Genomic DNA, 56,535 nt, shown 5'->3' with positions numbered 1-56,535 from the left:
GTCATTGGCTCGGTGCTGTACTCTATGCCGTTCGTGGTGCAGCCGTTGCAGAATGCCTTTGCAGCCATCGGTAGTCGCCCGCTGGAAGTCGCCGCCACCTTGCGGGCAGGGCCTTGGGATACGTTCTGTCATGTGATTCTGCCGCTGGCAAAGCCCGGCTTTATCACCGGGGCAATTCTGGGCTTTGCTCACACGGTCGGCGAGTTCGGCGTGGTGCTGATGATCGGCGGCAACATTCCTGAAAAGACCCGCGTGGTGTCGGTTCAGATCTTCGATCACGTCGAGTCCATGGAGTACCTGCAAGCGCACTGGCTGGCCGGCGCGATGCTGGTGTTTTCCTTTCTGGTGCTGTTGGCGCTTTATTCCAGCGGCAAATCCAAAACGGGTTGGGGCTGATTCATGGTATCGCCGATAGAAGTCCGCCTGCAGATGACCTACCCGGAGTTTACGGTGAGTACCGACCTGGCGCTGCCCGGCGCGGGCATCACGGCACTGTTCGGCCCGTCCGGTTCGGGCAAGACCACCTGCCTGCGTTGCATCGCCGGGCTGGAAAAAGCCGAACAGGGTTTTATTCGTGTTCATGACGAAGTCTGGCAGGACAGCGAAAACGGAGTCTTTCTGGCCCCGCACAAGCGCGCAATCGGCTATGTCTTTCAGGAAGCCAGCCTGTTTGACCACTTGTCGGTGCGCGCCAACCTGGAATTCGGCCTGAAACGCATTCCGCGCCCGCAACGCCGTATCGAGTTGCAGCAGGCGACCGAGTTACTCGGCATCGATCACTTGCTGGAACGTCGCCCTGACAAGCTGTCCGGAGGTGAGCGCCAACGCGTCGGCATCGCACGGGCCTTGCTGACCAGCCCACGCCTGATGCTGCTCGATGAGCCGCTGGCGGCGCTGGACACTAAACGAAAGGGTGAAATCCTGCCCTATCTGGAACGCCTGCACCGCGAGCTGGACATCCCCATGCTGTATGTCAGCCACGCTCAGGACGAGGTGGCGCGGCTGGCCGACCATCTGGTGTTGCTTGAGGCCGGCAAGGTGCTGGCCAGCGGCCCGATCCGCGAAACACTGGCGCGCCTGGACCTGCCGCTGGCCATGGGCAATGATGCCGGCGTGGTCATCGAAGGCACGGTCAGCGCCTACGACCATCATTATCAACTGCTGACCGTCACCCTGCCGGGCAGCAACCTGTGCATGCGCGTCGCACACGCCGAATTGCAGATCGGCACCCTGCTCCGCGTCAAGGTTCAGGCCCGGGACGTCAGCCTGAACCTGCAACCTGATGATCACAGCAGCATCCTCAACCGGCTGCCGGTCACCGTGGTGGAAGAAGCGCTTGCCGACAACCTCGCCCATGTGCTGGTGAAGCTCAATGCGGGTGGCACGCCTTTGCTGGCTCGTATCACCCGCTATTCCAGCGACCAGTTAAACCTGCACAGAGGCCAGACACTGTGGGCGCAGATCAAGGCGGTCGCGGTGCTGGCATAACACTCCAAAAAACCAGTCAGGCAACAAATAAACGGCACCTCAGGAAAATGCCGAGGTCAGTGTTTTTAACTGCCTCTGGAAATCAGCCATGCCTGACTCGACTGCCATCAGCCCGCCCGCCAGTGACCTGCATTACGTAGACGACACTCAACCGGGCCTGACCCGCAAGATACTGCGCGAAAAATTTGCCTACTTCGACACCCAGGGCAAGCGCATCAAGGACGAGTCGGAGATCAAGCGCATCAACGCACTGGCAGTTCCACCCGCCTACACCGATGTGTGGATCTGCGCCGACCCGATGGGTCATCTGCAGGCCACTGGGCGCGACGCTCGTGGTCGCAAACAGTATCGCTACCACCCACGCTGGCGCGAGATTCGTGATCAGGACAAATACTCGCGCCTGATCGAGTTCGGTCACGCACTGCCCAAGGTGCGCAAACAGATCGAAGCGCAGCTCGCGCAGCCGGGCATGGGTCGGGAAAAGGTCATGGCGACGGTTATTTCACTGCTCGACGCGACACTGATCCGCATCGGTAACAGCCAGTACGCCAAGGAAAACCGCTCTTACGGCCTGACCACCCTGCGCAACAAGCATGTGGAGGTCAAAGGCGGTCAGATTCTCTTCGAGTTCCGCGGTAAAAGCGGCGTCGAACACAAGGTCAGCGTCAAAGACCGGCGCCTGGCCGGTGTCATCAAGCGCTGCATGGAACTGCCGGGGCAGAACCTGTTCCAGTATCTGGACGACGACGGCGTGCGCCATGCCGTGACCTCCTCCGACATCAACGCCTACCTGCAAAGCCTCACCGGCTCGGACTTCACCGCCAAGGACTACCGAACCTGGGCCGCCAGCGCACTCGCACTCGCCACCCTGCAAAAGCTGCATTGGGAGCCGGAAGCCGACGCCAAGCGGCACATCGTCGACATGGTAAAGGCCGTTTCCAAACAACTGGGCAATACCCCGGCCATCTGCCGCAAATGCTACATCCATCCAGCGGTGCTGGAAGGCTTCCTGCTCGGCAACCTGGCCAAACTTCCCCGCTCAAGGCAGCGCAAAGGCTTGCGCCTGGAAGAAGTCGCGCTGGCCAGTTACCTGCGAATTCTTGCCGACAAGGTCGAAGCCGTGGTGAAAGAAAGCAAAGCGTGAGCCGTCTGAACCCGCCGAGCCAGCGTGAGCTGCGGCAACATTTCGTAGCCTCATGATTTGCCAAGCATTTCTGACAGGCAGGAAAGCGGCACCTTGTGCCATTTGAGTCGTTTTCACGCTTGCTTCATGGGGGCCGGGTGTATATATTCCCTGCTCTTGGCGCTACCGCCCCGATGGCGAAATTGGTAGACGCAAGGGACTTAAAATCCCTCGTCCTTTGGACGTGCCGGTTCGACCCCGGCTCGGGGCACCACTTATAGATCAAGGGCTTACGGGGCATATTGCCCACTAGGCCCTTTTTTTTGGGTCCGCAAAAACTTTCGTGGTCCGCAACTCTTGTTTCAATCCTCCTGCCACCTTAAGCCCACCGGCGACACCTCCAGATTTGAAGCACTCGACCACTGAATGCCCTCATATCAGCTGGGGTCACTCTGCGCACGTCAAATACGCCATCGACCTTGATCTCGAACAGACGCCAGTGATGTAGAAGGGTCAACCACGCAATAAGCTTGATGACCGCAGCGCAGAATATTATTTGTCTAGTTGAATACGACAGTTTACTGACGATACAGATCGACGTTCATTTCAAACTGCTCGATGACATCAATCATTGCCCGGCTGCTTCTCTCGATTGAGCCTTCCTGTGTCCAAAGATACGGAAAGAATGAGAAGCATTGGTCTGAGCCGAGCGCCTCCAAGTCGCTACGCCAGCCCTCCCATCGCAATCCGTCGTAGAAAAGAGCGATTCGGTCACTCAAGGCCCAGCTTAGAAAGTCCGTATAGCCAATTTCCAGCTGTTCCCACTTCAAAGTATCTGGCGCCCAGTAGTACATTTCTCCAACATCATCACCCAAGCCACCGCCATTGATAGCAAAAAACCCGCCGACGACATCGTCGGCGACAAGCAAGCAACCGTCTGCGCGACCTTCGTTCCAGTCAGCGAGATTTCGAGGCAATAGCGGATGCCCGGAACCCAAGACACGAAGCCAGCCGTGATCAATCAATAGCCCGCCCGTGTGGTAAGCAATGGTGCCCAGCGTTGATCTGGTTGTCACTTGAAGACGAGTGAGAACTCTCGAGCTTTCGGCGGACGAAGGCAGTAATTGATGATTCACAGAGGCGTCTGCCAGCATTTCCTCAACCAGAGGTAATGCAGGTTCCCGATGATCTACAAGATCTTTCAATTCTTTCATTGCCGATCCATGAAAATAGTAAACGTAGTGTCAAGAGTGACTGAGGTCAGCCCTCACAGTGAAGCGAGGCGTGCGAGGCAATCCGATGCACATCCAAGGCGCCGACTTCCAAATAGACTGCATAACCAGCGTCACTCCAAGCCCCGCCCCACCCGCTACGCAAGGAGCAACCACATCACAATACACCTCGCCCGGCCTGGTCCAAACAGGTACAGGTCAATATCTGTTCGCCAGCGTGATCGCAGCCGTACAACTCGGGCCGCCAACCACCTGGAGCGATGGCGGCGTTACAAATGCGAGGGCACCAGCAAGCGTGAAAACGTTCAGGTTTGTAAGCGTCATTTCCACTTCCCTACCCACATGTCATGCGCGGGTGTGCAGGACCGGATCGACTGCTTACTTCTCCCTGAATATTCTTTTGCAGATTTGATCGACAACAAATGCCATCGCGATCATCCAGCTGACGAAAAATGCTGTCCGCGTGCCGTGATCTACTCCAGGTATCTCGAATCCCAGCCACGCACCTGCAAACATCAGAGGCATAAAAAAAACAAGGGCAAGGAATCGTTTAAAAGCCTATTCACACTTGAAACTCCACGTAAAAAGCGTGAGTAAGTTTAAGCCTTTTCATGCTGCAGGGGCCCAAGACGCTGCCTTCTCGCTCTCGGAAATATGCAAGGCCACCCTTTCAATTGAAATGGATCGTAAAACCAAATCCATGAAGACGTTTCAGCAAAGTCTACCCGGGATAGCCTGTCAACGGGAGGCATGCAGATACTGAAGCACTCAGTAAAAGTGTTTTTTGATCAGCAGATGCCACTACCAAATAGCCCGGCACTGAGGCCGGGCCTTCTGATCACCCACTCCTTATCTGCGCAGGCCTAGCTGAATAAGCATCGGCAACGTCTCGCTGGACACTTGCGCCCTACCCATCACGCCCGTCGCCTCACTCTTCAGACTCGGGCATATCAAAATCAACATCAAACGCCTGATAAAATGCTTTATCGGTTTCGGCAACGATCCAGGCAAGAAGAATAACGTGATGCCCATGCTTGTCGTCAGGCAGTGTTGCTGATGTGATTTTTTTCGGGTGGAGTGCATCCCGATGTTTATCGAAAGGACTCAAGTCAAATATATCGCTCCACATCAGCCCATCGTGGGCGCCAAGTGTGAAGTGATTATCACCGACATAGTTCTTCCCCTCGAAGTCCGCTCGGGTGATGGGTGTCGTTTCATTCCAGCCGTCTTTCGTAATAAACCAACGGTAGCCGCGCGTAACATGCACGGCATGGTACTGCCATTCAACTGTAAATTCCGCTCCACGCGTTACACTCACGCGAGGCCACTTCTTAGCCTCACCCTCACCCTTGTTTTTTATTTCTTCAATAATTCCGTCATCAGTAAGGTTTACACATGCCCACCGGTCTTTTTGTCCTCCGCTCAATATAAGCCCGTCCGCTGGGGGATCAATAGGCGGCAGCTGCGGCGGTACTGGCGTGAGCGTTTTAGGTTCATCAACGCCAGGAAAGTCGTGTGCAAGACCCGCTTTCAGGTCGGGAAAGTTTTTGCCCCCTTCCATGGCGACCACTTCCCATTCCATTAACAGCCTTTTCTTCATGGCGTAGGAACCACGTGATGTAGGGTCGATCACCAAACCGTGCCTGGGTTGCACGCTAGCAGATTCACTCATGTCCATATCCTCAATTGTTGAATCAGGCATGCCTTGCCTGTTGCACAAGTGAAGACCTGCTTTCAGGAACGAGATAGCTAGCAGTTCAGCCAGTAGATTTTCCGGTGAAAACCTGAAACGGGGGGCGCTTGCCAGCTGCCCTTCCCCCGCAGCTAATCTGCAGAGGCTGCACTTAAAGCATAAAGTTAATCCGGAATATATTGCCCTCAGGATCCAGCAAAACCGCCTGATACCAGTGGTAATACGTCAGATACGGCTCCTTGACCAATCTCGCCCCTAGCGCCACCGCCTGCGGCACCAGCCTGTCTACGTCGGATTGCTCCTCCACGTCGATATTGAGCAGAAACCGACATCCGGTACTGTCAGTGAACTCATCCAGGCCCAGCAATTCGTAGGCATCGAGGGCATTGAAGCCGATGCAGGATTTGCCTGTGTCCAGCCCACGAAAAATCGGCGATCTGATCGCTTCTATTTCGCTGAAGCCGAACAATTTCGAGTAGAAACCACTCAGGGCGAGGATGTCCTGGGCGAACACGTTAACGTATGAAAGTGTGCTCATGTCAGGCCACCTTGCTGCCGCCGAACGTCGTCTGTTTGACGAACTTGGCCAACAAGTGATCGCCCGAGGTGACTGGCGCATGGCGAGGCGTTGCGTCAGGCAACAGGCAACCGGGCAGACACTCGATCAAGGTGTCGTAGTTGGGCTGGTGGAAGAACACCAGCGATTGCCGACGGTTGTCCTGCTCGCTGGTCATGGGCGGGTTGACCACGCGGTGCAAAGTAGAAATCCACTGGTCGTTGGTCCACTGCATCATCAAATCGCCGATATTGACCACAAAACCGTTCTCGACATAGGGCACATCGACCCATTCGCCCTGCTGATTGCGCACCTGCAAACCACCCAGCGCATTGTCGGGGCGCACGATGGTCAGGCTGCCGTAATCAGTGTGCGCACTGGCGCGCAACTGCCCTGCCTCGACTTCGGTCTTGATGTCCGGATAGCTGAGGCTGCGGAACATGCTGATATGGCGATCGATCCTGTCGTCGAAAAAGCACTCGTCCAGCTCCAGTGCCAATGCGAACAAGCGCATCAATGACTGGGCCAACTGGCTCATCGCGTCGAAATACGCTCGATAAGCCTCCTGAAATCCGGGCACACGCTCATCGGCCGGCCAGACGTTAGGCGCAAAGTGCGGGCCTGCCTCGGCGTTATGGTAATAGTCTTCATTCGGTACATCGCTCGGCCCGATGGAGAAGGACTCCTTGAGATCGCCCGGCGCACTTTCTTCGAGAGAATACGACAGGCTTTCCTCGGCCACTGCACTGTAACCACGCACCATTTCCGGACTGGGCCGGTCGACCTTGCGCTTTTCCGCGAGCGGCAGGTCGAAGAACTGTCGGGTCAGGCGCGAGACTCGCTCAATCAATTCTGTGGGAATCTGGTGTTCGGTGATCACCAGAAACCCGATGTCCTTGCACGCCTGGTTGACTGCCTGCGCCACGGCTGCCTTGCCGTCCGGTTCTCCTGAAAAATAAGGGGCCAGGTTAATGATGGGCACATATTGCAGAGTCATACGGCTGATTCCTCTAACTGACACGACGCGCAAAAGTTTCACCGGCAAGGTGAAGGTCAGCGAGGCAAGAGCAGAAACTGTGCCACCGGGTAAATCTGCCAGATATACAGAGAGTTAGCCAAACCATGCGCTGTGATCAGATCAAGCGGTCTGAAACAGAGCGCATGGTTTAAATGCGTAAGCACCGGAAACGAGCCATAACTGCGCACATTCGCACCGCTACCGCTATGCGCCTTCGATACGTCGGATAACGTCCGCCGTGGTAGTGACCTCGCCAAACTCGTAGGCAATCGTTGTCAACGAGATACGCTGAACCTCTTCGGCCGAAACAGCGCCAAACCCTACATCCGGGTAATCCATCGCCGCGTTTGCGTCACTCAGCGCGATAACCTTGTATTCACGGTGCACGCCATCCCTGATGGTGGTTTCACAACACACATTGGTTACCGTCCCGCAAATAATGATTGTATCGACGTCTCTGGAGCGCAATACCGTGTCCAGGTCAGTATTGTGAAAGCCGCTGTAAAACAGCTTATCGATGATCACATCGCCCGACTCGGGCGCAAGCGCATCAATGATTTCGACATCCGGGTCGTGGCGCGCAAGGATCTGGTCCACATTCGGATAAAGGTCGCGCATACGTCCGGTATCCGAACCATCGCCACGTACTGTATGGCGCAGATAGACCACCATCACCTGAGCGGCACGTGCGGCGCAAAGCAGCGTCTGGACAGGCCTGACGATGTCAGCCGTGCTTTTGACGTACAACGCGCCATGCGGCTCGCAGAAGACCTTTTGCATGTCGACGACGATGACTGCGGTTCTGCGCGGGTTGATTGGCCATTGCACAAGGGGCTTGCTCATCGGGTTTACCTCGGTTATGCCTGACAGGCTGGTTGGGCTTGCCAAGCAATAATCGTGCTGTTGGTGAACAGTGTGATTACCCGTGCTTCAAGAATACGACGCACTGCTGTTGCTATCCGGGTAGCCAGGTTTCGGAATCCCTCACTTTCCCGCGACCAATAAAAAACCCCGCAGACGTTAATCTGCGGGGCTTTGAATAGTGGAGGCCGAGGTCGGAATCGAACCGGCGTAGGCGGATTTGCAATCCGCTGCATAACCATTTTGCTACTCGGCCTCATACGTCGGATGCCTTACCGCAACATCAAACGTGGGTGAACTGCATGCGAAACCAGTATTTCCTTGGCTTCTAACCCATTGAATCTTAAAGGTTTTTTTCAATTCCGCGTTCAGGAATGGACGCAATTCTCTACTGGTTCGCAGGCCATGTCAAGAACAGGGTGAAATTAATTCACCGGGCCGGCCGCAGACGCTTGAGCCTAGCGCTCACGGGCTGCGTAAGGCTGGAAGAAACCAGAGCCCATCCATTGGGGGGTCTTTTCCGTGGTCAGGGGTTCGGAGCGCTGATAGCTGCTGGCGCTTTTCGAATAGCCTTTGTGGTCGTACTCGGCGATGTAGGGGTAAGGAAAGACCTTGCGCGTGCGGCCACGGTTGGCCACGTTGTCGGTGACCAGAAAGTCTGGCAGCGGTTGTTGTGTCCGTGGCCGGCCCTTCGCGGTTTTGCCCGGTCTTGCCTGTCGGGCGACGATTGCGTCCGGTGCGTGGTCGCTCTCAACCCAGGCCATCATCGGGGTGAGCAAATCGATCACGCTGGGCCCTTCCCCGCTGCCGCAGTGATAAACGCCGGGCAGCATGTACAAGCGTTCAAACGCCTCGGTGCGTGCCTTGCCCAACTTCGCCTCCACGGCCTCGTGATATGCCAGGGTATTGAGCGGCGACACATTGGGATCGGCCCAGCCATGCCAGAGGATCAGTTTGCCGCCACGGCTGGCAAAGGGCGCAAGGTCAGGGTTGGTGGCGTCATACAGCGGATGCAGCGGGCGCAGTTTATCGAACGTGCTTTTGTCGAAGCGCAGCGTGCTCAGGTCGAACCCCGCTACGGGGTTGTTCTCGAACACCATGTTGCGAATGGCCTCTGATGCCGCCTTTTCGCTGTAGACGGTCTGCTCGGCAGTTATCGGCACGAACACACCTGCCCACGCCAGTTCCGAGCCTGGCTGCGGACCACCGACGGTCAGGCGCTCGCCGCTGTCGGGGTCTTTCGGCCCTTCGTAGAAACGTTTGACCACGGCCACTTCCTGCTGGGTGAGGCAGTTGGTGGTATCGACGGACGATGTGCACTGCACACTTGCCGGGTCGAAGTTGCAGAGGCGCGGGTCAGCGATCAGGCCGTCTATCTGCCCGTCCAGCACGTCGCACTTGGCCAGCACCGCCTTGTGCAGCAGCGGCAGCCTTGAAGCCAGCAGAATCGGTTTGCCGTCCGGGCCGATATTGGATCGGGCCATCCAGCCGTGATACAGGGTTTTCTGCACCTGAAAGTTGAGCGCCGGAGCGCCCGCGATGATGCCGTTGAAATCGTCCGGGTAGCGCTGGGCCGCGACCAGGGCTTCGCGTCCGCCATCGGAACAGCCCGAGAAGTAGGCGTATTCGGCGTGCTTGCCATAAAACGCGGCGATCAGTTTTTTCGACGCGACGGCGGTGAGGTGCACGCTGCGGTGGGCGAAGTCGGCGCGCTTCTGCGGGTCATCGCCGAACGTCACGTCCGACGCCTGATGGCCCATGTCGGTGGATGCCACGGCGAACGCGCCAGTGTTCAGCGGCTTGCAGCCCTCTGCAACGCGCACCGTCGTGTTGATGTTGCCACACAGCCCACCGCAACCGACTTGCAGGTAACGTTGCGCCCAGGTGCCGGTTGGCAATTCCAGCCGAAAACCGATCTGCGGTGCCAGCCGACCTTCAACCATACACACCGCTATGCCCTCACGCGTGGCTTCGCTGGCCGACAGCACCCGACTGCCCTGCCCGCCAATGTCTTTGAGGTTAACGCTTGCCAATGCAGCGCAGCCCATGACGGGTTTGACCACTGCAAGCCTGGCGAGCGCGTCAGTGGAATCCGCTGCCAGCGCTTTGGCCTGCACTGGCATTTGGAAAAGAACAGAACCGGCCAGCAGGGTCAGGACGCGCGCGTACCTCGGTAGGGTTGGTTTCATGAGAACTCCTGTTCATGAAGGATCAATGGCAGTGCGCCCACTCATCACTGCACTGCCGATAAAGGTGAAACGTTCAAGTGGTTGATTTCTTGAGAGACTAGTAGAAAAACCGCCAAGGGTTCCAGCCGCCGCCCATGACCTTGTAGAGCGTGAACCTGCAACGGATTGCGCATCGGCAGCCGGTAACCGCGCGTCAGGAATGTCACTGCCCACCAGCAGGCGCAGGGCATTACAGTCCTGAAGCACCTGGCTTTGATACTGCGCCACATCACCCCGCGCCGATTCCACCGTGGTCTGTGCCTGAGCCACTTGCAGGCCGGACGAGCCGCCCAGCGCGTGGCTGCTCAAACCCAACTGCGCGCTGTATTCGTGGCTGATCGATGAGCGCCCGGTCGTGGAGGTCGCGGCAGACGTGCGGGTGTGCGAGAAGATGCGCCGCGAGTTCATGGCCGACGTGTCCCATGAACTGCGCACGCCGCTGTCGGTGTTGCGTGGCGAACTGCAAGCCATTGAAGATGGCGTGCGCACGCTGGATCGGGCGTCGATGAAATCGCTGTAAAGCGAAGTCGGCATGCTCAGCAAACTGGAACAGGCCTGCCCTGGGCAAGACCCGATTCAGTCGCTTTATGGCGTGGGGTACAAACTGAAGCGGTGCGCCGTCAGGCACTCTCCGTCTGGCGATTGCGGTTCAGTGCCGCCAAATCGCGGAAAGCAGCCCCCGGATGCCCGGTTTCCAGCCGCGGCCCGTCGCCAAACAACTTCTCGCGCAAGGTGCCTTGGGCGTATTCGGTCTTGTAAACGCCGCGCTTCTGCAGCTCTGGCACCAACAAATCGACCGCATCAATGAAGGTTTCATGAGTCAGCGCGTAGGCCAGGTTGAAACCATCAACGTCAGTGTCCTCGACCCACTCTTGAAGCAGATCGGCCACTGTTTCAGGGCTGCCGACGAACAATGGCCCAAAACCGCCGATGCCGACCCAGTCAGCCAGTGCCTGCGGCGTCCATACAGTGTTGGGGTCTGCCGTGGAAAAGGTCTCGACCGCCGATTGAATGGCATTGGTATGCACATGCCGCAGCGGCTCGTCCGGTTTGAACTGACTGAAGTCGATGCCAGTCCAGCCGGAAATCAACGCCATGGCTCCCTCATAACTGACCCAGCTTTTGTATTCTTCAAACTTGGCCTTCGCCTTGGCGTCAGTCTCGCCAAGGATCACCGTCTGCAAATTGAAAATCAGCACTTTGGACGGGTCGCGACCCGCCTCGGCGGTGCGACGACGGATATCGGCAACGGTCTTTTTCAGCAGGACTTTGGAAGGTGCAGCCACGAAAACGCATTCGGCATGCTCGGCAGCAAACTGCTTGCCCCGGCTTGAAGCGCCCGCCTGATAGAGCACCGGCGTGCGTTGCGGTGAAGGCTCGCACAGGTGAATGCCGGGCACCTGAAAATGCTTGCCGACGTGACCGATCTCGTGGATCTTGCTTGGGTCGCTGAACACGCGGCGTTCCCGGTCACGCAGAATCGCGCCGTCCTCCCAACTGCCCTCCCACAGTTTGTAACAAACCTCCAGATACTCCTCGGCATAGTCATAGCGTGCATCGTGTTCGGTCAGGGTTTTCTGCCCCAGGTTCTTCGCGCCGCTTTCCAGGTACGACGTGACGATATTCCAGCCGGCGCGGCCTTTGGTCAGATGATCCAGCGTCGATAGACGTCGGGCAAATGGATAAGGGTGCTCGAACGACAACGATGCTGTGAGGCCAAAGCCCAGGTGCTCGGTCACCAGCGCCATGGGCGGAATCAACTGCAACGGGTCATTGACCGGCACCTGCGTGGCCTGACGAATCGCCGCCTCGCCATTGCCGCGATAAACATCGTAGATGCCCAATACATCGGCGATGAACAGGCCGTCGAACTTGCCGCGTTCCAGAATCTTCGCCAGATCGGTCCAGTATTCCAGGTCCTTGTACTGCCACGAGCGGTCGCGAGGATGCGCCCATAAGCCAGGCGACTGATGGCCGACGCAATTCATGTCGAAGGCATTGAGGCGTATTTGACGGGGCATTCGCTTACTCCTGAAGCTGCGGCGGAACCACGCCATTAAGGCGCTGGTTGCCGATAATCTGGTAATGCCAACGCAGCGGCTCCCGACCGGTGCGGGCTGGCAGTGACGGGCGCTGGCCGGTCAGTTCGTGCTGAGTGTTGCCAACCGCCTGCAACGCATCGGCACTGGCAATCACCGCTTCACTGCTGGCAATCAGGCGTTGCTCGGCTGAGCCTTCCAGGCCCTGGGCGCGTTCCAGCAAAGCAGCGGCGACCTGCACGCGAATCTGCAAGTCGCCGATTTTGCTGATCACATACGGGTCATCGACAATGCGCTGCACGTGACTGAATGACCAAGGCTGACCCTGCTCGCGCAGGTAATCGAGGGTTTGTTGCAAACCTTGACGGGCGTCGCCAAGGTCTTGGGCGGCGACCGCCAGTTGCACGGTGACAGCGGGATGAGACATGAAGAGGCTCCTTGATCAGTTCCAGGCGTGACGCGGCGGTGCGATACCGTTGAGTAACTGATTGCCGATCAGGTGGTACTTCCAGCGTGCCGGGTCGTGCAGCGTATGGGTGCGCGCATTGCGCCAATGGCGATCGAGGTTGAGCTTGCCGAGTACCGAACGGGTGCCGGCCAGCTCGAAGAGTTTGCTGCTGGTGAGCAAGGCGATCTGCGCCGACAGCACCTTGGCCTGCGCAACCACCACCGACGCCTGCGCAACGCTGGCTTCGCTTGGCTCGGCCAGCGCATGGTCGATGGCCTGCCCGGCTTTGGCGAGAATCGCGTCGGTGCCGTGCAGCCGCCATTGCAGGTCACCGATGGTGGCAATGCTGAACGGGTCCTGCCAGCCGAAATCCTGCTGACTGTCGATCCACGGCCGCGCCAAGCGGGCGTGCTTGAGGGTTTCCTCGAAGGCGCCGTGGGCGATGCCGGTGTCCACCGCCGCCTGGATGATCTGTGAAATAGGCCCGTCAGCGGTCGGTTCATCGAAGGCCCGATGAGCCGGGATCACCGCGCTGGACGGCACCCGCACATCCTTCAAAACCGCGCCGCCGCTGGCCGTGGTGCGCTGGCCGAAACCGTCCCAGTTGTCGATGATGGTCAGGCCCGGATTGTTACGCTCAACGAAGGCGATAAAGGCCTGATTCTGCTCGTTGACGCCCGCTACCGGCACGATATGCGCAAACAAAGCACCGGTGCAGTAGAACTTTTCGCCGTCCAGCACCGCGTGCTCGCCCTCAAAGCGAATGCGCGTCTGAAAGGCTCCGGCGTTTTTGCTTTTCGACTCCGAGAACGCATTGCCAAAGCGATAACCCGCCAGCGCCTTGCCGAAGTAATGGCGCTTTTGCTCTTCGGTGCCGGTCTGCAACAGGATATCGAGCACACCCAGATGGTTCTGCGGGATTTGCCCAAGGGACGAGTCGGCGGCAGAGATGAGTTTGATCACTTCCGCGACGGTGACGTAGGACACCCCGGCACCGCCGTAGGCTTTTGGCACGGTGATGGCCCACAGCCCGCTGGCAGAGAATTCATCCAGTTCAGCGACCGGCAGACGGCGTTCGCGATCACGCAGCGAAGCTTCTTCGGCAAAGCGGCTGGCCAGTGCTCTGGCGACGTCGATGGCTTCGGCGTCAGAGGCAATGACGTGCGCTCTGGGCGGTGTGGCGGGTGGAGTTGCGACTGGGTTGCTCATGGACTGGCTCCTGATCGTTGGCGACAGGTTGAAGGCATTCAACACGCGTGGCCTTGAGCAGTGCACAGTACGTGCCGAAAAATATTTCCATTTAAAAACATACGGTTACATAGACATCCCGATAACCCGCGGTATCCCACGAGACAAAATGTCCGAACACTGTTGCTGGAAGAACAGCGGTCGGTTCAAGAAGCCGCAGCCCCCAGATAAAAGTTCTGGATGTCCTCGCGCCCGGCCAGTTTCTGCGCAGTACCCGAGCCCACTACCCGGCCGTTTTCCAGCACATAGCCGAAGTGCGCATAGTCTAGGGTCAGGTTGATATTCTGCTCGGCCACCAGCAGGCTCAACCCTTCGTCGCGATTGAGCCGGGCCAGCGTATCGAATATTTCCTCGACCACTTGCGGTGCCAGGCCCATGGATGGCTCGTCGAGCAACAGCAATCGTGGCTCGGACATCAATGCCCGGCCGATGGCAACCATCTGCTGTTCACCGCCCGAGGTGTAACCGGTCAAACGCTTGCGCAGCAGACGCAGCCTGGGGAAATAGCCGTAGACCTTCTCCAGCCGGGCCTTGATTTCAGCCCGCGATGGCCGGGACACAAAGGCCCCGATCAGCAGGTTTTGCTCAACGCTCAGGTGCGTGAAGCAGTGACGGCCTTCCAGCACCTGCGCCAGGCCGTTTCTGACCAGCGCGGACGGATCGGAGCGGGTAATCGGCTCGCCCAGATAGTGAATCCGGCCGCTGACCACCTCGCCCCGTTCCGCACGCACCAGGCTTGAAATGGCTTTGAGCGTGGTGCTTTTGCCCGCGCCGTTGGCCCCCAGCAAGGCCACGATCTGACCTTGCCGAACCTGCAGGCTGACACCGCGCAAAGCCAGGATGGACTGTTCGTAGAACACCTCCACCTGCTCCACCGAGAGGACTGTTGCGCTGAGCGGACTGACCGGCAGGATCGACGTCATCGGCTTATTGCTCCTTGCTGCAATCGCGAGCAGTGATGCCTTTTTCCTTGGCGTACTGCGCAGCCGACGCTTCGATGATAGGCCGCAGCAAGGCGCGATCTGCCTGAATCCAGTCACTGATCAGGATCCAGCGCTGGCCGTCCCATTGCTGAAAGCGCACCGCACCGCCGCCCTCGTGGTCCGCACAGGACAGTTTCAGTGGCTGCACCAGCCCTTTGGCACCCAGCGCCTGCAAACGCGCGTCGTCCAGATTCAGGTGCTCGAAACCCCAGCGGACCTGCTCACCGGTCAGCGGCTTGTTACCAAATCGGGCTTGAGCGATGCGCAGCGCCTCAACGTTGAGGATGCCGTTCACCACGCCAAGGTTGTAATACACCGTGCCGAAGCGCTCGGGGTCGGAAAGGTTGCCCTGGCCCTTGTCGAGCACGGCCGTCTTGATGCCTTGCAGCACCGGGAAGTCGGTGCCGGACGGATGCGTAGTGATCGAGATGAAGCCCTTGGCGGCCGCACCGGCAGGGATCACGTCTTCCTCGGAGTTGCTCCAGATGTTGCCGATGATGTGGTCAACCGGAAAGCCGACCTTCTGCGCCGACTTCAACGCCACCGGGTTCATCACCCCCCAACCGCGCAGGATCACCCAATCGGGCTTGAGACGACGAATGTTCAGCCACTGCGATTGCTGTTCGTTGCCAGGATGCGGCACTTCCAGTGTGGTCAATTCAAAGCCGTAATTCTTTGCCAGGGTTTCCAGCACACCATTGGTTTCCTTGCCATAAGGCGAGCCGTGGTAAAGCACGGCGATTTTCTTGCCCTTGAGCGACGCCAGCCCGCCTTCACGCTGACCGATGTAATTGACGATGGCCGACACTTCCGAATACGGATTCAGCTGTAACGGGAACACATACGCAAACACGCTGCCGTCGGTGGAATCCGTGCGCCCGTGGTTAATGGTGATCAGCGGCAACTTGTCGGCGGTGGAGCGCTCCAGTGTGGCGTAGGCGATCCCCACAGAAAGCGGATTGGTGGCGGCAGCCGGTGCACCATTGAGCCCGCCCTTGAGCCGCTCGTAGCATTCGACGCCCTTCTCCACCACGTATTCGGTTTCGCACTCCGACCAGGTCAATGTGACGCCGTTGACTCCGCCGTTGGCGTTGACGTATTGCAGGTAGTCGATAAAACCACCAAAAAACCCGGTGCCGCCCGCTGCATACGGGCCGACCCGGTAGCTCTGCAGCGGGAAGTATTGCTCATTGGCGGCTTGCGCCGTTGCGATCAGACCTGAACCTAGCAATGCCAGACCAAGGGCCAGACGCAACAGGGATTTTCGGTGTTTCATGGGCGTATTCCTTGAGGTACACGAAGGTTTTTGTGAGTGAAAAAAATCTGTCAATAACGCAGCGGCCAGACTCGCGCACGCTGGCGAAAGCGCTGCCAGAGGCGCGCCAGCCCTTCGGGTTCCTTGATCAGAAAGGCAATGATCAACGCGCCGAAAAGCATCTTCTGAATGTTTTCCAGTTGCCCGGAATCGATCAGGCCGACCGGCAACAACAAAGCGCTGAGGTTGCCCAGCAGAATCGGGAACAGCACGATGAAGGCAGCACCGAAGAAGTTGCCTTGCACACTGCCCAGCCCGCCGATAATGATGATGAACAGGATCTGGAATGACCGGTTCAGATCAAAGCCATGCGGCTCGACCGTGCCCAGATAGGCAAACGCCCACAACGAGCCGGCGATACCCAGGTAGAAGCCGCTGATGGCGAATGCCAGCAGCTTGGCCTTGAACAGGCGGATGCCAATGACCGCAGCAGCGGTGTCCATGTCGCGTACGGCCATCCAGTTGCGGCCCAGCTCGCCGCGCAGCAGGTTTCTGGCCAGCCAGAACAGCAGCACCACCAGCGCCAGCGTCAACAGATAACGGCCTTGCGGCGAACTGAAATTCACCCCGGCGATGGTCAGCGGTGGCGAGGTGATCACCCCCGATGCGTTGTCGTTGGTAAACCAGCTGAAACGGGTCAACACCCACTCGACGACAAACTGCGCCGCCAATGTCGAGACCAGCAGGTAAAAGCCCTTGATGCGCAGACTGGGCAGTCCGAACAGCAACGCCACCGCCGCCGACACCAGACCGCCGAGTGCAAACCCAAGCAACAGCGGCATACCCGGCACGCGCAGTTGCAGGTTATAGGCAGCAAACGCGCCCACCGCCATGAACGCCGCCGAGCCCAGCGACAATTGCCCGGCGTATCCGGTCAGCAGGTTCAGTCCGAGCCCCGCCAGCGAGAGCACCAGAAACGGAATCAGAATCGCGCTGAACCAGTAATCGTTGCCCAGCAACGGCACGCCAACGAACGCAAAAACCAACAGCCCCCAAAGGGCGACACGGTCCTGACGCAGGCGAAAGATGCGCCGCTCGCCTGCATACGTACTCGCCAGTTGTCCGGCTTCTTGAAACAGCATGGCAATGATCCTTGGAAAAAAAGTCAGACGCGCTCTATCGCCCGCTCGCCGAACAGGCCAGCAGGACGAACCAGCAGAAACAACAGCGCCAGCACATATGGCACCCAGTTTTCGATACCGCTGCCGATGATCGGCCCCAGGTAAATCTCGGCCAGCTTCTCGGACGCGCCGATGATCAGGCCGCCGACAATGGCGCCGCCAATCGAGGAAAACCCACCGATGATCAGCACCGGCAGTGCCTTGAGCACCACCAGCGACAGGGAAAACTGCACCCCCAGCCGCGCGCCCCAAAGCAGCCCGGCCACCAGCCCGACAAACCCGGCCACGGCCCAGACCACCGCCCAGATGCGTGGCAGCCGGATACCCACCGCCAACGACGCCAGCGGGTCATCCGCCACCGCCCGCAATGACAGGCCGATCCGCGTGCGGTTGAACAGCACCGACAGGGCAATCACCAGCGCCGCAGCCGTGCCCGCTGCGAACAGGTCGAACTGCGAGAGCAACATGCCGCGAATTTCCAGTGGCTCGTCGGGAATGCCCAGTTCCAGGCCGTGCACTTGCGCGCCCCACAATGCTTGCGCCAAGCCTTCGATCATGTACGAAAGGCCAAGGGTGGCCATGAACAGGATGATCGGCGGCCGGTTGACCAGCGGGCGCAGGACCAGTCTTTCGATCAGCAGTGCCAGCACGACCATGCTCGCCAACGTCGCCAGAAACGCCCAGAAGAACGGCACGCCACGCTCCAGCAGGCTGACAAACGTCAGTGCCGCGAACAGCACCATCGCGCCTTGAGCGAAATTGAACACGCCCGAGGCCTTGTAGATCAGCACAAAGCCAATCGCCACCAGCGAGTACATGACGCCGGCCAGCAACCCGCCGATCAGCACTTCAAAGAAGAATTCCATGGCTTACGGTTTCCTGATCGGGGACGAACGACGGGTGCCCAGGTAGGCGGCAATCACTTGTGGATTGGCGCGGACCTGCTCGGGTGTTCCGTCACCGATCTTGCGACCGTAATCCAGTACCACCACATGATCGCTGAGGCCCATCACCACACTCATGTCATGCTCGATCAGCACTACGGTGGTGCCCAGTTCGCGATTGATGTCGCGGATGAACTGACTCATTTCGCGTTTCTCTTCGGCATTCATCCCGGCCATCGGCTCGTCCAGCAACAGCAGGCGCGGTTCCGCCGCGAGGGCACGGGCCAGTTCGACACGCTTTTGCAGGCCATAGGAAAGCTTGCCCACCAGCGTGTGGCGCCACGGGTGAATGCGCAGGAACTCGATCACCCGCTCGGCGTGCCAGCGTTGCTCGTCGTCCTCCGCCGCAGCACGACCAACCCGCAGCATTTGCTCAAGCCAAGTGCTGCGGCGCTTGAGGTTGCGACCGGTCAGCACGTTGTCCAGCACGCTCATGCCCTTGAACAACGCGATGTTCTGAAAGGTGCGGGCAATGCCGCCTTCGGCAGCCTGATGCGGGCGCATGCGACGGCGGGTCTGACCGGCATAGCTGATCGAACCGCTTTGCGCCTGATACACGCCATTGATGACGTTGAGCAGCGAACTCTTGCCCGCGCCATTGGGTCCGATCAGCGCGCAGATTTCCCCGCTGGCCACCGAGAAACTGATAGAGGTAACGGCGTTGACGCCTTTGAATGACAGCGAAATATCGTCAAGCGTAAGCAGCGCCGGAGGACTCATGACGGCACACTCATCAGCGCTGCCACTGGCGGGGTAAAGGCTGGCGATTGCTGCGCCGGGCTGTCCTGATCCGGCGCAACGGGCCGAATACCCAACGCCGCAAAAAACGTCTGGCTGGAGGCTGTCAGCGCATCGCCCACCAGCAACGGTGTGCTCAAGCGGCTCATGCCCAACACATCCAGCAACGGGCGGCGGATCAACCAGTAGCCCAACCAACGGCGCAGGGCACCGGGCGCAGGGGCCATCGCCCATTGGTAAAGCCGGTGGCTGATACTGCCCGGCAACGGCAAGCGCTCCTTGACCCAAAGTTCAAGACGGGCATAGGACTCGCGCGTGCCCAGCACCAGTGTCGGCCCCAGTTCGCGGCGATCATTGTCGCGCGTGCTCAGCGCTTCCGGAAAATTCAGGCAAAACCCGGCCACCAGCCAGGGCGTGAGCAGATAACGCGCCTGCCCGCTGGCCGCGAAGACTCTGGCGGCCAGCGCCTGATCCCGCGACGACAACCCGTGCCTGTCCACCAATTGCCGCGCACCTGCAAGCAGGTCTGTGTGGCTCAATTGCACATCTGACGGCTCGCCAACGGAGGGGAACAGAAAAGCCGCCGCCGGGCTCTGTACAGGATCGACCGCGTCGGCAGCGTAATCGCTCAACAACCGTGCGTAGTCGATCACGTTGATGTCTTGGGTTTCGCCGAGGCCGCGCTTGTCCAGCAGCACGACAACCTCCGGCGAGGCGTTGCGTAACTGAAGAAGCGCTTCCAACCCGTCGGCGACTGCAAATGCCAACGACCGCTTCGCCAGCCATGCTCGGTTATCCGCAGCCGGATCAAGCAGACTGACAGTGCCGCCCAGCCAGTGCGCAGCCAGCGCGAGCAACAGCGCTTCGACCCTGGCCTCGCTGAGCATGACCAGGCTGTGTGTTGAGTCAAAACCCCTGCCCTTCAAGGCCGCAGCCAGCTGGCTGACCTCAAGGGCAAGCTCGCTCCAACTGCGGCGTTGCCAGATGCCGAATTGCTTGTAACGCAGCGCCGTCTGGTCGCCACGCGTCTGGGCCTGTTGCAACAGCGCTTGGGGCAATGAGTCGAACATGGGCAGTTCCACCGAAAAAGATCAATGGAGCCATAGCAGCGACCGTGCCAGCACAGCAACTCCATCAAGATCAATGAGTTGCAACGGCTGGATGAGTTTTGTAACTGTGCGCTTTGCTGACAAGCTGTTGCGCCGCTGTTGGCCTTACAACAGGTAAAATCGGCAGATAAAAAAATAATCAATCCATTCAATGACTTATATTCGGGCACAAAGCATGCACTGAGACTTGAGTGACTACCCCGGCACGCGTGCCGACCTCTTCGCACTCAGGAGCACTGCATGACTCAACCAACCGGCTCTAACCCACTCTCGCTGGGCACCGATTACGAAACCCTGGCCAACCGCTTCCGACCGATCTTCCGTGAGATCAGCGCGGGCAACGTTGAACGTGAAAAAGCCCGTGCCCTGCCCTATGAACCGATTGAATGGCTGAAGAAAGCCGGTTTCGGCGCTGTACGGGTACCGACCGAATATGGCGGTGCCGGTGCCTCGATCGGCCAGCTTTTTCAGCTGTTGATAGAGCTGGCCGAGGCCGACTCGAACATCCCGCAGGCTTTGCGGGCGCATTTTGCTTTTGTCGAAGACCGCCTGAATGCGCCACCGGGCGCGGACCGTGACACATGGTTTGCACGCTTTGTCGCCGGGGATCTGGTCGGCAATGGCTGGACCGAAGTCGGTGCGGTGAAAATCGGTGATGTGATCACCAAGGTCAGTGCACAGGGCGATGGTTTTGTGCTCAACGGCACCAAGTTCTACAGCACCGGCAGCATCTTCGCCGACTGGATCGACGTTTACGCCCAGCGTGCCGACAATGGCGCCGACGTGATTGCCGTGGTCAATGCCCGGCACGCTGGCGTGCGTCACAGCGACGACTGGGACGGTTTCGGACAGCGCACCACCGGCAGCGGCACGTCGGTGTACGACAACGTGCCATTGCCGGCGAACCATGTGATTCCCTTTGAAGAGCGCTTCAAGTATCAGACGGCGTTTTATCAACTGGTGCTGCTGGCGGTGCTGGCCGGCATCGGCCGAGCCGTCGAGCGTGATATCGCGCAAGAGGTGCGTGACCGCAAACGTATTTTCAGCCACGGCAACGCGGGCAGCGTCAGCCAGGATTCGCAGGTGCAGCAAGTGGTCGGGCAGATCGCCGCGCAGGTGTACGCCGCCGAGGCAGCCACCCTGCGTTCCGCCGAGCCGTTGCAGCGCGCTTATGTGGCGCGCTTCGGCAATAACCCGCAGCAGGAGAAAGACGCCAATATCGCGGCAGAAATCGAAACCGCCAAGGCGCAGGTGATCGTCTCGGAACTGGTGCTGCGTTCGGCCACCGAGCTGTTCAATGCGTTGGGCGCGTCGGGCGTGAGCGTCAACAAGGCGCTGGATCGCCACTGGCGCAATGCACGCACAGCGGCATCGCACAATCCGCTGATCTACAAGGCGCGGATTGTTGGCGACTGGCGTATCAATGGCACCGAGCCGCCTTTCGTCTGGCAGATCGGCAGCGGCACCGGTAAAGCCTGAGGCGCTGTGCCCTCAGGCTGCATGACCAAGCAGGTGGCGGCTGGCGAAACTGAACGCCAGCACGGCAAAGATCAGCACCCCGGTCGCGACCTGCTGCCAGTAGAAGTTCCAGCCGATCAACAGCAAGCCATTGGCGATGACGTTAATGAACAACACACCCAGCAGCGTCCCGACGATGTTGGGACGCCCCTGGCGGCTGAGCGTCGTGCCGATGAACACCGCGCCAATCGCGTTGATCAGGTAGGCGTTGCCGGACATCGGCACGTAGGCGTTGACGGTGGAACTGAGCAGGATACCGGCAACCGCGCAGGCCAGCGCGCTGCCGAGAAACACCCATACGGCCACACGCCGGGTAGAAAGCCCCGAGTAATACGCCAGTTGCGGCTGCGTACCCACTGCAAGAATCTCCCGCCCCAGACGTCCACGCGCCAGCACCAGCCCGTAAACACCTGCCAGAACAGCCACCGCCACAAGCGGCAATGGCACACCCAGTATCAGCATGCTGCTGATGCCGGGCAGCGCGTTTTGCGCGATGTAGACGGGCTGCCCGCCATCGGATAACAGCTGTTGCACGCTGGTGCCGATGAACAACGTACCCAGCGTGGCCAGAAACGGCGAAATACGCAGCCCGGCAATCAGCATCGCGTTGAACGCACCCGCCGCAACGCCTGCCAGCAAGGCAATGGCGATGGCCGCCGTCAGACCGTAGCCACCATTGAGTGCCACCACAAAGCCCAGGCTGGCGAAATCCAGCGCCGTGCCCACCGACAGATCAATGCCGCCAGCGGCGACGGCCCAGGTCATGCCGACGGCGACGATGGCCAGCAGCACGAAATTGTTCAGCACCAGGCTCGACAGGTTGCCCCAGCTCAGAAAACCTGGCGCATTAATGGCGAAGAACAGCAGAATGATCAGCACCAGCAACGGCAGGACCGCAGGTAACAGGCGCGGCAGGACTTTTATCAGCGTCGACGAGGTATTCAGCGTCACGGTACTCATTGTTCACCTTCCTGACGGCCAAGCGCCCCTGAAAACGCCACCACCAGCAGAATCAACACACCTTGCACGCCGTTGACCCAGAAGTTGGAAATGTTCAGCAACTGAAAGCCATTGATCAAAAAACCCAGCAACAGGGTCGCCAACAACGTGCCGGGGATGTTCGCTGTCAGGCGTCGCGAGAACACCACACCGAGGAAGGCAATGGCCACCACCGACAGCAACATGTCACCGGAACCGGTGGTGCTGCCGCTGAAAAACGCCGCCGAACAGAACGCAGCAATCGCGGCGCAGCCACCGGCAATCAGGTAGCTGGCGAACACATAGCGTTGCAGACTCAACCCGGCAGCCTTCGCGGCCTGCGGGTATTCGCCGATGGCGTACAGGCGCAGGCCGAACGCGCTGTGCTGAATCAGCAGCCACAAGCCTGCCGCTACACTCAACAGCACCCACGCCAGCGCCGGAACGCCCAGCCAGACGCCGGAAGCAAGGCTGTCCAGCAGCGCGGAATCGGTGGCCAATACGGTGTTTTGGGTCAGCACCAGTTCCAGCCCGGCAATCAGGTTCATGCTTGCAAGGGTCGCCAATAACGGTGGCAGACGTAAAAGCACCACCGCCAAACCGTTGAACGCACCCACCACCAGCCCGCAGCCGAGCGTCAGCGCAATCGCCTGCCAGGCTTCGAACCCGGCGTTGTTCAAGCTGCTGTAAACAGCCGCACACAGCCCCAGATTGGCCGCCAGTGACAGGTCAAGCCCGCCGCTGACCACGTTGGAGCCGCCACCGATGACCACGCAGGTCAGGCCCAGCGCCAGAATGCCAAGCATGGCCGACTGGGCGAAGACGTTACTGATGTTGCCGACGCTGAGGAAATTCGGCGCACTGATGGCGAAGCCCAGCAGAATCGCCAGAAATACCAGCAACGAGCCGCGCTGCGCGACACGCACAAGCAGGCGCCGGGGCGGTTCGACTGTCGGGCTGGCAAACACTTCAAGCGCGGACATGCCTGGCCTCCTCAATAATCGGTTCGACCTGTTCATCGCTTTCACTGGCACCGGTGGCGCAGGCCAGCAACTGGTCGCTGTCGGTGGTCCGGGAAGCGAATTCGCCGGCAATGCGGCCTCGGTGCAGGACCACGATGCGATGGGTGATGCCGATCAGTTCCGGCAAATCCGAGGACAGCACCACTACGGCTGCGCCACCCTCGGCAAGCCGGGCAATCAACCGGTAGATTTCCACCTTGGCACCGATGTCGACGCCCACACTGGGCTCGTCCAGCAGGTACAGCGACGAATGCCGGCTCAGCCACTTGGCCAAGGCCACCTTTTGCTGATTGCCACCACTGAGCAGTTGCACTGCTGCGTCGGGGCCAGGGGTCTTGATCGCCAGTTCGGTGATTAACCGCTCGCTTTCCCGAGCCTGAGCAGAGGCATCAAGCAACCCCCAGTGGCTGAAGCGCCCGAGGCTGGCCATGGTGATGTTTTCCAGCACTGAAAGCACTGGCGCCACACCGTGGGTGCGGCGCTCTTCGGGGACCAGCGCAATGCCGTTACGCACTGCATCGCGGGGCGATTTCAGCTGCAAGGGCTGGCCGTTCAACAGCAACTCACCGCGCTCCGGCTTGAGCAGCCCGAACAGGCTTTTCAGCAGCTCTTTGGCGCCCGAACCCACCAGCCCGGTCAGGCCGACCACTTCGCCACGTCGCACACTCAGGTCGATGCCGTCATACACGCGCCCTGCCCCCAGCGCATTCAACTGCAACACAGGTGCACCGGGCACACTTTGAGCCCGGAAATACTGCTCGCCAACGTCACGATTGACCATCAGCCGGGCGATCTGCGCGGTGCTGGTGAGCGCGGGATCAACCACCGCCACATCGCGCCCGTTGCGCAGCACGGTGACCTGATCGCAGAGCGATTCTATTTCCTGCAAATAATGCGAGATGTACACAATGGTCAGCCCTTCATCGCGCAAACGCCGCACGATGGCCAGCAACCGGTCCACCTCTTGCTTGACCAGCGACACACTCGGCTCGTCGAATACCAGCACTCCGGGTTTGGCCAGCAGCGCGCGGGTGATCTGTAGTATCTGCCGCTGCGCGCTGTCCAGATCACGTACCAGCGCGCCTTGTGGCAAACGCATGGCAAAGTAATCCTCCAGCAACCGAGCCGCCTCACGATCCTGGGCGCGCCGGTCGACAAACAGGCCACGTTTGATTTCCTGACCGAAAAACAGCGCTTCGCCGACCGTGAAACTGCCCGGCAGCAGCCGTTCCTGATGAATGAAATGCACACCGGCCGCTTCGACCTGGCGCGGCGTGTGACCTTCGAAACGCTGGCCATTGATGCTCAGGCTGCCAGCGTCGGCGCGGTGAATGCCGGCCAACACCTTGATCAGCGTCGATTTGCCCGCGCCGTTTTCGCCGACCAGCCCATGAATCGTTCCCGACGCCACCTGCAGGTTGACCCCGTCAAGCGCCTGGGTTGCGCCGAAACGTTTGCTGATGCCGCTCAGGTGCAAGGCAGGTACTGATTGAACCTGCAAAGTCGCTGAAACCATGATCCCGCCCCCCGCCTCAGTTATCGCCCCTGAGCTTTTGCACGTCGGCCAGATTGGCCGCCGTGGTGAGCAGCGTCGGCACCTGGGTTTCCTTGGGCAGATCGCGTTGTCCGGCCAGATAGCGGGCAACGTTCTGCACGGCGGTCTTGCCGATCAGCGCGGGCTGTTGCGCCACCACGGCACCAACCGGTGAGGTGTCACGGCGCATCAGTTCCAGCACTTCCGGCGTGCCGTCCACGCCATAGGTCTTGATTTCAGTACGACCAGCGTCGATCAGCGCCTTGCTGGCACCCAGTTGCGGAATATCCCAGGCCGACCAGATCGCTGAAACACTGCCTTTAGGGTACTTGTTGAGCAACGCAGACACCTGCGAATAGGCGTCCTGAACAGTATTGGGAATCACGTCTCGCAGCTCGGGCTCGATGATTTTCAGCTCCGGGTGATCCTTGAGCGCCAGCTTGAGCTGGTCATAACGAATGGCGCAGACCGGCACGCCATAAAAACCGTTGAACACCAGAATATTGCCCTTGCCGCCGGCATCCTTGATCAACTGCCCGGCCAGCGCCTTGCCGGTCGCGACATTGTCAGAGGTGGTGTTGTTGAGGCTGTATTGCGACGGCGCATCGATGGTGAACAGCGGAATGTTGGCCTTGCTGATGCGTTTGAGCCACGGGTCGATAACGCTGAGCGTGCCCAGGGTCTGGATCACCGCATCCGGGTTTTGCGTGACGACGGTCTGCAATTGGTTGACCAGATTCTTGTCGTTGCGCCCAGCGTCGAGCGTAATCGGCGTGCCGCCCAGACGCTTGACCTCATCGACCTGGGCCTGGAATGCCTTGATATCGAAGTAGTGACTGGTACCGGTCATGCTGATAGCGATGCGTTTGCCCGCCAGTGAAGGGACGTCGCTGTCATCGGCCTGAGCGGTTGCGGCTAGACTGCCAGCAAACAGGGTGAGCGCGAGTGTGCGCCAGACTGCGTGCAGGCGGGTTGGTTTGGCAGTAGAAACGGCATCAGGCATTCGGGTAGCTCCGCTGGCTCAGGACATAATCCCGATGAGCAGTGCACAGGTCATGCCCAAAGCCTTGGAACTGCGCCAGGCAACGGCGCGAAGCGCAGCGGCTGGCGTTTGCAAGCCTCTACCCCAAGTGGCCGCGACGTTGAAAACCCGTGCACTGCGAGCGCAACTACCGAACACACTGTCGATTCGCTGTTGCCCGGACAACAGCGACGACGTGCTCGCAGTTACCTGAGTTTGAACTGCCGCAGTGTTGTCGTCAGGTCACTGGCCAGTTCAGCCAGTGACTGGCTGGCGCTGCCGGTCTGGCCGGTGCGTACCGCCGATTGCGCCGACAGGTCACGGATTCGCACCAGGTTGCGGTCCACTTCACGGGCAACCAGTGCCTGCTCCTCGGAAGCGCTGGCGATGACCGTATTGCGCTCATCGATGACCATGACCGAACTGGCGATGCTGGCCAGCACGGCATTAGCCGATTCGGCCTGATGGCGGGTGCGCTGGGCCTGCTCGGTGCTGACCTCAAGCGCCACCAACGTACTTTTGGTGCCCTGCTGGATGTGCCCGATCATGGTTTCGATTTCTCGGGTCGATTCGCTGGTGCGGTGCGCCAGTGCGCGAACTTCATCAGCAACCACGGCGAAGCCGCGCCCTGCATCGCCTGCCCTTGCCGCCTCAATGGCAGCATTGAGGGCCAGCAGGTTGGTTTGCTCAGAGACTGCGCGGATCACGTCCAGCACTTTACTGATGTCCAGCGTGCGCGTCGCCAGGGCCTGCGCCTCGACAGAGGCTGTGCTGACGTTCTGGGTCAGTTCAAGAATCGATTTGACGGTCTGCTTGAGTTCTTCCTGCCCTTGACGCGCAGAAACCGAAGACGCTTTTGACTCCTCGGAAGTGCTCACTGCGTTGCGCGCCACCTCATCGACCGCCTGACTCATCTCGGTCACGGCAGTGGCCGCCATTTCGATCTCGCTGTTCTGCACGATCAGATCAGCGTTGCTGTTGGCCATCAACGCGCTCATTTCTTCGGTGGCAGAGGCCAATTGAAGTGCGGCGTCACCCACATGGGTCAGTGTCGTGCTCAGATTGCCGCGCATACGTTCCATCGATTGCAACAACAGCGCCGCTTCGTCGGTGCCCTCACGGTCAAGGTGTGTCGGACGCAGATCCCCGGCAGCGATGGTTTCAGAAGCCAGCAACGCCTGACTGATGGGCACCGCCAGACTTTTGGTCAAACGCCAGGCAAGCAGCACAGTCAGCAATATGGTGATCAGCATAACCAACTGGGTCACTACAACGGCATTGTCATAGACCTCCGATGCCGCAGCACTGGAATCAGCCTCAGACTCGTCGTTGATCTTTTCCAGCTTGCCCAGAGAAGCTTCCAGGCCCTCGGCAATGGTCTTCATTTCGCCCCACACAAGCTGCCGTGCTGCCTCGGCCTGATTCTGATTGATGAGCGCATAAACCTGCTCGGCCCGTTCGGTATAGCGCTGGTAAGTACTCGTCATACCGTTGATAAGCGCCCGCTCGTCATCTTCGGTGATAACCGGGGTGTAGGCCTGAATGGCCTTTTGAAAGCCGGCTTTCTTTTCGAGGAAGTCCGTGTGAACCAGGGCAACCTGCGCCACATCCTGAGTGGTCAGCATTTTCGCCACGGTGGTGCGGGTTTTCTCGAATGCAAGAGCGATATCGTCACCCAGCGCAATGCCGGGAAGCGAGTCGTTCTCGATTTCAAGCGACTGCTCGCGAATGCCATGTAGCTGTTGAAGGCTGAAGATGCCGAGCCCTATGACCAGAACCACCATCAATGCAAAGCAGACAGCGGTCCGCGCGGCAATTTTCAGCTGTCTCAACATGTTCCATTCCCTTTCGCTAGTTGACGAATAAATTAATATCGTCATATCTATCGGCAGAGCCGGAAAAAGGATGAAGAACCGTGTAACAGAGAGGTGCCACTGCTATTGGAGCCCACCTGCAGAGAAGCTTATGGTAGGTTTCGCAACGCTTGATATCGTCAGATGACTGGTTTATTCAATCTTCAGACTGCCTTACTGGAGCTCTAATGAAACATTACTACGCTGCTGCACTACTCGCCCTGTCACTGCCGGGTCTGGCCCAGGCAGGCGACAGCCTCGCCAGCCTGCCGGCCATTACACAAGCCCTGAACACCGGAGCGTCGGTGGCAGTGGTGATTGATCTGGGGCAGTGCAAATCCTCGGTCGCAGGTGCCGAACCGTCCAAAACCAAAGGCGGCAAACGCATTGATGCCTACCGCATCACGCCTGATGGCACCCTCGCGTTTTCGGACACGCACTTCACCCTCGACCGCGAAAACAAGCCCATCGAGCAGTTCATTCGCTACCAGATACGCGCCGACGGTACGGCGGGTTTCAGCATGACGACGTTGAGTGTTCCGGGCTATCAGCAGGTGGGCAATGCGGTCAGTTATGAATGTGCGATTGGCAAGGGCTTGAGTTTTTTTGCCAACTAGCACCCGTCAAGGCGAAGCCCGGTGAAATAGCCAGATCTCCGGCGTGGGGAAAGACCGTCCTCACGCCCTGGAAACTGGCGCTCGAACGGCCTGGCGGGATGCAACGCAAGCATTTCAGTCAGCGTAGTTTTCGCGATGTAATCGCTAAGGGCAGCCTGGAAAGGGCGTCGGTTTCTTCAGCCGCACTAAATCTGGTTAACCTGAAAAATACTGAAACGCATGCTGGTATCCCCCGCCTTTATATTTACCCCGCCGATGTAAAGGTTTCGCTGCAGGTAATCATGATCGCCGGAAGGAACACTGAACTGCGTGCTGCATGTGCACCGACAGTACGCTTCGGTGAGCGGCGCTTGGTCCGTTCCATCCACTGCAACCAGGCCCTCTCCTACGACATCTATCTTTATGCCGTCATCAGTCATCAAGGTGTAATACAGGCTGAATCGTGCAATGTTGTCATCCTGGGGCACGAGAAAAAGGCTTCCTCCCGCAAGAACCCGCCCCTGTAATCGCTCTCCGTGAAACTCTCCCCCCCGTATTTCGCCACTGCGGCGTTTTCCCTGGTGAGGCCTGCAAAGCGATTGAGGCTCGTCAATGTGCAGATGAACAGTCAACATTTTGTGCAATTGCAGCGTCTCCATCCCTCTACCTCTTCACTGGCCTGCGGCGAAATGCGCCTCACCCATAACTGTACCAAGGCGTACGTTTTAGCGTGAGCCGCGTACGCTGTCAATTTAAATGCGCCCATCGGTACGCTTATAGCGAGGGAAGATGCCTGTGCAGAAACAGTATCGTTTTGCCACTTCCAACAAGCAGACTTAATTTCTGCCGAATGTCAAAACCCGCAAATGGCTATTCCATCCGGTCATCCAGCAGACTAATAGGTGGGGTATTGCGCTCAACTAATTCGCCTACCAACTGAACCCGCCCAGGCAACTCGTAGCACACTAATCATTAAACAAAGTTTAACCCACGCTTTTAAAAAAGCTGTTTACATGAACGTCGTAAACTTTCCTGACGGTCAACTAAAAGGGGATACGAAATGACCTATACCGTGAAACAGTATGGATGGATTCGCGATCTGCCTGATCATCGCGATCATCTGTATGCTGCCCCGACAGCCGCACTGGCGGCGCTCCCACACGCAGTTGATCTGCGTCCTCATTGCCCGCCCGTATACGATCAGGGCCAACTGGGCAGTTGTACGGCGAACGGTATTGCAGGCGCTATTCAGTTTGATCGCATGAAGCAGAAGCTCACGCCGGCGTTCGTGCCCTCGCGATTGTTTATTTATTACAACGAACGTGTGATTGAACACACCGTCGAGTCGGACAGTGGCGCGATGATCCGCCACGGCATCAAAAGTGTAGCGAAGCAAGGTGATTGCCCTGAAAAGGAGTGGCCTTACGATATTGAAAAGTTCGCTGTCAAACCGTCGCCCGCCTGCTACAAGGACGCACGAAAATACAAGGCGGTGTCCTACCAGAAAGTTGCGCAAAACCTCAACCAGATGAAAGGCTGCCTGGCGGCGGGGTATCCGTTTGTCATTGGCTTTTCCGTCTACGAAAGCTTTGAAAGCAAGAAAGTTGCCCAGACCGGGCATGCCCCCATGCCCGGCCCCCACGAAAAGATGCTGGGAGGGCACTGTGTGCTGGCTGTGGGTTACAACGATGCCCACCAGCATTTCATCTTGCGCAACTCATGGGGCGTTGGTTGGGGCATGGAGGGCTACTTCACCCTGCCCTACAGCTATTTGCTGGACGAGAATCTGTCCACAGACTTCTGGACGATAAGGGTGGTGGCTGCCTGACCCAGTCAGGCCTTCGATCATTGCAGCGCCGCGTTGGCACCCTGCAGGTACTCTCGCGGCGTACACCCAAACTCCCGGCGAAACACCGTATGCAGGTATTGCGCTGACCGGAAACCACAATCGCGGGCAATGTCGGCGATTGCAGAATCAGTGTTTTCCAGGCCGTGCGCGGCAGCGGCCAGTTTGAAGCGCAGGATCTCGTCATGCACGCTGCAGCCGCGCACCCGACGAAAGTGTGATTCCAGCGCTGAGCGCGAGACGCCTACGTAGGCGGCGACCTGAGCGGTCTTGATGCCTTGGCACGCGTACTGCCGGATAAACAGAAGCGCCTGCATGACGTAAGGATCGCCCAACGGTTGGTGCAGGCTCGAAGCCTGCACATTGACCGCATCCGGCGGGATCAGAATGTGTGTGCCGGACGACGGCATGCCGTGCAACAACTGATGAAGCAGGCGCGCAGCGGTTCGGCCCATAGTTTCGGTGCCTTGTATCACCGAGCTGAGCGGCACACGGGTCAGGGTGCGAGTCAGCGGATCGTTATCGATGCCGATCAGCGCCACTTGCTCCGGCACGGCAATGCCGGCGGTCAGGCAGGCCTGCAACAACTGACGAGCGCGAGCATCGGTCACGGCGATGATACCGATGGGCTTGGGCAGGCTTTGCAGCCAGGTAATCTGCTGCTCCACAGCGCTGTCCCAGAGCGGTGCGCTGGTGCCCAGACCGCGATAGACCTCGGCGTGCAGGCCGTCGCGTTGCAGCAGGTGGCGAAAGGCTTTCTCCCGCTCCTGCGCCCAGCGGTTGGCTTGGGCCTCGGGTAGGCTGAAGCAGGCGAATCGTGTCAGGCCTGCCTCTATCAAGTGCTCGTAGGCAGCCTTTATCAGGGCATGGTTGTCGGTGGCCACGTACGGAATGCCCTTCGGGTAGGCGCGTTCGTCCTGATAGGAGCCGCCGACCGCCACAACCGGCAATCGGATCCCGGCCAGCGCTTCGCCGATCAGCGGGTCGTCGAAGTCGGCAATGATCCCGTCGCCCTGCCAGCGCTCGATGCCTTTCAAGCGACAGAGAAAGTCTTCCTCGAGGAACAAGTCCCAGGACACGCGCGTGCTGCTCAGGTAATTACCGATGCCGCTGATGATGCCGCGGTCGTAGATCTTGCTGCCATTGAACAACAGCGCAATGCGGTGAACGGGGGGTACGGTTTTCATTGTTTTTATGCCGATCCGGAAAGCGCGAGGCTTTTCGACAGACTAGGCGCGTGGCAGGCGAATCTCAATACTCAAAATCGCACTGTCGGTTGATGATTTTCATAATCAGCAGCCCTGAGGCCGTTGCTAGTATCGAGACATCGCCACTCACAATGCCAATAACAATAAGGAAACGCACATGTCGTACTTCCCCACTGTCGACAAGGTTATCTACGAAGGCCCCGACAGCGACTCGCCGCTTGCCTTTCGCCACTACGACGCCGACAAACGGGTGCTCGGCAAACCCATGCGCGAACACCTGCGCATGGCTGCCTGCTACTGGCACAGCTTCGTCTGGCCAGGGGCTGACATGTTTGGCGTCGGCACCTTCAAACGCCCATGGCAACGCGCCGGTGACCCGATGGAGCTGGCTATCGGCAAGGCCGAGGCAGCGTTCGAATTCTTCTCCAAGCTGGGCATCGATTACTACAGTTTCCATGACACCGATGTAGCGCCGGAAGGCAGCTCGATAAAGGAATACCGCAATAACTTTGCGCAGATGGTCGACCGCCTCGAGCGGCATCAGGAGCAGAGCGGCATCAAGCTGCTGTGGGGCACGGCCAACTGTTTCAGCAACCCGCGTTTTGCCGCAGGTGCTGCCAGCAACCCGGACCCTGAAGTATTTGCCTACGCTGGCGCCCAGGTGTTCAGCGCGATGAACGCCACCCAGCGCCTCAAAGGCTCCAATTACGTGCTGTGGGGCGGTCGTGAAGGTTACGAAACCCTGCTCAATACCGACCTCAAGCGCGAACGCGAGCAACTCGGTCGCTTCATGCGCATGGTGGTCGAGCACAAGCACAAGATCGGTTTCAAAGGTGATCTGCTGATTGAGCCCAAACCACAGGAGCCGACCAAGCATCAGTACGATTACGACAGCGCCACGGTGTTCGGTTTTCTTCACCAGTACGGCCTGCAGGACGAGATCAAGGTCAACATTGAGGCCAACCATGCCACGCTGGCCGGGCACAGCTTCCATCACGAAATCGCCACGGCGGTCTCGCTGGGGATCTTCGGCAGCATCGACGCCAATCGCGGCGACCCGCAGAACGGCTGGGATACCGACCAGTTCCCCAATAGCGTCGAGGAAATGACCCTCGCCACCTATGAAATTCTCAAGGCCGGTGGTTTTACCCATGGCGGCTACAATTTCGACTCCAAGGTTCGCCGTCAGAGCCTGGACGATGTCGATCTGTTCCATGGCCACGTTGCCGCCATGGACGTCCTTGCCCTCTCGCTGGAGCGCGCTGCGGCGATGGTGCAGAACGATAAACTTCAACAATTCAAGGACCAGCGGTACGCAGGCTGGCAGCAGCCGTTCGGCCAGTCGGTGCTGAGCGGAGGTTTCAGCCTCGCGTCGCTGGCCGAACATGCGTTCGCCAACGAACTGAACCCGCAGGCCGTCAGCGGTCGGCAGGAGTTGCTCGAAGGTGTGGTCAACCGCTTTATCTACACCTGACAACCAGCAGACACGGACGCCGCAGTGACATTCTTAGGAAAAATCTGTGCCCACGGCGTCCGACAACGTTCTACAGTTCCACCGCCATCACGCTGCACATCATGAAGTGTCTTTCGAACAACAATAAAAGGACGCACCCTATGAACACCCTGAAACGCACGCTGCTTGCCAGTGCCTTGGCACTGCTGTCCCTGCCGGTCATGGCCGACGCCGCCCACCCGAAAATCGGCTTTTCCATCGACGACCTGCGCCTGGAGCGCTGGTCACGAGACCGTGATTACTTCGTGGCGGCGGCAGAAAAACTGGATGCCAAGGTCTTCGTACAGTCCGCCGATGCCAACGAGCAGAAGCAGATTTCGCAGATTGAAAACCTCATCTCGCGCGGCGTCGACGTGATTGTCATCGTGCCGTTCAACGCCACCGTACTGACCAACGCCATTGCCGAAGCCAAGAAGGCCGGGATCAAAGTGGTGTCTTATGACCGGCTGATCCTCAATGCCGACATCGACGCTTACATTTCCTTCGATAACGAAAAAGTCGGCGAAATGCAGGCCAGCGGCGTGCTGCAAGCGGCACCCAAGGGCAATTACTTTTTGCTCGGCGGCGCGCCCACCGACAATAACGCCAAAATTCTGCGCGAAGGCCAGATGAAAGTGCTGCAACCGGCCATCGACAAGGGCGATATCAAGATTGTCGGGCAACAGTGGGTCAAGGAGTGGAACCCCACCGAAGCACTGAGCATTGTGGAGAACGCCCTGACCCGCAATGACAACAAGATCGATGGCATCGTCGCCTCCAACGACGCGACGGCCGGGGGCGCCATTCAGGCGCTGGCCGCGCAGAAACTGGCCGGCAAAGTGCCGATTTCGGGTCAGGACGCCGACCTGGCGGCGGTCAAGCGGGTCATCGATGGCACACAGACCATGACCGTTTACAAGCCGCTGAAACTGATCGCCACCGAAGCCGCCAGACTGTCGGTGCAACTGGTACGTAACGAGAAACCTGCCTTTACCTCGCAGTACGACAATGGCAGCAAGAAAGTCGACACTATCTTGCTGACCCCGACACCGCTGACCAAAGACAACATCGACCTGCTGGAAAAAGACGGGTTCTACACCAAGGCGCAGATGGGCGGCCAGTGAGCTGTCGAGCGTCAACCTGTCGATAGAGCATGAGCACGACGCTGCGCAACCCGGTTGCGCAGCGTCCCTCTCAAGCCAGCCCTGATGCCTGTGTATGAGCCCTCAGCCATGTCCGACTACCTGCTGCAAATGAACGGCATCGTCAAAACCTTTGACGGTGTCAAAGCGCTCAACGGCATCGATATCAAGGTACGCCCCGGTGAATGCGTCGGCCTGTGCGGCGAAAACGGCGCGGGCAAATCCACCTTGATGAAAGTCCTCTCCGCGGTCTACCCGCATGGCACCTGGGAAGGCGAGATTCTCTGGGACGGCCAACCCCTCAAGGCGCAGTCCATCAGCGAAACCGAAGCCGCCGGGATCGTCATCATTCATCAGGAATTGACCCTGGTCCCTGACCTGTCAGTGGCCGAAAACATCTTCATGGGCCACGAACTGACCCTGCGCGGCGGGCGCATGAACTACCCGGCGATGATCCACCGTGCCGAAGCCCTGATGCGTGAGCTCAAAGTGCCTGACATGAACGTGGCGCTGCCGGTTTCACAGTACGGCGGTGGCCATCAGCAATTGGTGGAAATCGCCAAGGCGCTGAACAAACAGGCACGACTATTGATCCTCGACGAGCCCTCTTCGGCCCTGACCCGCTCGGAGATCGAGGTCCTGCTGGGCATCATTCGCGACCTCAAGGCCAAAGGCGTGGCCTGCGTGTACATCTCGCACAAACTCGATGAAGTGGCGGCCGTGTGCGACACCATTTCGGTGATCCGCGATGGCAAGCACATTGCCACTACCGCTATGGCTGAAATGGACATCCCGAAGATCATCACCCAGATGGTCGGGCGTGAAATGAGCAACCTCTACCCTACCGACGCGCATGACATCGGCGAGGTGATTTTCGAGGCGCGCAACATCACCTGTTACGACGTCGACAACCCCAAACGCAAACGGGTGGACGACATTTCGTTTGTCCTCAAGCGCGGGGAAATCCTCGGCATCGCCGGGCTGGTGGGCGCTGGTCGCACAGAGCTGGTCTCGGCGCTGTTTGGTGCTTATCCAGGTCGCTACAGCGGTGAGGTCTGGCTGGACGGCCAGCCGGTCGATACCCGCACACCGCTCAAATCAATCCGCGCCGGCCTGTGCATGGTTCCGGAAGACCGCAAGCGCCAGGGCATCATTCCCGACATGGGCGTCGGCCAGAACATCACCCTCGCCGTCCTCGACAACTACTCGAAAATGACCCGCATCGACGCAGAAGCCGAATTGGGCAGCATCGACCGGGAAATTTCGCGCATGCACCTCAAGACCGCCAGCCCGTTTCTGCCGATCACCAGTCTTTCCGGCGGCAACCAGCAGAAAGCCGTGCTGGCCAAGATGCTCTTGACCAGGCCCCGTGTGCTGATTCTCGATGAGCCAACGCGCGGGGTCGATGTGGGTGCCAAGTACGAGATCTACAAGCTGATGGGCGCGCTGGCAGCCGAGGGCGTGGCGATCATCATGGTGTCCTCGGAGCTGGCCGAAGTGCTGGGGGTTTCCGACCGCGTGCTGGTCATTGGTGAGGGCCGGTTGTGCGGCGATTTCATCAACCATGAACTCACGCAGGAGCAGGTGCTTGCGGCCGCACTCAGCCACCCCGGCGACCCTGACAGTAATGACCCTGCCAACAATAATCATAACGACAACGACCGGAAGACCGCGTAGATGAATCAGGTCAAACAGTTCTTCACCCGCTACAAAATGCTCGCGCTGGTGATTGCCATTGCCGTTATCTGGCTGTTTTTCAGCTGGCAGACGGAGGGCGGATTTCTGACCCCGCGCAACCTCTCCAACCTGCTGCGACAGATGTCCATCACCGGCATTCTGGCGTGTGGCATGGTGCTGGTCATCATCAGTGGCGAGATCGACCTGTCGGTGGGCTCGATGCTCGGCCTGCTCGGCGGCCTGGCGGCAATTCTCGATGTCGTTTACCACGTGCCGCTGCTGGCAAACCTGAGCCTGGTTGCGCTGTGCGGGCTGATGATCGGCCTGGCCAATGGTTACATGACTGCCTACCTGCGCATTCCGTCCTTCATTGTCGGGCTGGGCGGCATGCTGGCCTTTCGCGGCATTCTGCTGGGGATTACCGGCGGCACGACCATCGCTCCGGTGTCGCCTTCGCTGGTCTACGTCGGCCAAGGGTATTTGCCGCATTCTGTCGGTACAGGGCTTGGCGTACTGCTGCTGGCGCTGACACTGTTCCTGACCTGGAAACAACGGCGCAACAGAGCCCTCCACGGGCTGGCGGCCCATTCGATGGTTCGCGATGTGTTACGCGTGGTATTGATCGGCGCGGTGCTGGGCGGGTTTGTCTACATCCTCAACAGCTACGACGGGATTCCGGTTCCGGTGTTGCTGCTGCTGGTTTTGCTCGGTGTGTTCAGTTACGTCACCAGCCAGACAGTATTCGGACGGCGCGTCTATGCCGTGGGTAGCAACATGGAAGCCACGCGGTTATCCGGCATCAACGTACAGGCGGTGAAGCTGTGGATCTTCGGCATCATGGGCGTGATGTGCGCCTTCGCCGGGCTGGTCAACACCGCGCGCCTGGCCGCAGGCTCGCCCTCGGCCGGCAACATGGGCGAACTGGACGCCATTGCCGCCTGCTTCATCGGCGGCACGTCCATGCGTGGCGGCTCCGGCACCGTGTATGGCGCCCTGCTTGGCGCACTGGTGATTACCAGCCTGGACAACGGCATGTCGATGCTCGACGTCGACAGTTACTGGCAGATGATCGTCAAGGGCGGCATCCTCGTGCTGGCGGTGTGGGTGGACGTCAGTACACGGGCCGGGCGCCGGTGATCAAGCCGCCGACAACGCTGAATCACGCGGATCTGGCCGCCACGGCTTCTACCTCGATCAGCGCCCCCGGCAATGGCAACGCCACCACCTGCAGCGCCGTGCGCGCAGGTTTCAGGGGTTGCTCGGGCGTGCCGAAAAACTGCGTGTAACCGGCCTGCAACCCGGCAAAATCCAGTTTGCCACCGGTCTCTTCGGCCCCGACCAGAAACACCCGAAGCTGCACGATATCGCCCAGATCCAGGTCCTGTTGCTGCAGAATCCTGCGCAGTTTGTTGAACACCGAAACAGTCTGCACCTCAGTATTCCCGTAGGCGGCAGGCGTACCCGCCGGGGCGTGTGGGTCAGCGAGGTCTGGCAGGGTGCCGCTGATGAATATCAGGCTGGCCGAGGCAGGCACGGTCACGGTTTGCGAGATCGGAAAATCGCCGACGCTGGTGCGTTGAATGCTGTCGCTCATGGTGTTTCTCCTTGAATGGATGCTCTTGCTTCAATACGGCTTCAAGACGCAGCGAGGGCCGCAGTCTGTCTTTGCTGGATGACGCGCTCGGCCAGTTGCCCGACCACATAGCGCGCCGAGTTGGCGGCCGATTCCTGCCAGATACCCACGCCGCTTTGCACCAGCCCGTCGCCGGCGAAATAGACCCGGCCATGGGGCGCTTCCAGCAGGGCGCTGGCGTCAGCCGGAAAATGCTCGCGTTGCAGCCACGGGCCTTCGCTGTAGGGGATCTGCTCCCAAGACACTGCCAGCGGGTTGCGCAAATGATGCGAGTAACCGGGATGCAGCAGTTCCACGGCTTCTCTGGACGTTGCGTACTGCGCTTCGAACGGTTTGGCGCCGAACACATCGGCACCCTCCCCGGTCACGTAACCGGCGACGAGCAGGCCATCGCGGGTATTGAGGTCGTTGCTCGGGTACCACAGCAGGCGCGCCGGATGGTCGATCCAGGACAACCCGCCATAGGTGCGGTAATCAGTTTCCCAGAAGCGCGGAGATTGCCACGCCACTTTGGTCGCCTGATCGTTGCGGGTGCTGAGCAAGGCGGCTTTGATCGGGTCGCTGAAATCGGTGTCGAGCCTCGCCAACAGCGGCAACGGCAACGTCGAGACCAGATAATCGGCGCGCACCACCTGTTCGCGACCGCTGTGGCTGTCGTGATAGGTCACGGCTACGCCGTCTTCAAACTGACGAATCCGGCGCACCTGCGCGCCCAGTTGCACCTGCTCGGTGAGACGCTGGTAGAAGGCGTCGGTGATGCGGTCCATGCCGCCTACCGGCTGAAACATGGTGGCCGAAAACTCCGGGAATTCAGTGTGCAGCAAGGCCCCCCACAGCTCGGGGTGCAACAGCCGGTCGAGCGCGATCGGCTGCGCGCTGGTCGGCAATGCTCCTGGGTGCGAGAGCGACTCCTGATGACCGGAACGCAGGCTGCCCTCATAGGCCAATTCCTGCGACAGGTCGCCATACACTTGCAAAAACGCCAACAGGCGCTGACGCTCTTCACCGCTCAACACATCGTCCAGGGCATCGCGTTGCACCGCCGTGGCCAGTAACCCTGAAAGATGACCACGCGCATCGTTGATGGCCTGGCCGACGGTGAAAGCCGGCTGTTGCAGGTCCGGGCGTACCTGAGCGCCGTGACTGCTGTTGACCAGCACTTCCAGCGGCACGCCCAGTTCGCTGCAATAGTCGAGCAACGTGCGATGCTGGCTGGGAATACGCGCGGGCCCTGCGTTGAAATACAGGCCCGGATCAAAGGCCACGGTCTGTGTGCGGCCGTCCTTGTAGTCCACCCGATCACCGTTGCGCAGGGTCCAGTTACGGCCGCCCACCCGATCACGGGCTTCCAGCACCTGCACGGTAAAACCGGCCCGGGTCAGTTCCAGCGCCGTGACCAGCCCGGCAATCCCGGCGCCGAGCACCAGCACACGGGTGCCCTGCCCCAGCCCATTCTTGAGTTTCAGCGGCTGCGGTCGTCGATGCGACGAAGGCCCAAGGCCCAGTACCGCAAGCGCATCCTTGAGAGCTTTCTCGCCCCCCACCGCTGCAATGCTGGACAGCGCTTCGCGTCGTGTCAGTCCCATGGTCATTACTCCCTTGAAGGCTTCAGTCCGGCAGGCCGGGTGGGTTGATCAGCGACGTGTCGACGCGCTCCACATCCAACCCCCAACGCTGCAACACCTGTTCGTACTGGCCACCGGCAATCGCACCCTCCAGTGCGGTATGAATGGGTTTGACCAGACCGTTGTCCTTGCGTGTGGTCACGGCGATATCGGCTTGCAGTGGCCAGCCGCCATTGACCGTGCCCACACGTTTGATGCCTCCCGTAATGGCCGCTGAATAGGCATACACCGAGTTAGGCCCGAACAGCGCGTCGCTGCGGCCCGAGCGAATGGCGAGCTGGGCCGCTGCCTGATCATCGAAGTACTGCAGCAGTGCGGGTTTGATGCCGGCCTTTTCGTTGGCTTCGTTCCACGCCAACAGGACCTTTTCCTGATTGGTGCCAGAGCCGACGATGATTTTCAGCCCGGCGATGTCCGACGCCTGTTTGATCTCGCTGATTTTGCTGCCAGCCTTGACGTAAAAACCCAGCACATCCTGCCGGTAGGTGGCGAAATCAAAGCGTTTTTTGCGCGCTTCTGTCACCGTGACATTGCTGATCACCGCGTCGTATTTGCCCGAGCTGACGCCCAGCGGCCAGTCCTCCCAACTGGTCTGCACCACGTTCAATTGCAAACCCAGGCTATCCGCCACCAGTTGCGCGGTGTCCGCCTCGCTGCCGATGGTGGTCTTGTCGTCATTGGCCAGCAGCGCCAAAGGCGGCCCGGCCACACCGGAAACAGCCACGGTGAATTTGCCCGGTTGGGCGAATTTGAAGCCCGCCGGGATCTGCGCGATGGCCGCTTCGTTGCGCGGCACATGAATGCGCTGTCGATCAGGGCTCAGGTCGACCGGTTGCGCGGTGGACGCAAAGGCACCTTGCGCCAGACTGACGGCAATCGTCAGCAGGGTGATACGGGCAGTGTTCACTGACATCAGCAGTCGCTCCTTGAAAACGGGAAATTCACAGCACCTTGCCGAGAAAGGCAGCGGTGCGAGGGTGTCGGGGCTGGCGAAAAACCTGTTCCGGCGGCCCCTGCTCAATCAACTGGCCATCACAGAGAAACACCACGTGGTCCGCCACTTCGCGGGCGAAGCCGATCTCGTGGGTGACCACCACCAGCGTGACGCCCAGTTGCGTGAGCCCCTTGATGACGTCGAGCACTTCGCCGACCAGCTCGGGGTCGAGGGCTGAGGTGGGTTCATCAAACAGCAGAACCTTGGGGTCCAGCGCCAGCGCGCGGGCAATGGCGACCCGTTGCTGCTGGCCACCGGACAGCTGGCGCGGATAAGCGTCTACCTTGTCTGCCAGGCCAACCCGAGCCAGCAGTTCACCGGCCTTGCCCTGCGCTTGGGCTTTGCTCCAGCGCTTGTGTGCCAGCGGCGCTTCGGCAATGTTTTCCCAGGCGGTGAGGTGCGGGAACAGGTTGAAATTCTGAAACACAAAGCCGACGTCAATGCGCCGCTTGAGGATCTCGCGCTCTTTGAGTTCGTAGAGCAAATCACCCTTGCGCCGATAGCCGACGTAGTCGCCGTCGATGGTGATGTACCCGCTGTCGATCTTTTCCAGATGGTTGATGGTGCGCAACAGCGTGGACTTGCCCGAGCCGGACGGCCCCAGAATCACCGTCACCTTGCCCGGCTCGATGGTCAGGTCGATGTCCTTGAGCACCTGCTGGCTGCCGAAGCGCTTGCCGACGCCCTGAATCTGGATGCGTCCGGCGCGTGCCGGGTGTGCGAGCTCACTCATGATGCTTCTCCTTGAACCAGCCGCGCAGCCGCTGCAAGGGCGTGGGCGGCAGAACCCGCGCCGTGCCACGGGCAAAGTGCCGCTCGACGTAATACTGGGCGCTGGTCAGCACCGTGGTAATGATCAGGTACCAGACCGTGGCGACAATCAGCAGCGGGATCACCGCCTGGGTGCGGTTGTAGATGACCTGCACGGTGTAGAACAGCTCTGGCAAGGCCAGCACGTAAACAATGGAAGTGCCCTTGACCAGGCCAATGATTTCGTTGAACCCGGACGGCAGAATCGAGCGCAACGCCTGGGGCAGGATGATGCGAAAAACCCGACGCGAAGCAGGCAGCCCCAGCGCTGCGGCGGCCTCATGCTGACCGGCGTCGACACCGATCAGGCCGCCGCGAATGATTTCTGCGGTATACGCCGCCTGCATCAGGCTCAAACCCAGCACCGCCACGGTGAATTGACTGAGCACATCCACCGTCGACCACTGGGCAAAGACCAGATCGGTGAACGGCACTGCCAGCACAATGTGGTCGTACAGATAGGCGAAGTTGTAAAGAATTATCAGCACCAGCAACACTGGCATCGAGCGGAAAAACCAGATGTAGCCCCAGGCCAGAGCCGCCAGCAGCGGTGAGCGCGACAGGCGAGCCAGGGCCAGCGCCGTGCCGAGAACAATGCTGAACACTGTGCTCAGCAGCGTCAGCAGCAGTGTCTGGGACAGGCCGCGCAGTACCGATGGCGAGAAGAACCACTGACCGAAGACGCCCCATTCCCAGCGCGGATTGGTGGCCAGCGAGTGCACGATGGCCACCAGCACCAGCACTGCGAATATCGACCCGGCCCAGCGACCGGGGTGGCGGGCCGGCACGACCTGCAACGCCTTGATCGGTGCCGGTGATACCCGGCTCTGGCGCAGCGGATAACGGCTGGGCTGATCGATGAAGGCATAGGGTTTGGCGACAATGGGCATGTTTGATTCCTCGCACTCAATACAGTGTTTTCAGGTGCTGGCCTTAAAAAGCGTAAGTCAGCCGGGTGTAGTAGTAACCGCCGGTAAAACCGTAGGGCGAATAGGTGCCATAGCTGCTGACCATCGTGCTGCTGGGGACCCCCTGTTTTTTCGGGTAGATGTCGAACAGGTTCTTTGCGCCGATGGCGACGTTGAGGTTTTTGCTGAGGTTGTAATCAAGGTCCAGGTCGGTGATCCACTTGGCGCTGTACACCCGGTCCAGGTCGCGATTGGCCGATGAATTGACCTCTTTGTAAGCGCCGTAGCGGGTCAGCGCCAGGTTCAGATTGAAGCGCCCGATGCTCCAGTCGCCGCCTAGAATCAGCTTGGTGTGCGGCTGCACGCCGGTAATCAGATTGCGAGCCTCGCGGTCCATCAATTCATAGGACGTCCCCAGGATTGAAGTGGATTCCTTGTAGCCAAGGATTTTGGTCTGGTTCCAGTTGAACGCTGCCGTCCACGTCAACGAACCGTACTGGCCCAGGTCCTGGCGGTAGTTGCTGACCAGGTCGAGGCCTTTGGTGCGGGTGTCGGCACCGTTGATGAAATACTGGCCGCCCGACGTCGAATCGACGCCGTTGTTGAGCAGCACCTGAGTAACTTCGTTGCCCAGCAAAGTGCCGGTCAGGGTGATGCGGTCGCGCAGATTGATCACGTAGGCATCGGCGGTCAGGCTCAACTGATCGTTGGGCGTCAGGGTGAAGCCAAGGCTGAAGTTGGTGGAGCGTTCCGGCTTGAGGTCATCGGCACCCAGCGCTCTGGCGGCCCCTGAACCGGTTGGTAATACGCCGTAGTTGATCGACTGATACACGCCGTCCACTACACCGTAGGTAGTCGAGCGCGCACTGAACAGGCTGTTGGCCAGAGACGGCGCCCGAAAACCATTGCTGACAGTGGCACGTACGGCGAACTGCGGGGTGAAGTCATAACGTGTGGTCAGCTTGCCGCTGCGGGTCGCGCCCACCCCCTGATTGTAATGCTCGTAGCGTAATGCGCTGCCGACATACCAGTCGGGCACAGGGTTGAAGCCCACGTCGACATAACTGGCGACACTGTTGCGTGAGGCGCTGCTTTCTTCGTCCGGTGAAATGCCATTGGTGACCTGCGCTCCAGATGATGCACAGTTGCCGGGTGCAACGCAGTAGCCGCCGTTGGCATAGGACTCGTAATCGCCCGCCTGCACCTCATAGGTGTCGCGCCGATGTTCAAAGCCGTAGGACACGTCGAGGGGCTTTTGCAGGCCGACGTCAAAGCCGCGCTTGAAGTCCAGATTGGTGGTCAGCTCGGTGGAAATCCATGTGCCGGAGGTGAAGCTGTTCGGCGTGGCCTCCCCCAGAGACGGGTTCTGGTTATGCGTGGTGCCCTGCTCCGCTTCATTACGCCCGTAGGTAGTGGACAAATCCCAGTCCCACTCGCCGAGCGTGCCTTTGCCACCGAATGCGGCCTGAAAATCGTCTTCATCGATGTACCAGGTCGGCGTGTATCCCGCTGGGTAACCGTTAGGCCCGGTGGTAATGGTGTTGGTGATGGTCGGCAGGCGAAAGTTCTGACCTTGCTCGCCTTTGCGCCGCGAATAGGTGGTGAAGGAATACAGGCTGAAACTGTCGTCAATCGGTAACTCGGCGTTGTAGCCCAGTGTGAGCAGATTGGTTTTCGGCGTGCCGTAACCGCCGTACGTGGACTTGCCTGCCAGGTCGTAGGCTTGCTCGTAGCTGTAGCCATTGGCGCTGGCCTTGTTGTCGTCATTCTGGCTGCGCGCATCCAGCGCCAGTTGCACGATACCGCCGTCGCCAATCTCGAAGCCTTTGTTAAGGCTTTGCTGCACGGTCTGCTTCTTGCCGTCATAACCGAGCCCGGCATTGGTCACCGACGTGCCGCTGGTGTCGGCCTTGAGGATGACGTTAATCACCCCTGCAATGGCATCGGAGCCGTATTGAGCCGCCGCGCCATCGCGTAACACTTCGACATGATCAATGGCGCTGATGGGAATCAGATCGAGGTCTGCGGGCGCAGCACCGGTGTTGATGCCGTTGATGTTCAGCGTCGCGCTGGTATGGCGGCGTTTGCCATTGACCAGCACCAGCACCTCGGCGGCGCTCAGGCCACGCAAGTTGGGCGCCCGGGCAATGCCGCTGGCGTCCCAACCGGTTTTTTCCGGCAGCGTCAGCGATGGAATCACTGCGCTCAAGGCTTCCATCAGGCCAGGCTTGCCGGTGCTTTTTAACTGTTTGGCACTGACCACATCAATCGGCACCGGGCTGCTCGTCACGGTGCGCTGCTCGGCGCCGCGATTACCGGTGACCACCACGGTGGACAAGGTACGACGCTCGTCCTCGAAGGTTTTTTCCTGAGCCTGAATCGTCCCTGACAGCAACACGCCCCCTATCGCCAACGCCAGCGGGCAGAAACCCGGCGCAGCAGACGATGCTCGGGCACGGTGTAAGGCTTGCTTCATATCCACTCCAGACATGGCGATCATTGAAGCCATGCATGCAAATCGCAAAGTCGGGCACTCCCGCTGTCGTCCAGACAGCGCAGTACGCACGTTTCAGGCTATGCAGGTAAAACCTGCGCGATGAGCTAGGGGTGAGGTGACAAGCCGGTTGGCGGCAGAAGTGTCGCGCAGCGCCCGTCAACAACAGGGCGAGAGGAATAAAGCCAGTGGCAGGATTGAACAGGCAACATACGTTGAACTCCCTTCCAACGATTCTGCTTGAGGGGAATGGTTTGTCCCTCGGTCATGGCGCACTCGACGGCGGCATGCAGCACAGAATCCTGATAACGATTGGTACCATCCGAGGTAAGGGGTAGGCTGTTGGAACCAAACATAACGGAATCAATAGTGAAAATATAATTCTATTTGGTCATAAGCTAATATTATTATTTTTGATTTATATTTATTTTATTATTCATAAATAGCATTTTCTTTTCTCAGGTGTTTGACTGCCAAAGAGGCCCGGTTATCAGGCCGGGCTTCCCAAGGCAGCTCTACTTTGAGAGCAACACCTCGACCAACTCCTCCGCCCCGCGGGAAATACCGGCTTGCGCTGCCGACAAGCGCCCGAAGGTCGAGCTTATGTCATAGACCTTAGGATATTGCCGGGTCACATAGGACTCCAGAAGCTGCGAAGTGGACGCATCGTAGATCTCGACCGCGTAGCTGACCGACCCGGTAAATGTGCCTTCACGATCTCTGGAGGCCTGAACGAGGTTATAGGACCCCATGCCGATATCGAACCGGGAGAACGTCGATAAACCCGCCACCGTCGTCTCGGCACCTGTCAGCGTGAGGCGAATCCTCAATGTCCCGCGTGCAGGTGTGTCGGCGAATCGAAAATGCTTGCCCAAGGCTTCCGAGAACTTGACCGTCATGTCGTTGGCCAGCGCGGTCTTGTCCTTGCGTTCCAGATCTGAAAACTGCGCATCCGCTCCCGAGTAGATCACCACCGGCTCGAGCATGATTTTATCGTATTGATTCCAGTTGACCGACGTCGAGTACTTGAAGGGAATACGACCCGAGTTGTCCTGTTTGTTGGGGCGCATTTCAAGCGAGGACTCGATTCCTGAATAAGGCGACGGCTCATGGCTGGCACAACCTGTGGCGAGAAACCCCAACAGCAAAAGCCCGACCAGCTTCATGTGGTTAACGTAGTGCATGCGCAATGCTCCAGCTCAATCAGGTTAGAAAAATTCGGAAGAGAGTTGCCGAACAGGTCTGGATTCATGATTGGCCAGCCAGAAAGCCTCGCCCGCCAAAACTGTACCGACGTGTATAGTTTTAGTCGGTTGGCCATTGCACGTCAACCTAAAATGTACACATGGGTATAGTTTTGAGATTGAATTTAGGTATGCCCACGACGGTGGCGAAGGCCGCGGACTGTGATGGTCGGAGATGGACGGAATAGCCCAAGCCATGAATTATCCGGCCCTGCGCAGGTCAGAACGACCAGTTCCATGATTGTTGAGGTTGAAAGCATTTCGTTCGAGCCCACGCAAAGCGACGAACACTCAACCTCCTGTTGATCCAAGGCCAGGGAGCAGCCCATGAACCGCCAGCAATTTATCGACTACGTACAGAAAAAATACGACACGAAGCCGGATCATCCGTGGGAAAAGTTTCCTGATTACGCGGTCTTCAGGCATTCGGACAATGACAAATGGTATGCCCTCCTCATGGACATTCCTGCCGAAAAAATAGGTATCAATGGGGATAAGCGGGTTGATGTCATTGACTTGAAAGTTCAGCCAGAGCTGGTGGGTTCGTTGAGGAAAAAGCCTGGCATTTATCCGGCTTATCACATGAACAAGGAACACTGGATCACCGTGCTGCTGAACGGGCCTCTCGGCGCAAAAGAAATCCATTCACTGATTGAAGACAGTTTTCAGCTCACCCGCTGACGGTGATAGCGTCGAGCGGCTCCAGGCATCGCGTGCAGCTGTGACAGGCGTAACCGGTGGCCACGCCAGCGCATTATCAAGCGATGCTTTCACTGACGTCGATCTGTATGGGCACTGTCACTCTGGCGACCCGGGTCAAATCCGAAGACGCTGCGACCAGCGCCCTCACCGTCTGCTCCGCCACCTGCACAATCGGGTGAGAAAGCACGACCTGTACCAGGTCAGCTTTCAGTGCTTCGCGGGTCAGAGGCGTCAAATCATGACACACCACCACAGGTAGCCTGATCTGCTGCTGTTGGAGCTCGCGCAGTGCACGTAATACCCCGGCGACTCCGCCTCCCGCCACGTACAACGCCGAAAGCTCTGGCTCACCGCTCAGTAAGTCCAGCGCATTACCATAGGCGAAATCGTCGTCTTCAAGCGTCAGGCGTGATGCCAGTAACTCCCAATCCGTTGAGTGGCTCGACAGGTAACTGCGAAAGCTCATCTCACACAGCTCCTGACACTGGAAGCGCTGGCTGCTGACCATCACCGCGGCCGAGCCTGGGGACCCTGCCAGGCGCGTGACAAACCACCCCGCCGTGCGTCCCATCAGCCGATTGTCGACACCGACGTAAGAGGCAGAGCCAAGGCCTGCCAGCTCAGAAATCAAGGCGACCACAGGAACGCCGGCAACTTGCAGGCTGGCGACGGCATCACGCACACGCGGATGATCGACCGCAACCATACCGACACCATCGACCTGATCACCCAGCGCCAACAGACGCTGGGCCACCGTCGCCGGGTCAAGGTCATCCAGGTAACCGATGACCACCTGGACACGCGCTCGCGTGAAAGTCGCTGCCGCGTTCGACAGCGCTTGTGCGAGACCTTTATAGAATGCCACGCCGCTTTTCTGCAGCAGAAAACCCAGCCGCACAGTCGGTTTATCGTTGAGTATCCGCTGCTCAATCACCCCTTTGGCATGGAAGCCCAAGAGTGCCGCCGCGGCGGCAATACGCTGTGCTGTGTCGGTACGCACGTCCGCACGCAGATTCAGCACACGGTCGACAGTCGACAGGCTCACGCCCGCCTCGCGTGCGACATCAGCCATGGTGGGGCGCAACTTTCGACGAGGCAGTTCTGACATTTTTTGACATTCCTTTTCCATGATCATGAAGGGTTTTGACAGCGTTATCCAGCCTCCCGTAGCCCTGACCCACACGACTGAAATAGGATCGACTCAACGCCAAACACTCATTAACAACAACAAAACCGGAGTGCATTCATGACCATTCATATCTCCACAGCACCCTGCTGCTGGGGCGTCGACGATGTAAAAAACCCCTATCTGCCAGCGTGGCGCGACGTACTCGGCGAAGCCAGCGAAGCGGGCTATCGCGGAATTGAGTTAGGCCCGTATGGTTACCTGCCGCTTGACCCGGCAGTGGTTTCAGCGGCCCTTGGCGAAAACCGCCTGCATGTGGTGGCCGGCACTGTTTTCGATGATTTGGTAACCCTAACCAACTTGCCATCTCTGCTCCGCCAGACCCACGATATTTGCGCATTGCTCAAGCAACTCCCGCCCATCGATAAGGAGCCCCGGCAGCGCTTTGCCGGCCCTTACCTGGTCATCATTGATTGGGGACATGAGGAACGCGACTATGCTGCGGGCCACTCAGAGTTGGCTCAACGCCTTGACGATGGGGCTTGGCAAACAATGATGGAGCACATTCGGGCTATCTGTCAGATCGCCTGGCACGAGTACGGCATTCGCCCTGTTATTCACCCGCACGCCGGCGGTTATATCGAATTCGCCGACGAGCTGGCGCGGCTGGTCGAGGACATTCCAGACAACGTTGCCGGGCTCTGCCTGGATACCGGGCATCTCTACTACGCGGGCATGGATCCTGCGGCGTCACTGCGCACTTACGCCGACCGTCTGGACTACATCCATTTCAAAGACATTGACCAAAGCGTTTTTGACGACGTCATGAAGCAGCGCATCAAATTCTTCGACGCCTGCGCCAGGGGCGTCATGTGCCCCATCGGGCGCGGCGTGATCGATTACCCGAGCCTTTACCGGCTTATTCAGACGCTGGGCTACGAGGGATACATCACGGTCGAGCAGGAACGCGACCCTCGAAACGCCAACGGGAGCCTGGAAGATGTCCGATCCAGTCGCACCTACCTGGCAACTGTCGGATTCTGACCCGCACGAGGCATATTCCATGATCAACGGCAGCAAACGTATCTCCCAACCGATCCGCTGGGCCATGGTAGGCGGCGGAAGTCAGAGCCAGATCGGCTACATCCACCGCTGCGCAGCATTGCGTGACAATACCTTTGTACTGCTGGCGGGCGCATTCGACATCGATCCGATAAGAGGCAGCGCCTTTGGCGAGCAACTGGGTGTCGATAGCGAACGCTGTTACGCCGATTACCTGAGTATGTTCGAACAGGAGGCCCGGCGTGCAGACGGCATTCAAGCGGTCTCGATCGCCACGCCTAATGGCACGCATTACTCCATCACCAAGGCAGCGCTCGAGGCCGGGCTGCACGTGGTGTGTGAAAAACCCCTGTGTTTCACTGTCGAGCAGGCCGAAAACCTGCGCGAACTTTCGCATAAACATAACCGCATTGTCGGTGTGACCTACGGGTATGCCGGCCATCAACTGATCGAACAGGCCCGGGAAATGATCGCCGCCGGTGAACTGGGCGACGTGCGCATGGTGCACATGCAGTTCGCCCACGGTTTCCATAGCGCGCCGGTGGAGGCGCAAAGCCAGGCGACGCAATGGCGTGTCGATCCGCGTCAGGCGGGGCCGAGCTACGTGCTTGGCGATGTCGGAACGCACCCGTTGTACTTGTCGGAAGTGATGCTGCCTGACCTGAAAATCAAACGCCTGATGTGCAGTCGGCAAAGCTTCGTCGCCAGCCGCGCGCCCTTGGAAGACAACGCGTACACCTTGATGGAATACGAAGGTGGCGCGATGGGCATGGTGTGGTCGAGCGCGGTCAATGCAGGCTCCATGCATGGCCAGAAGATCCGCGTCATCGGCTCTCGCGCCAGCCTCGAGTGGTGGGATGAGCGACCTAACCAGTTGAGCTTTGAAGTTCAGGGGCAGCCCGCGCAAATACTTGAGCGCGGTATGGGGTATCTGCACCCCAATGCGCTGATAGACGACCGTATTGGCGGTGGTCACCCGGAAGGCCTGTTCGAAGCATGGGCCAATCTTTATTACCGCTTTGCCCTGGCCATGGATGCGACTGACCGATCCGATACCCAAGCCCTCAGCGCGGTGCGCTATCCAGGAATAGACGCTGGCGTCGAAGGCGTGCGATGGGTCGAGCGCTGCGTACTGTCCGCCGACAACGACTCCATCTGGGTCGCCTATTGAGGTCCTGCCTCGGACCTCCATCGGTTAAAACCGAACAGAACAATAGCCGGACAGAAGAATGAATCGCCCTGCCGGTTTGCTCAGGCTGTTCAATTTCCACTTGCAAAGGATTGCAGGCTGTCAGCGAAAGACTGGAGTTGTTCCTGACTCCGTACGGCGGTCTCCCGCAGCCTGCAACTTCTTGCCCAGTTCGGCTATGCGTCGCTCCCCCTTTTCAAGCGACTGCGCATTGGTATGCACCGAGTAGTACCCAAGGTGAAGCGGATGTGGATGGGGTACCGCCGAACCCAAGACGAATACCGCACCCTCCTGATCTGAAGCGTGCAATGTAATGGGCAGCTCGCTGGAGTCGAAACCAACCATCTCGCCAGCCCGAACAACACCTTCGGCATTCAGCGCGCCCTTGGCAACTGCGAGCCATCCGACGCTGTGCCCGATAGGCGGATGATAGACCCAACGCTCACCCGGCTTTAGTGTGACCAGCAGATAATTGACGCCCTCAGGCGCAGGGACGGGACTTTGCACGCCTTGGTAGTTGCCAAGGATGACATGAGCCGGCTGACCCTCGATCGTTCCAACCGACTCGATATAACGGCTTTCAGGCTCAGCGTTTTCCAGGCCCGCCGGCAAGGCAATCCACAGTTGAAATCCCTGGATGCGAGGAACCTCTTCGGCAGTCAGTTCTTTACCATGCCAAATGCCACCACCTGCACGCATCCATTCGACACCACCGTAACCGAAGGTGCCTTGCCCATTTCCCGGATCGTCATAGCGCACCCTGCCTTCTGTGAATACGGTCACCGTCGCTATGCCGGAATGAGGATGTATGGGCATGCTCTCCATCGCGTGGACTGCATCGCCACTGACGTCAAAGATATCAAGGAACACGAACGGTTTGAGGAGCTGACCTAGATCAGATGGACTCATCAGGCGGGTTATAGGCCCATGACCTGCCGCCCCTAGAGTGCGCTGAGTAATATGCCGGCACAAACCAGTGTCAGGAGTGGTTGAGGAAGTAGTCATGGCGTCGATTCCCGTGAAGTGAGGCTTACACTGGACGGATCAGATTGAAAATGCTGGCGCGATGGAGCCAGGCGATACCAGCCGTGACCAATAGCAAAAAGATTGCCGGTACAGGGCTACCCCCGATAACGAAGAGGTGAGTGAAAATCGCAACGCACATAGTGACCGCCAGCAGCAGACCTCCCAACCCGATGGTGACAGGTATGAACAGGGCGACAGCAGCGACGATTTCGATCAACCCCGTCACGGTACGAAACCACTGACCCAAGCCAATATGGTCGAAGATCTCGACCATCATGGGCACGCCGGCGAGCTTGGCACCGCCAGCCGCAAGAAACGCCAGGGCAGCTATTAAACGTAATCCAAGGGATGTGTACTTGAACGCGTTGCTCGTACTGCCGGATTGATTGAAAGCTTGGTTGCTCATACAAGTGTTCACTTTATACGGCGCGGAGCCGAACGTAGAGGAATTAGCAAAGGGCAATACATTGGCCAAAATGCCCCCTGCTCGTTTTTTAGACGCCGGCAGTGGCTTCGCGGACGAAGCCTTCATAAGAGCGCAGCGGGTGCCCAATGATGGCTTCCAACCGTTCCACGGTTCCTTCAGCCGCTTGCATACCGAACTTCTGGATGCCCGCCATCATCAAGCGCATGTCGTAAGCCAGCCAGCCAGGACCGTAAGAAGCCAATTGCCCTTCGAAGGCTGCTACATCATCGCCACCGTAGGCGATCTCGCGATCCAGAGCGGAACTCCAGGTTTGTGCCACGGATGCACCAGTCAGCGCTTGTGGCCCCACCAACTCCAGCGTTACACGATCAAGAGCAGAAGATGCCTCGTCGCGTCGCAACAGTTCTGCCACGGCAACATCGGCAATATCGCGCGCGTCAATCATTGAAACGCCCGCCGAGCCGATAGGCATTGGGTACACCGAGTAGTTCTGGATCGTCTGCTGGACCATGAGGTCGTTTTGCATAAAGTACGCGGGACGCAGAATAGTCGCGGGGATGTCGAGGCTTTCGATCATGCGCTCGACCGTGTACTTGCCGGTGAAGTGCGGAACGTTGGTGAACGTGTCGGCATGAATCACTGACAGGTAAACGATGCGCTCGATACCAGCCTCCTGAGCGAGGTTCAGCGCGATCAGCGCTTGCGTAACTTCATCGGGCGTCACTGCATTGAGCAGAAACAGCGTGCGCACCGAAGACAGCGCGACACGCATGGAGGACACATCAGTGAGGTCTGCGACTACCTCGGTGACGCCAGCCGGAAAATCACGCTTGCCGGGTTGGCGCACCATGGCTTTGACATCGGCACCCGCGCTGGCGAGGCCCTGCGTAACGAGTGAACCGATGGTGCCCGTGGCGCCAGTAACGAGAATGCTCATTTTTTAATCTCCTGCAGTAATGGGGGGTGGTGTCAATCAGCGTGAGAAGTCCGCAACGACTTTGCCGGCTCCCGAAACGGTGCGATTACGTTCAATCGCCTTGGGATGCCTGAGAAGCCAGCGACCTCGCCTATCCGGAACTCAGGCATGGACGAGCACCGCGTGTTTTGCAGAGTGTTCATCGCAATGCCTCATGCTGAGATCCGATGACGAGAAGATAACCTGTTGCGCAAATTAAGCAGAGACGCCAAAGTGCAGACACTTCGTTTCAAAAATGGAACACCATGAACCTGAACGCGCTAATCGATTTCATGCTTGTGGCCAACAACGAAGGGCTCGGAAAAGCGAGCCGTGCGAGCGGCATATCCAAGGCAACCCTATCGCGCCGAATCGCGGACCTTGAGGAACAACTGGGCGTCAGGCTGATCGAGCGCAGCGCTCGCGGCCTGAAACTCACCGAAGCCGGTGAAATGTTGATGGCACGAACAGAGGGGCCGCTGGGTGAGGTGGCAGAAGCCATGACGGCGACCCGTGATGGCGTTGCGACGCCGCGCGGGCGCTTGCGTGTCGCCTCCCCCGTTCTGTTCTCTCAACTTGCGATGGGTCGCATCGGCGCCGGGTTTTATGCCGCCTACCCGGAGGTGATCATTGAAGTCACGGCGGAGGACCGCCTGGTCGACCTCGTCGAGGAGCAGTTCGACGTCACTATCCGCATCAATCCTGACCCGGACAGCAGTCTGGTGGGCCGATGCTTCGCCAGGGACCGACTGATAGTCGTGGCGGCACCGGAACTGCCCAGGCCAATGCCAGGCGCCATCAGACAGACGCCTGCCATTGTGACGTCGAGCTTCCAGCCCACCCACTGGAAACTCGATAACGGACATCTGGTTCTGGAACCGATTCCGAAACTGTGGTTCTCGTCGCTGATGATGGTCCGCGATGCGGCTGTCGCCGGAGGCGGTGCTGCGCTCATTCCACAGTCCATCGCATGGAGCCAGCTTGCCCGTGGAGAGTTGGTTCAGTGGGGCACGATATCGGGTGCACAACCCGAACTCTGGGTGCTGCATACGTCCAGGCGCCTTGTCTCACCCAAGGTTCGCGCCTTCGTTGATTTCATCTGCGCCAGTTACCCTGACATGTCTCTGGTGCTGAAGGGATAGAGAGCCGTTCACAGGCCTGGAGAGAGGCAAGTACATCGAGACACTGATTTAACAGACATCGAATAACGCACTGAAGCTCGCGGTTACTCATGGCCATGAGCAGCTTTTATCAGGACGAAAAAAAAGAGGCATAAGCCTCTTTCTGGTTTCCACACACTTCAATTGAAGCGTGTTGAAAATATCTGGAGCGGGAAACGAGTCATGCTCTAGAGCGCTAAGTCGTTGATTCCCAATTACTTTCTTCGCCTCGATGATTAGCGAAGGCCTGAATTCTAGCCTTGTTTTTCGCCCTATGCAACAAAATTCGCCCAAGGGCTTCCATCAAGGTTCAAGGACTGCCATCTACGCCATTGCAACGGACGCAGAGCCCCTCTGAACAACGCACCATAGATACGCGACACTACCCGCCTCATGTTGAGCAGTGATCCATGCAACTGACGTTCGGTGACGCTGAGGGCCTGGGCAAGCGCAAGCAGACTCACCGGGAGATCTTCCTAGCCGAGATGGAGCAGGTGGTTCCGTGGCAGCACTTGCTCGGTCTGATCGCACCGCACTATCCGGTGTCGGGGCGCCCTGGTCGACAGCCATACGCACTGGCGACGATGTTGCGGATTCATCTGCTGCAGCAGTGGTATGCGCTTAGCGATCCGGCGATGGAAGAAGCGCTGCACGAGATTCCGACCTTGCGGCGCTTTGCCCACCTCGGTGGCTTGGACAACGTTCCGGACGAGACCACGATTTTGAACTTTCGGCGCCTGCTGGAGACCCATGGCCTTGCCGCGCGGATGCTGGAAGCGGTCAACGCGCATCTGGCACGCAAGGGCCAGAGCCTGCAGTCGGGCACAATCGTCGATGCGACGCTGATCGCGGCGCCCAGTTCGACCAAGAACGCCGATGGCTCGGCGATTGTTCGCACTGGGATGCCGGATGCGAACTGGTCTGATCACGCTGACGGAACCGCGCCGTAGCCTCGAAGATCATGGCTACCTGGGCATGTTGCTGACCGAGGTCAGCTGAACATGGCGGCAGCGTCGCACCAGCCCACACCGGCGGCCATGGGGAATCGGTACTGGCCCATCGCCCCATTGTGTCTGAGGTATTAGCCTCAACGGAAATCTGGATAGTCCCTGCGCACCCGCTCCTCCACCGTCACAGCGAGCGGATGCGACGCACACTCGGTCAGGTTGCGCAGGATAGCCCAGGGCGTGTCAATCAGCAGATGGCCGGTGTCGAAATGCGGCAGGCCGTCGCGCTGGCGCAGGGCCTGCACGGCGAGCAGTTCGGCGGGGTAGACGCGATCGATGTCCTTCTCGAACTCGTAGGTGTTGCGCTCGGTGCCATCCTTGCTGCGGGCGATGTGCCAGTCGGCCGCGGCCTGCATGGCCGCCTGGAAAGCCGCTGCGTCGGTGCTGCGCCAGTGGTCGAGCACGGCCTGGTATTCGGGGATCAGCGGGTGCACAGGCCGGTAATGGGTCGAAATGCCGAAAGCCTGTGCGAACAGGAAAATCAGGAAGGTGTCGTTAGTGCCTTTGCCCCACCCCTCGCGACGCCACTCATCGGGCTTCAGGGCCTGGTCCTTGTGCGCGACCTGGATCAGGAAGCGGGCACCAGCCTCGGTGGCCTCCCACTGCGAGAGCATTGCGGTGGCGGCCACCTTCATGCTGGTCCAGAACGGTAGCAGCGGTTGCCGCTCAGTGGTCCAGGCCAGGGTCACGGCGGCCTCGAAGCGAAATGCGATTGAGCGCATCGCCACCGCCCAGCGCAGCGGCTGGGCGAGTTCGTCCAAGCGGCCTTGGCCGCTGAGGGCGCAGGCTTGGACCGCATACACATGGCCAGCCCAAGTTAGTTCCATCCAAAGTTTGCCCGACACAGGGCCGGAGGCCGCAAGATAGTTCTCTATGTTGTCGAAATATCGCTGTGGTTCATTGTCCCGGCTGGCGCGCTCGATCCAGCGATCACACCGCTTGAAGGTCTTCTTCAACGAAGGATGCCACGTGGGCGGGTGTTGGTCGCTCTTGTCGTTTGCCATCAACTCATCCTCGGGCCGCGGTGAGCCAGGTTCTGTTGCTCTGTTTCCTGGGTCTGCGCTTGTTGCTGGTTGATCTGTTGGACCTGAGCGAAGCTCTCGGCCGCCGGGCGCTGCGCAGCTTGCTCGGCTTGGACGTGGACATGGAAATCCGGGCCTCTGTCGCCGTGTGGCGAACTGACCGCGAAGATGCATGGCGTATCGGCGCTGCCGCCGATGCGCACCGAGTCCAGGGTCTTACACAGCGGATCGGCCTTGTATTCCTTCAGCAGGCTCGCGGCAATATTGTGGCTTTCCGCAACGTTCCAACGGCCGTCGCCCTGCACCGTGCGCAGTATCGTGTCAAATGCGGCGTGGTCTGGGTGGTCGGCATCGCCAGGAGTCAGCATCGTCTGTTTCGGCGCTGCGGGCTTGACCCATGGATCTATCTTGCGTTCGATCTGCAAGTGCGGCGCGTCCGGGCTCCGGCTCAGATTGAGCCGCACCCACGTGGCGTTGATGTTCTCGGCCTCCGGGCCGATTTCCCTGCTGATATCCTGAGCGATCGACTTCAGCCCAGGTATCGTGTTCTTCGGATCCCAGTGACCCTGGGCGTCAATCGCCCGCTCAAGCCGCTTGGCTACGAATTGTTCCGGGTCCCCATGTTGCGCCGGCGCCAATCCCTTGGCCGAGGTCTTAATCTCGAAGAACTCCAGATCACCATCAGGGTTGCGGCCGACCAGGTCGATGCCGTGACCGGAGCGGTTCTTGATCGCGACGATGTCGCTATATCCCTGCTTTACCAGGTCATGGGTCTGGATGGCTTCGCCGATGTCGCCGAGCTGGCGGGTGGTGAGCCGGGTCAGGTCCACGCCCTGCGTACTGTGGTCTAGGGCCGTCGGGAAATCGATCCTGCCGTCAAAGACACCCGGCGTGCGCTTGAGGATGGCGGTGAGTTCGTGCGGTGCCAGTTGGCCGCTGCGCAGCAGGCCTTCGACGTTGTCGGTGGCGCGCGCGGCGCGGACCAGATCGTCCAGGTGGCCGTCCTGGCGGGCCTGGCCGACCAGCCCGCGCAGCATCTGCTGCGCCCCTTCGCCGGCCTCACCACCACGCCGGGCGGCCTGGCCGATTTCCTCCAGCCCCTCGGCGTAGGCGCGAGCGC

Annotated in this window: 51 protein-coding genes, 2 tRNA genes and 5 pseudogenes (2 of these 58 cut by a window edge); 19 read left to right on the top strand and 39 right to left on the bottom strand. The window is 59.2% G+C overall.

Features of this window, described 5'->3' with window-relative positions; genetic code table 11:
- From modB to QRN38_RS06830, 4 genes are all read left to right on the top strand, one after another.
- Positions 1-396, top strand: the 3' portion of a protein-coding gene (gene modB, locus QRN38_RS06845; RefSeq protein ID WP_057417655.1) for a molybdate ABC transporter permease subunit. It extends 285 nt beyond the left edge of the window; the window shows 396 of its 681 coding nt (coding positions 286-681); its start codon lies beyond the left edge, outside the window; its stop codon occupies positions 394-396.
- A 3-nt stretch (positions 397-399) separates the two neighbouring features.
- Positions 400-1,488: a molybdenum ABC transporter ATP-binding protein gene (gene modC, locus QRN38_RS06840; RefSeq protein ID WP_057417657.1), complete on the top strand. Its 1,089-nt coding sequence runs from the start codon at positions 400-402 to the stop codon at positions 1,486-1,488.
- Positions 1,489-1,576: 88 nt separating this feature from the next.
- Positions 1,577-2,632, top strand: a complete 1,056-nt coding sequence (locus QRN38_RS06835) for a DNA topoisomerase IB (protein ID WP_007247147.1) — start codon at positions 1,577-1,579, stop codon at positions 2,630-2,632.
- 167 nt (positions 2,633-2,799) lie between these two features.
- Positions 2,800-2,885: transfer RNA gene (locus tag QRN38_RS06830), tRNA-Leu, on the top strand.
- 304 nt (positions 2,886-3,189) lie between these two features.
- On the opposite strand, the gene QRN38_RS06825 is transcribed toward QRN38_RS06830, so the two are convergent.
- From QRN38_RS06825 to QRN38_RS06790, 9 genes and pseudogenes are all read right to left on the bottom strand, one after another.
- Positions 3,190-3,825, bottom strand: coding sequence for a DUF2625 domain-containing protein (locus QRN38_RS06825; RefSeq protein WP_057417658.1), 636 nt, complete (start codon positions 3,823-3,825; stop codon positions 3,190-3,192).
- A 396-nt stretch (positions 3,826-4,221) separates the two neighbouring features.
- Positions 4,222-4,409 (bottom strand): annotated as a pseudogene (locus QRN38_RS28200) (hypothetical protein).
- Between the two features lie 362 nt (positions 4,410-4,771).
- Positions 4,772-5,545 (bottom strand): lytic polysaccharide monooxygenase auxiliary activity family 9 protein, encoded by a 774-nt coding sequence (locus QRN38_RS06820; protein ID WP_046463410.1) that lies wholly within the window; start codon positions 5,543-5,545, stop codon positions 4,772-4,774.
- Positions 5,546-5,687: 142 nt separating this feature from the next.
- Entirely contained in the window at positions 5,688-6,074 is a 387-nt protein-coding gene (locus QRN38_RS06815) for a VOC family protein (protein WP_007247155.1), read from the bottom strand.
- Between the two features lies 1 nt (position 6,075).
- On the bottom strand, positions 6,076-7,089 hold the full coding sequence (locus QRN38_RS06810) for an isopenicillin N synthase family dioxygenase (RefSeq protein WP_057417660.1): 1,014 nt from the start codon (positions 7,087-7,089) through the stop codon (positions 6,076-6,078).
- A gap of 225 nt (positions 7,090-7,314) precedes the next feature.
- Complete coding sequence (locus tag QRN38_RS06805; protein ID WP_024666258.1) at positions 7,315-7,953, bottom strand: cysteine hydrolase family protein; 639 nt, start codon at positions 7,951-7,953, stop codon at positions 7,315-7,317.
- A gap of 200 nt (positions 7,954-8,153) precedes the next feature.
- Positions 8,154-8,227, bottom strand: a tRNA-Cys gene (locus tag QRN38_RS06800).
- A 202-nt stretch (positions 8,228-8,429) separates the two neighbouring features.
- Positions 8,430-10,160 (bottom strand): tannase/feruloyl esterase family alpha/beta hydrolase, encoded by a 1,731-nt coding sequence (locus QRN38_RS06795; protein ID WP_057417661.1) that lies wholly within the window; start codon positions 10,158-10,160, stop codon positions 8,430-8,432.
- A gap of 156 nt (positions 10,161-10,316) precedes the next feature.
- Positions 10,317-10,586, bottom strand: a pseudogene (locus tag QRN38_RS06790) (hypothetical protein); the annotation flags it as partial.
- Between QRN38_RS06790 and QRN38_RS06785 the strand changes: the two are divergent.
- Together QRN38_RS06785 and QRN38_RS06780 are read left to right on the top strand one after the other, a co-directional pair.
- A pseudogene (locus QRN38_RS06785) lies at positions 10,585-10,716 on the top strand (histidine kinase dimerization/phospho-acceptor domain-containing protein); the annotation flags it as partial. The pseudogenes QRN38_RS06790 and QRN38_RS06785 overlap by 2 nt on opposite strands.
- Before the next feature lie 24 nt (positions 10,717-10,740).
- A pseudogene (locus QRN38_RS06780) lies at positions 10,741-10,809 on the top strand (two-component system response regulator BaeR); the annotation flags it as partial.
- A 10-nt stretch (positions 10,810-10,819) separates the two neighbouring features.
- On the opposite strand, the gene QRN38_RS06775 reads toward QRN38_RS06780, so the two are convergent.
- From QRN38_RS06775 to QRN38_RS06735, 9 genes are all read right to left on the bottom strand, one after another.
- Positions 10,820-12,220, bottom strand: a complete 1,401-nt coding sequence (locus tag QRN38_RS06775; protein ID WP_057417351.1) for an LLM class flavin-dependent oxidoreductase — start codon at positions 12,218-12,220, stop codon at positions 10,820-10,822.
- Positions 12,221-12,224: 4 nt separating this feature from the next.
- Positions 12,225-12,665 carry an acyl-CoA dehydrogenase family protein gene (locus tag QRN38_RS06770; protein ID WP_007246483.1) on the bottom strand — a complete coding sequence of 147 codons (441 nt, stop codon included), beginning with the start codon at positions 12,663-12,665 and terminating at the stop codon, positions 12,225-12,227.
- 15 nt (positions 12,666-12,680) lie between these two features.
- Positions 12,681-13,895 (bottom strand): SfnB family sulfur acquisition oxidoreductase, encoded by a 1,215-nt coding sequence (locus tag QRN38_RS06765; protein WP_057417662.1) that lies wholly within the window; start codon positions 13,893-13,895, stop codon positions 12,681-12,683.
- Between the two features lie 185 nt (positions 13,896-14,080).
- Positions 14,081-14,857 carry an ABC transporter ATP-binding protein gene (locus QRN38_RS06760; RefSeq protein ID WP_057417664.1) on the bottom strand — a complete coding sequence of 259 codons (777 nt, stop codon included), beginning with the start codon at positions 14,855-14,857 and terminating at the stop codon, positions 14,081-14,083.
- Positions 14,858-14,861: 4 nt separating this feature from the next.
- Positions 14,862-16,193 (bottom strand): ABC transporter substrate-binding protein, encoded by a 1,332-nt coding sequence (locus QRN38_RS06755; RefSeq protein WP_057417665.1) that lies wholly within the window; start codon positions 16,191-16,193, stop codon positions 14,862-14,864.
- Positions 16,194-16,243: 50 nt separating this feature from the next.
- Positions 16,244-17,314 (bottom strand): branched-chain amino acid ABC transporter permease, encoded by a 1,071-nt coding sequence (locus QRN38_RS06750; RefSeq protein ID WP_057417667.1) that lies wholly within the window; start codon positions 17,312-17,314, stop codon positions 16,244-16,246.
- Between the two features lie 23 nt (positions 17,315-17,337).
- On the bottom strand, positions 17,338-18,219 hold the full coding sequence (locus tag QRN38_RS06745) for a branched-chain amino acid ABC transporter permease (RefSeq protein WP_007246480.1): 882 nt from the start codon (positions 18,217-18,219) through the stop codon (positions 17,338-17,340).
- A gap of 3 nt (positions 18,220-18,222) precedes the next feature.
- Entirely contained in the window at positions 18,223-19,017 is a 795-nt protein-coding gene (locus QRN38_RS06740; protein WP_122218532.1) for an ABC transporter ATP-binding protein, read from the bottom strand.
- A complete protein-coding gene (locus QRN38_RS06735) occupies positions 19,014-20,105 on the bottom strand; it encodes an AMP-binding protein (RefSeq protein ID WP_057419166.1) in 1,092 nt (363 codons plus the stop codon). The genes QRN38_RS06740 and QRN38_RS06735 overlap by 4 nt, the downstream gene beginning before the upstream one ends.
- Positions 20,106-20,384: 279 nt before the next feature.
- Between QRN38_RS06735 and QRN38_RS06730 the strand changes: the two genes are divergently transcribed.
- Positions 20,385-21,623, top strand: coding sequence for an acyl-CoA dehydrogenase family protein (locus tag QRN38_RS06730; protein ID WP_057419165.1), 1,239 nt, complete (start codon positions 20,385-20,387; stop codon positions 21,621-21,623).
- 12 nt (positions 21,624-21,635) lie between these two features.
- Here the strand turns inward: QRN38_RS06730 and QRN38_RS06725 are convergent, their stop codons facing one another.
- Genes QRN38_RS06725 through QRN38_RS06710 form a run of 4 tightly spaced genes read right to left on the bottom strand, consistent with a single transcriptional unit; the run spans position 21,636 to position 26,199 of the window.
- Positions 21,636-22,622 carry an ABC transporter permease gene (locus tag QRN38_RS06725; RefSeq protein ID WP_011104323.1) on the bottom strand — a complete coding sequence of 329 codons (987 nt, stop codon included), beginning with the start codon at positions 22,620-22,622 and terminating at the stop codon, positions 21,636-21,638.
- Positions 22,619-23,623, bottom strand: a complete 1,005-nt coding sequence (locus QRN38_RS06720) for an ABC transporter permease (protein ID WP_007246476.1) — start codon at positions 23,621-23,623, stop codon at positions 22,619-22,621. Before QRN38_RS06720 ends, QRN38_RS06725 begins: the two co-directional genes overlap by 4 nt.
- Complete coding sequence (locus QRN38_RS06715; protein WP_005764620.1) at positions 23,610-25,178, bottom strand: sugar ABC transporter ATP-binding protein; 1,569 nt, start codon at positions 25,176-25,178, stop codon at positions 23,610-23,612. The genes QRN38_RS06720 and QRN38_RS06715 overlap by 14 nt, the downstream gene beginning before the upstream one ends.
- A gap of 16 nt (positions 25,179-25,194) precedes the next feature.
- On the bottom strand, positions 25,195-26,199 hold the full coding sequence (locus QRN38_RS06710; RefSeq protein ID WP_057419164.1) for a sugar ABC transporter substrate-binding protein: 1,005 nt from the start codon (positions 26,197-26,199) through the stop codon (positions 25,195-25,197).
- 34 nt (positions 26,200-26,233) lie between these two features.
- Between QRN38_RS06710 and QRN38_RS06705 the strand changes: the two genes are divergently transcribed.
- On the top strand, positions 26,234-26,431 hold the full coding sequence (locus QRN38_RS06705; RefSeq protein WP_010205283.1) for a hypothetical protein: 198 nt from the start codon (positions 26,234-26,236) through the stop codon (positions 26,429-26,431).
- Here the strand turns inward: QRN38_RS06705 and QRN38_RS06700 are convergent.
- Positions 26,424-27,551 (bottom strand): methyl-accepting chemotaxis protein, encoded by a 1,128-nt coding sequence (locus QRN38_RS06700; RefSeq protein ID WP_375233370.1) that lies wholly within the window; start codon positions 27,549-27,551, stop codon positions 26,424-26,426. The genes QRN38_RS06705 and QRN38_RS06700 overlap by 8 nt on opposite strands.
- A gap of 21 nt (positions 27,552-27,572) precedes the next feature.
- Positions 27,573-28,001: pseudogene (locus QRN38_RS28195) on the bottom strand (MCP four helix bundle domain-containing protein); the annotation flags it as partial.
- A gap of 257 nt (positions 28,002-28,258) precedes the next feature.
- Between QRN38_RS28195 and QRN38_RS06695 the strand changes: the two are divergent.
- Complete coding sequence (locus QRN38_RS06695) at positions 28,259-28,687, top strand: VirK family protein (RefSeq protein WP_005764626.1); 429 nt, start codon at positions 28,259-28,261, stop codon at positions 28,685-28,687.
- 185 nt (positions 28,688-28,872) lie between these two features.
- Here QRN38_RS06695 and QRN38_RS06690 read toward each other — a convergent pair whose 3' ends face one another.
- Positions 28,873-29,325 carry a DUF3237 family protein gene (locus QRN38_RS06690; RefSeq protein ID WP_057419162.1) on the bottom strand — a complete coding sequence of 151 codons (453 nt, stop codon included), beginning with the start codon at positions 29,323-29,325 and terminating at the stop codon, positions 28,873-28,875.
- Positions 29,326-29,726: 401 nt separating this feature from the next.
- On the opposite strand from QRN38_RS06690, the gene QRN38_RS06685 reads away from it, so the two are divergent.
- Positions 29,727-30,494 carry a C1 family peptidase gene (locus QRN38_RS06685; protein WP_007246471.1) on the top strand — a complete coding sequence of 256 codons (768 nt, stop codon included), beginning with the start codon at positions 29,727-29,729 and terminating at the stop codon, positions 30,492-30,494.
- A gap of 17 nt (positions 30,495-30,511) precedes the next feature.
- Here the strand turns inward: QRN38_RS06685 and QRN38_RS06680 are convergent, their stop codons facing one another.
- Entirely contained in the window at positions 30,512-31,699 is a 1,188-nt protein-coding gene (locus QRN38_RS06680; protein WP_005764391.1) for a XylR family transcriptional regulator, read from the bottom strand.
- A gap of 178 nt (positions 31,700-31,877) precedes the next feature.
- Between QRN38_RS06680 and xylA the strand changes: the two genes are divergently transcribed.
- From xylA to QRN38_RS06660, 4 genes are all read left to right on the top strand, one after another.
- Entirely contained in the window at positions 31,878-33,194 is a 1,317-nt protein-coding gene (xylA, locus tag QRN38_RS06675; protein ID WP_057419161.1) for a xylose isomerase, read from the top strand.
- 140 nt (positions 33,195-33,334) lie between these two features.
- Positions 33,335-34,336: a D-xylose ABC transporter substrate-binding protein gene (gene xylF, locus QRN38_RS06670; RefSeq protein WP_005764395.1), complete on the top strand. Its 1,002-nt coding sequence runs from the start codon at positions 33,335-33,337 to the stop codon at positions 34,334-34,336.
- 84 nt (positions 34,337-34,420) lie between these two features.
- Positions 34,421-36,031, top strand: coding sequence for a D-xylose ABC transporter ATP-binding protein (xylG, locus tag QRN38_RS06665; protein ID WP_162491809.1), 1,611 nt, complete (start codon positions 34,421-34,423; stop codon positions 36,029-36,031).
- Complete coding sequence (locus tag QRN38_RS06660; RefSeq protein ID WP_057419159.1) at positions 36,032-37,168, top strand: sugar ABC transporter permease; 1,137 nt, start codon at positions 36,032-36,034, stop codon at positions 37,166-37,168.
- Positions 37,169-37,190: 22 nt separating this feature from the next.
- Here QRN38_RS06660 and QRN38_RS06655 read toward each other — a convergent pair whose 3' ends face one another.
- The 7 genes from QRN38_RS06655 to QRN38_RS06625 form a co-directional block, all read right to left on the bottom strand.
- The gene (locus QRN38_RS06655) at positions 37,191-37,625 is read right to left on the bottom strand and encodes a RidA family protein (RefSeq protein ID WP_007246465.1); all 435 of its coding nucleotides are present in this window, start codon (positions 37,623-37,625) and stop codon (positions 37,191-37,193) included.
- 41 nt (positions 37,626-37,666) lie between these two features.
- Entirely contained in the window at positions 37,667-39,250 is a 1,584-nt protein-coding gene (locus QRN38_RS06650) for a flavin monoamine oxidase family protein (protein ID WP_057419158.1), read from the bottom strand.
- Positions 39,251-39,272: 22 nt separating this feature from the next.
- Positions 39,273-40,202 (bottom strand): ABC transporter substrate-binding protein, encoded by a 930-nt coding sequence (locus QRN38_RS06645; protein WP_057419157.1) that lies wholly within the window; start codon positions 40,200-40,202, stop codon positions 39,273-39,275.
- Positions 40,203-40,230: 28 nt separating this feature from the next.
- A complete protein-coding gene (locus QRN38_RS06640) occupies positions 40,231-41,016 on the bottom strand; it encodes an amino acid ABC transporter ATP-binding protein (RefSeq protein WP_054090722.1) in 786 nt (261 codons plus the stop codon).
- A complete protein-coding gene (locus tag QRN38_RS06635; protein ID WP_057419156.1) occupies positions 41,009-41,983 on the bottom strand; it encodes an amino acid ABC transporter permease in 975 nt (324 codons plus the stop codon). Before QRN38_RS06635 ends, QRN38_RS06640 begins: the two co-directional genes overlap by 8 nt.
- A gap of 43 nt (positions 41,984-42,026) precedes the next feature.
- Positions 42,027-44,477: a TonB-dependent receptor plug domain-containing protein gene (locus QRN38_RS06630; protein WP_057419155.1), complete on the bottom strand. Its 2,451-nt coding sequence runs from the start codon at positions 44,475-44,477 to the stop codon at positions 42,027-42,029.
- A gap of 533 nt (positions 44,478-45,010) precedes the next feature.
- The gene (locus QRN38_RS06625) at positions 45,011-45,679 is read right to left on the bottom strand and encodes a DUF3313 domain-containing protein (RefSeq protein WP_005764411.1); all 669 of its coding nucleotides are present in this window, start codon (positions 45,677-45,679) and stop codon (positions 45,011-45,013) included.
- 387 nt (positions 45,680-46,066) lie between these two features.
- Here QRN38_RS06625 and QRN38_RS06620 point away from each other — a divergent pair, with 387 nt between their 5' ends.
- Complete coding sequence (locus QRN38_RS06620; RefSeq protein ID WP_007246459.1) at positions 46,067-46,420, top strand: MmcQ/YjbR family DNA-binding protein; 354 nt, start codon at positions 46,067-46,069, stop codon at positions 46,418-46,420.
- 76 nt (positions 46,421-46,496) lie between these two features.
- On the opposite strand, the gene QRN38_RS06615 is transcribed toward QRN38_RS06620, so the two are convergent.
- Entirely contained in the window at positions 46,497-47,549 is a 1,053-nt protein-coding gene (locus QRN38_RS06615; protein WP_081025531.1) for a LacI family DNA-binding transcriptional regulator, read from the bottom strand.
- Positions 47,550-47,687: 138 nt separating this feature from the next.
- On the opposite strand from QRN38_RS06615, the gene QRN38_RS06610 reads away from it, so the two are divergent.
- The gene (locus QRN38_RS06610) at positions 47,688-48,611 is read left to right on the top strand and encodes a TIM barrel protein (RefSeq protein WP_044389994.1); all 924 of its coding nucleotides are present in this window, start codon (positions 47,688-47,690) and stop codon (positions 48,609-48,611) included.
- A 19-nt stretch (positions 48,612-48,630) separates the two neighbouring features.
- Positions 48,631-49,800, top strand: coding sequence for a Gfo/Idh/MocA family protein (locus QRN38_RS06605; protein WP_057419154.1), 1,170 nt, complete (start codon positions 48,631-48,633; stop codon positions 49,798-49,800).
- 120 nt (positions 49,801-49,920) lie between these two features.
- Here QRN38_RS06605 and QRN38_RS06600 read toward each other — a convergent pair whose 3' ends face one another.
- The 3 genes from QRN38_RS06600 to QRN38_RS06590 form a co-directional block, all read right to left on the bottom strand.
- Entirely contained in the window at positions 49,921-50,823 is a 903-nt protein-coding gene (locus tag QRN38_RS06600; RefSeq protein WP_044389993.1) for a pirin family protein, read from the bottom strand.
- A gap of 25 nt (positions 50,824-50,848) precedes the next feature.
- Positions 50,849-51,250: a DoxX family protein gene (locus QRN38_RS06595; RefSeq protein ID WP_024655927.1), complete on the bottom strand. Its 402-nt coding sequence runs from the start codon at positions 51,248-51,250 to the stop codon at positions 50,849-50,851.
- A gap of 88 nt (positions 51,251-51,338) precedes the next feature.
- Positions 51,339-52,208 (bottom strand): NmrA/HSCARG family protein, encoded by an 870-nt coding sequence (locus QRN38_RS06590; protein WP_057419153.1) that lies wholly within the window; start codon positions 52,206-52,208, stop codon positions 51,339-51,341.
- A 284-nt stretch (positions 52,209-52,492) separates the two neighbouring features.
- Here QRN38_RS06590 and QRN38_RS06585 point away from each other — a divergent pair, with 284 nt between their 5' ends.
- Both QRN38_RS06585 and QRN38_RS06580 read left to right on the top strand, forming a co-directional pair.
- The gene (locus QRN38_RS06585; RefSeq protein ID WP_057419152.1) at positions 52,493-53,368 is read left to right on the top strand and encodes a LysR family transcriptional regulator; all 876 of its coding nucleotides are present in this window, start codon (positions 52,493-52,495) and stop codon (positions 53,366-53,368) included.
- A gap of 428 nt (positions 53,369-53,796) precedes the next feature.
- The gene (locus QRN38_RS06580) at positions 53,797-54,336 is read left to right on the top strand and encodes an IS5 family transposase (protein WP_015471929.1); all 540 of its coding nucleotides are present in this window, start codon (positions 53,797-53,799) and stop codon (positions 54,334-54,336) included.
- A gap of 137 nt (positions 54,337-54,473) precedes the next feature.
- On the opposite strand, the gene QRN38_RS06575 is transcribed toward QRN38_RS06580, so the two are convergent.
- Both QRN38_RS06575 and QRN38_RS06570 read right to left on the bottom strand, forming a co-directional pair.
- On the bottom strand, positions 54,474-55,397 hold the full coding sequence (locus QRN38_RS06575) for a hypothetical protein (RefSeq protein WP_046833627.1): 924 nt from the start codon (positions 55,395-55,397) through the stop codon (positions 54,474-54,476).
- Positions 55,397-56,535, bottom strand: the 3' portion of a protein-coding gene (locus tag QRN38_RS06570) for an XVIPCD domain-containing protein (RefSeq protein WP_057419151.1). Its footprint extends 982 nt past the window's final position; 1,139 of the gene's 2,121 nt are visible here — the last part of the coding sequence; the start codon falls outside the window, past its right edge; it ends in the stop codon at positions 55,397-55,399. The genes QRN38_RS06575 and QRN38_RS06570 overlap by 1 nt, the downstream gene beginning before the upstream one ends.

The sequence above is a fragment of the Pseudomonas sp. CFBP2511 genome (assembly GCF_030209255.1).
GTDB lineage: Bacteria > Pseudomonadota > Gammaproteobacteria > Pseudomonadales > Pseudomonadaceae > Aquipseudomonas > Aquipseudomonas avellanae.
The sequence above is the reverse complement of the archived record's forward strand: the minus strand, read 5'-3'. Positions and strand labels throughout refer to the sequence as shown.

Coding starts and splice junctions, on each gene's coding strand:
- QRN38_RS06825 (WP_057417658.1), bottom strand. CDS start 3,825: ATGAAAGAATTGAAAGATCTTGTAGATCATCGGGAACCTGCATTACCT.
- QRN38_RS06630 (WP_057419155.1), bottom strand. CDS start 44,477: ATGAAGCAAGCCTTACACCGTGCCCGAGCATCGTCTGCTGCGCCGGGT.
- xylA (WP_057419161.1), top strand. CDS start 31,878: ATGTCGTACTTCCCCACTGTCGACAAGGTTATCTACGAAGGCCCCGAC.
- QRN38_RS06615 (WP_081025531.1), bottom strand. CDS start 47,549: ATGTCAGAACTGCCTCGTCGAAAGTTGCGCCCCACCATGGCTGATGTC.
- QRN38_RS06725 (WP_011104323.1), bottom strand. CDS start 22,622: ATGAGTACCGTGACGCTGAATACCTCGTCGACGCTGATAAAAGTCCTG.
- QRN38_RS06820 (WP_046463410.1), bottom strand. CDS start 5,545: ATGCCTGATTCAACAATTGAGGATATGGACATGAGTGAATCTGCTAGC.
- QRN38_RS06730 (WP_057419165.1), top strand. CDS start 20,385: ATGACTCAACCAACCGGCTCTAACCCACTCTCGCTGGGCACCGATTAC.
- QRN38_RS06590 (WP_057419153.1), bottom strand. CDS start 52,208: ATGAGCATTCTCGTTACTGGCGCCACGGGCACCATCGGTTCACTCGTT.
- QRN38_RS06770 (WP_007246483.1), bottom strand. CDS start 12,665: ATGTCTCATCCCGCTGTCACCGTGCAACTGGCGGTCGCCGCCCAAGAC.
- xylG (WP_162491809.1), top strand. CDS start 34,421: ATGCCTGTGTATGAGCCCTCAGCCATGTCCGACTACCTGCTGCAAATG.
- QRN38_RS06805 (WP_024666258.1), bottom strand. CDS start 7,953: ATGAGCAAGCCCCTTGTGCAATGGCCAATCAACCCGCGCAGAACCGCA.
- QRN38_RS06645 (WP_057419157.1), bottom strand. CDS start 40,202: ATGTCAGTGAACACTGCCCGTATCACCCTGCTGACGATTGCCGTCAGT.
- QRN38_RS06760 (WP_057417664.1), bottom strand. CDS start 14,857: ATGACGTCGATCCTGCCGGTCAGTCCGCTCAGCGCAACAGTCCTCTCG.
- QRN38_RS06750 (WP_057417667.1), bottom strand. CDS start 17,314: ATGCTGTTTCAAGAAGCCGGACAACTGGCGAGTACGTATGCAGGCGAG.
- QRN38_RS06575 (WP_046833627.1), bottom strand. CDS start 55,397: ATGGCAAACGACAAGAGCGACCAACACCCGCCCACGTGGCATCCTTCG.
- QRN38_RS06650 (WP_057419158.1), bottom strand. CDS start 39,250: ATGGGACTGACACGACGCGAAGCGCTGTCCAGCATTGCAGCGGTGGGG.
- QRN38_RS06685 (WP_007246471.1), top strand. CDS start 29,727: ATGACCTATACCGTGAAACAGTATGGATGGATTCGCGATCTGCCTGAT.
- QRN38_RS06625 (WP_005764411.1), bottom strand. CDS start 45,679: ATGCACTACGTTAACCACATGAAGCTGGTCGGGCTTTTGCTGTTGGGG.
- QRN38_RS06705 (WP_010205283.1), top strand. CDS start 26,234: ATGAGCAGTGCACAGGTCATGCCCAAAGCCTTGGAACTGCGCCAGGCA.
- QRN38_RS06620 (WP_007246459.1), top strand. CDS start 46,067: ATGAACCGCCAGCAATTTATCGACTACGTACAGAAAAAATACGACACG.
- QRN38_RS06610 (WP_044389994.1), top strand. CDS start 47,688: ATGACCATTCATATCTCCACAGCACCCTGCTGCTGGGGCGTCGACGAT.
- QRN38_RS06835 (WP_007247147.1), top strand. CDS start 1,577: ATGCCTGACTCGACTGCCATCAGCCCGCCCGCCAGTGACCTGCATTAC.
- QRN38_RS06740 (WP_122218532.1), bottom strand. CDS start 19,017: ATGAGTCCTCCGGCGCTGCTTACGCTTGACGATATTTCGCTGTCATTC.
- QRN38_RS06795 (WP_057417661.1), bottom strand. CDS start 10,160: ATGAAACCAACCCTACCGAGGTACGCGCGCGTCCTGACCCTGCTGGCC.
- xylF (WP_005764395.1), top strand. CDS start 33,335: ATGAACACCCTGAAACGCACGCTGCTTGCCAGTGCCTTGGCACTGCTG.
- QRN38_RS06605 (WP_057419154.1), top strand. CDS start 48,631: ATGATCAACGGCAGCAAACGTATCTCCCAACCGATCCGCTGGGCCATG.
- QRN38_RS06655 (WP_007246465.1), bottom strand. CDS start 37,625: ATGAGCGACAGCATTCAACGCACCAGCGTCGGCGATTTTCCGATCTCG.
- QRN38_RS06600 (WP_044389993.1), bottom strand. CDS start 50,823: ATGACTACTTCCTCAACCACTCCTGACACTGGTTTGTGCCGGCATATT.
- QRN38_RS06710 (WP_057419164.1), bottom strand. CDS start 26,199: ATGCCTGATGCCGTTTCTACTGCCAAACCAACCCGCCTGCACGCAGTC.
- modC (WP_057417657.1), top strand. CDS start 400: ATGGTATCGCCGATAGAAGTCCGCCTGCAGATGACCTACCCGGAGTTT.
- QRN38_RS06775 (WP_057417351.1), bottom strand. CDS start 12,220: ATGCCCCGTCAAATACGCCTCAATGCCTTCGACATGAATTGCGTCGGC.
- QRN38_RS06690 (WP_057419162.1), bottom strand. CDS start 29,325: ATGGAGACGCTGCAATTGCACAAAATGTTGACTGTTCATCTGCACATT.
- QRN38_RS06720 (WP_007246476.1), bottom strand. CDS start 23,623: ATGTCCGCGCTTGAAGTGTTTGCCAGCCCGACAGTCGAACCGCCCCGG.
- QRN38_RS06680 (WP_005764391.1), bottom strand. CDS start 31,699: ATGAAAACCGTACCCCCCGTTCACCGCATTGCGCTGTTGTTCAATGGC.
- QRN38_RS06580 (WP_015471929.1), top strand. CDS start 53,797: ATGCAACTGACGTTCGGTGACGCTGAGGGCCTGGGCAAGCGCAAGCAG.
- QRN38_RS06595 (WP_024655927.1), bottom strand. CDS start 51,250: ATGAGCAACCAAGCTTTCAATCAATCCGGCAGTACGAGCAACGCGTTC.
- QRN38_RS06640 (WP_054090722.1), bottom strand. CDS start 41,016: ATGAGTGAGCTCGCACACCCGGCACGCGCCGGACGCATCCAGATTCAG.
- QRN38_RS06715 (WP_005764620.1), bottom strand. CDS start 25,178: ATGGTTTCAGCGACTTTGCAGGTTCAATCAGTACCTGCCTTGCACCTG.
- QRN38_RS06745 (WP_007246480.1), bottom strand. CDS start 18,219: ATGGAATTCTTCTTTGAAGTGCTGATCGGCGGGTTGCTGGCCGGCGTC.
- QRN38_RS06735 (WP_057419166.1), bottom strand. CDS start 20,105: ATGTTCGACTCATTGCCCCAAGCGCTGTTGCAACAGGCCCAGACGCGT.
- QRN38_RS06810 (WP_057417660.1), bottom strand. CDS start 7,089: ATGACTCTGCAATATGTGCCCATCATTAACCTGGCCCCTTATTTTTCA.
- QRN38_RS06695 (WP_005764626.1), top strand. CDS start 28,259: ATGAAACATTACTACGCTGCTGCACTACTCGCCCTGTCACTGCCGGGT.
- QRN38_RS06765 (WP_057417662.1), bottom strand. CDS start 13,895: ATGAGCAACCCAGTCGCAACTCCACCCGCCACACCGCCCAGAGCGCAC.
- QRN38_RS06660 (WP_057419159.1), top strand. CDS start 36,032: ATGAATCAGGTCAAACAGTTCTTCACCCGCTACAAAATGCTCGCGCTG.
- QRN38_RS06585 (WP_057419152.1), top strand. CDS start 52,493: ATGAACCTGAACGCGCTAATCGATTTCATGCTTGTGGCCAACAACGAA.
- QRN38_RS06815 (WP_007247155.1), bottom strand. CDS start 6,074: ATGAGCACACTTTCATACGTTAACGTGTTCGCCCAGGACATCCTCGCC.
- QRN38_RS06755 (WP_057417665.1), bottom strand. CDS start 16,193: ATGAAACACCGAAAATCCCTGTTGCGTCTGGCCCTTGGTCTGGCATTG.
- QRN38_RS06635 (WP_057419156.1), bottom strand. CDS start 41,983: ATGCCCATTGTCGCCAAACCCTATGCCTTCATCGATCAGCCCAGCCGT.